Source organism: Selenomonas sp., from assembly GCF_057272215.1.
On the sequence record NZ_DBHIUY010000012.1, the window covers coordinates 1 to 57,475 of the forward strand.

The 57,475-nt window shown below is 56.2% G+C and carries 54 protein-coding genes and 3 tRNA genes (1 of these 57 cut by a window edge); 13 read left to right on the forward strand and 44 right to left on the reverse strand.

All coding sequences use genetic code 11. The annotated features are described in order from the left end of the window. On the forward strand, positions 1-215 hold a 215-nt coding region (locus tag ACO5Z0_RS10260; protein WP_485650229.1), incomplete at its 5' end, for a hypothetical protein. A gap of 67 nt (positions 216-282) precedes the next feature. Here the strand turns inward: ACO5Z0_RS10260 and ACO5Z0_RS10265 are convergent. The 6 genes from ACO5Z0_RS10265 to ACO5Z0_RS10290 all read right to left on the reverse strand — a co-directional run bounded on the left by ACO5Z0_RS10265 (position 283) and on the right by ACO5Z0_RS10290 (position 1,925). Continuing rightward, positions 283-360 (reverse strand) — tRNA-Arg (locus ACO5Z0_RS10265). Between the two features lie 24 nt (positions 361-384). Continuing rightward, positions 385-461, reverse strand: a tRNA-Ile gene (locus ACO5Z0_RS10270). A 73-nt stretch (positions 462-534) separates the two neighbouring features. Beyond that, positions 535-609 (reverse strand) — tRNA-Gly (locus ACO5Z0_RS10275). A gap of 94 nt (positions 610-703) precedes the next feature. Beyond that, positions 704-1,069, reverse strand: coding sequence for a HepT-like ribonuclease domain-containing protein (locus ACO5Z0_RS10280; RefSeq protein WP_485650230.1), 366 nt, complete (start codon positions 1,067-1,069; stop codon positions 704-706). Next, complete coding sequence (locus ACO5Z0_RS10285; protein ID WP_485650231.1) at positions 1,059-1,373, reverse strand: nucleotidyltransferase family protein; 315 nt, start codon at positions 1,371-1,373, stop codon at positions 1,059-1,061. Before ACO5Z0_RS10285 ends, ACO5Z0_RS10280 begins: the two co-directional genes overlap by 11 nt. After that, a complete protein-coding gene (locus tag ACO5Z0_RS10290; protein WP_442674092.1) occupies positions 1,374-1,925 on the reverse strand; it encodes a phosphoribosyltransferase family protein in 552 nt (183 codons plus the stop codon). A gap of 188 nt (positions 1,926-2,113) precedes the next feature. Between ACO5Z0_RS10290 and larA the strand changes: the two genes are divergently transcribed. Continuing rightward, complete coding sequence (gene larA, locus ACO5Z0_RS10295; RefSeq protein ID WP_485650232.1) at positions 2,114-3,385, forward strand: nickel-dependent lactate racemase; 1,272 nt, start codon at positions 2,114-2,116, stop codon at positions 3,383-3,385. Positions 3,386-3,465: 80 nt separating this feature from the next. Here larA and ACO5Z0_RS10300 read toward each other — a convergent pair whose 3' ends face one another. The 13 genes from ACO5Z0_RS10300 to ACO5Z0_RS10360 all read right to left on the reverse strand — a co-directional run bounded on the left by ACO5Z0_RS10300 (position 3,466) and on the right by ACO5Z0_RS10360 (position 21,822). Beyond that, complete coding sequence (locus ACO5Z0_RS10300) at positions 3,466-4,833, reverse strand: FAD-dependent oxidoreductase (protein ID WP_485650233.1); 1,368 nt, start codon at positions 4,831-4,833, stop codon at positions 3,466-3,468. 105 nt (positions 4,834-4,938) lie between these two features. Beyond that, positions 4,939-5,301 (reverse strand): ArsR/SmtB family transcription factor, encoded by a 363-nt coding sequence (locus tag ACO5Z0_RS10305; RefSeq protein ID WP_485650234.1) that lies wholly within the window; start codon positions 5,299-5,301, stop codon positions 4,939-4,941. A 37-nt stretch (positions 5,302-5,338) separates the two neighbouring features. Further along, a complete protein-coding gene (locus tag ACO5Z0_RS10310) occupies positions 5,339-5,689 on the reverse strand; it encodes a 7(1) septoil knot domain-containing protein (RefSeq protein WP_485650235.1) in 351 nt (116 codons plus the stop codon). Further along, complete coding sequence (locus ACO5Z0_RS10315; RefSeq protein ID WP_485650236.1) at positions 5,690-7,609, reverse strand: PTS fructose transporter subunit IIABC; 1,920 nt, start codon at positions 7,607-7,609, stop codon at positions 5,690-5,692. 29 nt (positions 7,610-7,638) lie between these two features. After that, on the reverse strand, positions 7,639-8,547 hold the full coding sequence (pfkB, locus tag ACO5Z0_RS10320) for a 1-phosphofructokinase (protein WP_485650237.1): 909 nt from the start codon (positions 8,545-8,547) through the stop codon (positions 7,639-7,641). A gap of 179 nt (positions 8,548-8,726) precedes the next feature. Then, on the reverse strand, positions 8,727-10,643 hold the full coding sequence (locus ACO5Z0_RS10325; RefSeq protein WP_485650238.1) for a polysaccharide deacetylase family protein: 1,917 nt from the start codon (positions 10,641-10,643) through the stop codon (positions 8,727-8,729). Positions 10,644-10,690: 47 nt separating this feature from the next. Next, a complete protein-coding gene (locus tag ACO5Z0_RS10330; RefSeq protein WP_485650239.1) occupies positions 10,691-11,716 on the reverse strand; it encodes a glycosyl hydrolase family 18 protein in 1,026 nt (341 codons plus the stop codon). 74 nt (positions 11,717-11,790) lie between these two features. Further along, positions 11,791-14,682 (reverse strand): polysaccharide deacetylase family protein, encoded by a 2,892-nt coding sequence (locus ACO5Z0_RS10335; RefSeq protein ID WP_485650240.1) that lies wholly within the window; start codon positions 14,680-14,682, stop codon positions 11,791-11,793. Continuing rightward, a complete protein-coding gene (locus ACO5Z0_RS10340; protein ID WP_485650241.1) occupies positions 14,679-16,649 on the reverse strand; it encodes a glycosyltransferase in 1,971 nt (656 codons plus the stop codon). The genes ACO5Z0_RS10335 and ACO5Z0_RS10340 overlap by 4 nt, the downstream gene beginning before the upstream one ends. Positions 16,650-16,657: 8 nt before the next feature. Then, a complete protein-coding gene (locus ACO5Z0_RS10345) occupies positions 16,658-17,593 on the reverse strand; it encodes a polysaccharide deacetylase family protein (protein ID WP_442677054.1) in 936 nt (311 codons plus the stop codon). Between the two features lie 41 nt (positions 17,594-17,634). Next, positions 17,635-18,936, reverse strand: a complete 1,302-nt coding sequence (locus tag ACO5Z0_RS10350) for a nucleotide sugar dehydrogenase (RefSeq protein WP_485650242.1) — start codon at positions 18,934-18,936, stop codon at positions 17,635-17,637. A gap of 24 nt (positions 18,937-18,960) precedes the next feature. Next, a complete protein-coding gene (locus ACO5Z0_RS10355) occupies positions 18,961-20,697 on the reverse strand; it encodes a translation initiation factor IF-2 (RefSeq protein WP_485650280.1) in 1,737 nt (578 codons plus the stop codon). A gap of 411 nt (positions 20,698-21,108) precedes the next feature. Beyond that, the gene (locus ACO5Z0_RS10360) at positions 21,109-21,822 is read right to left on the reverse strand and encodes an SIMPL domain-containing protein (RefSeq protein WP_485650243.1); all 714 of its coding nucleotides are present in this window, start codon (positions 21,820-21,822) and stop codon (positions 21,109-21,111) included. A 304-nt stretch (positions 21,823-22,126) separates the two neighbouring features. On the opposite strand from ACO5Z0_RS10360, the gene ACO5Z0_RS10365 reads away from it, so the two are divergent. Next, positions 22,127-22,663: a nitroreductase gene (locus ACO5Z0_RS10365; protein ID WP_485650244.1), complete on the forward strand. Its 537-nt coding sequence runs from the start codon at positions 22,127-22,129 to the stop codon at positions 22,661-22,663. Between the two features lie 92 nt (positions 22,664-22,755). After that, entirely contained in the window at positions 22,756-24,222 is a 1,467-nt protein-coding gene (locus tag ACO5Z0_RS10370) for an ArnT family glycosyltransferase (protein WP_485650245.1), read from the forward strand. Positions 24,223-24,417: 195 nt separating this feature from the next. On the opposite strand, the gene ACO5Z0_RS10375 is transcribed toward ACO5Z0_RS10370, so the two are convergent. From ACO5Z0_RS10375 to ACO5Z0_RS10400, 6 genes are read right to left on the reverse strand one after another with little or no spacing between them, the layout of a single operon-like run. Next, positions 24,418-25,869 (reverse strand): TrkH family potassium uptake protein, encoded by a 1,452-nt coding sequence (locus tag ACO5Z0_RS10375; RefSeq protein ID WP_485650246.1) that lies wholly within the window; start codon positions 25,867-25,869, stop codon positions 24,418-24,420. 18 nt (positions 25,870-25,887) lie between these two features. After that, entirely contained in the window at positions 25,888-26,739 is an 852-nt protein-coding gene (locus ACO5Z0_RS10380) for an MTAP family purine nucleoside phosphorylase (RefSeq protein WP_485650247.1), read from the reverse strand. Then, complete coding sequence (mqnC, locus tag ACO5Z0_RS10385) at positions 26,740-27,780, reverse strand: cyclic dehypoxanthinyl futalosine synthase (protein ID WP_485650248.1); 1,041 nt, start codon at positions 27,778-27,780, stop codon at positions 26,740-26,742. Further along, positions 27,780-28,880 (reverse strand): aminofutalosine synthase MqnE, encoded by a 1,101-nt coding sequence (mqnE, locus tag ACO5Z0_RS10390; RefSeq protein WP_485650249.1) that lies wholly within the window; start codon positions 28,878-28,880, stop codon positions 27,780-27,782. The genes mqnC and mqnE overlap by 1 nt, the downstream gene beginning before the upstream one ends. A 16-nt stretch (positions 28,881-28,896) precedes the next feature. Further along, a complete protein-coding gene (locus ACO5Z0_RS10395) occupies positions 28,897-29,904 on the reverse strand; it encodes an Rpn family recombination-promoting nuclease/putative transposase (protein ID WP_485650250.1) in 1,008 nt (335 codons plus the stop codon). 27 nt (positions 29,905-29,931) lie between these two features. Further along, a complete protein-coding gene (locus ACO5Z0_RS10400; RefSeq protein ID WP_442673732.1) occupies positions 29,932-30,267 on the reverse strand; it encodes a nitrous oxide-stimulated promoter family protein in 336 nt (111 codons plus the stop codon). A gap of 339 nt (positions 30,268-30,606) precedes the next feature. On the opposite strand from ACO5Z0_RS10400, the gene ACO5Z0_RS10405 reads away from it, so the two are divergent. The 5 genes from ACO5Z0_RS10405 to ACO5Z0_RS10425 all read left to right on the forward strand — a co-directional run bounded on the left by ACO5Z0_RS10405 (position 30,607) and on the right by ACO5Z0_RS10425 (position 37,422). Then, positions 30,607-31,644, forward strand: coding sequence for a methionine ABC transporter ATP-binding protein (locus tag ACO5Z0_RS10405; RefSeq protein WP_442673731.1), 1,038 nt, complete (start codon positions 30,607-30,609; stop codon positions 31,642-31,644). Continuing rightward, positions 31,634-32,296 carry a methionine ABC transporter permease gene (locus ACO5Z0_RS10410; protein ID WP_485650251.1) on the forward strand — a complete coding sequence of 221 codons (663 nt, stop codon included), beginning with the start codon at positions 31,634-31,636 and terminating at the stop codon, positions 32,294-32,296. Before ACO5Z0_RS10405 ends, ACO5Z0_RS10410 begins: the two co-directional genes overlap by 11 nt. Positions 32,297-32,362: 66 nt before the next feature. Continuing rightward, entirely contained in the window at positions 32,363-33,166 is an 804-nt protein-coding gene (locus tag ACO5Z0_RS10415; RefSeq protein WP_485650252.1) for a MetQ/NlpA family ABC transporter substrate-binding protein, read from the forward strand. A 313-nt stretch (positions 33,167-33,479) separates the two neighbouring features. Beyond that, complete coding sequence (locus ACO5Z0_RS10420) at positions 33,480-35,489, forward strand: molybdopterin-dependent oxidoreductase (protein ID WP_485650253.1); 2,010 nt, start codon at positions 33,480-33,482, stop codon at positions 35,487-35,489. Between the two features lie 232 nt (positions 35,490-35,721). After that, on the forward strand, positions 35,722-37,422 hold the full coding sequence (locus ACO5Z0_RS10425; protein ID WP_442674051.1) for a ribonuclease J: 1,701 nt from the start codon (positions 35,722-35,724) through the stop codon (positions 37,420-37,422). Between the two features lie 76 nt (positions 37,423-37,498). On the opposite strand, the gene ACO5Z0_RS10430 is transcribed toward ACO5Z0_RS10425, so the two are convergent. The 19 genes from ACO5Z0_RS10430 to ACO5Z0_RS10520 form a co-directional block, all read right to left on the reverse strand. Next, complete coding sequence (locus tag ACO5Z0_RS10430; RefSeq protein WP_442674050.1) at positions 37,499-38,218, reverse strand: Crp/Fnr family transcriptional regulator; 720 nt, start codon at positions 38,216-38,218, stop codon at positions 37,499-37,501. Positions 38,219-38,234: 16 nt separating this feature from the next. Next, positions 38,235-38,741, reverse strand: coding sequence for a flavin reductase family protein (locus tag ACO5Z0_RS10435; protein ID WP_442674049.1), 507 nt, complete (start codon positions 38,739-38,741; stop codon positions 38,235-38,237). Positions 38,742-38,766: 25 nt separating this feature from the next. Continuing rightward, positions 38,767-40,002, reverse strand: a complete 1,236-nt coding sequence (locus ACO5Z0_RS10440) for a Fic family protein (RefSeq protein ID WP_485650254.1) — start codon at positions 40,000-40,002, stop codon at positions 38,767-38,769. A 98-nt stretch (positions 40,003-40,100) separates the two neighbouring features. Continuing rightward, on the reverse strand, positions 40,101-40,490 hold the full coding sequence (locus tag ACO5Z0_RS10445; protein ID WP_485650255.1) for an HI0074 family nucleotidyltransferase substrate-binding subunit: 390 nt from the start codon (positions 40,488-40,490) through the stop codon (positions 40,101-40,103). Then, a complete protein-coding gene (locus tag ACO5Z0_RS10450; protein WP_485650256.1) occupies positions 40,447-40,761 on the reverse strand; it encodes a nucleotidyltransferase family protein in 315 nt (104 codons plus the stop codon). Before ACO5Z0_RS10450 ends, ACO5Z0_RS10445 begins: the two co-directional genes overlap by 44 nt. Beyond that, positions 40,758-41,489 carry an HI0074 family nucleotidyltransferase substrate-binding subunit gene (locus ACO5Z0_RS10455; RefSeq protein ID WP_485650257.1) on the reverse strand — a complete coding sequence of 244 codons (732 nt, stop codon included), beginning with the start codon at positions 41,487-41,489 and terminating at the stop codon, positions 40,758-40,760. The genes ACO5Z0_RS10450 and ACO5Z0_RS10455 overlap by 4 nt, the downstream gene beginning before the upstream one ends. Before the next feature lie 5 nt (positions 41,490-41,494). After that, a complete protein-coding gene (locus ACO5Z0_RS10460) occupies positions 41,495-42,364 on the reverse strand; it encodes a VirK/YbjX family protein (RefSeq protein ID WP_485650258.1) in 870 nt (289 codons plus the stop codon). 86 nt (positions 42,365-42,450) lie between these two features. Next, entirely contained in the window at positions 42,451-43,356 is a 906-nt protein-coding gene (locus ACO5Z0_RS10465) for a beta-1,4-N-acetylgalactosaminyltransferase (protein ID WP_485650259.1), read from the reverse strand. 12 nt (positions 43,357-43,368) lie between these two features. Beyond that, positions 43,369-45,333: an LTA synthase family protein gene (locus ACO5Z0_RS10470; protein WP_485650260.1), complete on the reverse strand. Its 1,965-nt coding sequence runs from the start codon at positions 45,331-45,333 to the stop codon at positions 43,369-43,371. Between the two features lie 406 nt (positions 45,334-45,739). Further along, positions 45,740-45,946 (reverse strand): hypothetical protein, encoded by a 207-nt coding sequence (locus ACO5Z0_RS10475; protein WP_485650261.1) that lies wholly within the window; start codon positions 45,944-45,946, stop codon positions 45,740-45,742. A 208-nt stretch (positions 45,947-46,154) separates the two neighbouring features. Beyond that, positions 46,155-46,673 carry a D-glycero-alpha-D-manno-heptose-1,7-bisphosphate 7-phosphatase gene (locus ACO5Z0_RS10480; RefSeq protein ID WP_485650262.1) on the reverse strand — a complete coding sequence of 173 codons (519 nt, stop codon included), beginning with the start codon at positions 46,671-46,673 and terminating at the stop codon, positions 46,155-46,157. After that, positions 46,663-47,634 (reverse strand): ADP-glyceromanno-heptose 6-epimerase, encoded by a 972-nt coding sequence (gene rfaD, locus ACO5Z0_RS10485; protein WP_485650263.1) that lies wholly within the window; start codon positions 47,632-47,634, stop codon positions 46,663-46,665. The genes ACO5Z0_RS10480 and rfaD overlap by 11 nt, the downstream gene beginning before the upstream one ends. 54 nt (positions 47,635-47,688) lie before the next feature. Continuing rightward, complete coding sequence (gene rfaE1, locus ACO5Z0_RS10490) at positions 47,689-48,687, reverse strand: D-glycero-beta-D-manno-heptose-7-phosphate kinase (RefSeq protein WP_485650264.1); 999 nt, start codon at positions 48,685-48,687, stop codon at positions 47,689-47,691. Positions 48,688-48,718: 31 nt separating this feature from the next. Further along, positions 48,719-49,834 (reverse strand): glycosyltransferase family 9 protein, encoded by a 1,116-nt coding sequence (locus ACO5Z0_RS10495; protein ID WP_485650265.1) that lies wholly within the window; start codon positions 49,832-49,834, stop codon positions 48,719-48,721. A 57-nt stretch (positions 49,835-49,891) separates the two neighbouring features. Next, entirely contained in the window at positions 49,892-50,914 is a 1,023-nt protein-coding gene (locus ACO5Z0_RS10500) for a glycosyltransferase family 9 protein (protein ID WP_485650266.1), read from the reverse strand. 20 nt (positions 50,915-50,934) lie between these two features. Further along, a complete protein-coding gene (gene rfaE2 / locus ACO5Z0_RS10505) occupies positions 50,935-51,399 on the reverse strand; it encodes a D-glycero-beta-D-manno-heptose 1-phosphate adenylyltransferase (RefSeq protein ID WP_442672525.1) in 465 nt (154 codons plus the stop codon). A gap of 58 nt (positions 51,400-51,457) precedes the next feature. After that, entirely contained in the window at positions 51,458-52,414 is a 957-nt protein-coding gene (locus ACO5Z0_RS10510) for a bifunctional heptose 7-phosphate kinase/heptose 1-phosphate adenyltransferase (protein WP_485650267.1), read from the reverse strand. An 86-nt stretch (positions 52,415-52,500) separates the two neighbouring features. After that, a complete protein-coding gene (locus ACO5Z0_RS10515; RefSeq protein WP_485650268.1) occupies positions 52,501-54,054 on the reverse strand; it encodes an LPS-assembly protein LptD in 1,554 nt (517 codons plus the stop codon). A gap of 11 nt (positions 54,055-54,065) precedes the next feature. Further along, a complete protein-coding gene (locus ACO5Z0_RS10520) occupies positions 54,066-54,986 on the reverse strand; it encodes a hypothetical protein (RefSeq protein WP_442672528.1) in 921 nt (306 codons plus the stop codon). A gap of 240 nt (positions 54,987-55,226) precedes the next feature. Here ACO5Z0_RS10520 and ACO5Z0_RS10525 point away from each other — a divergent pair, with 240 nt between their 5' ends. The 4 genes from ACO5Z0_RS10525 to panC all read left to right on the forward strand — a co-directional run. Then, positions 55,227-55,532 (forward strand): nucleotidyltransferase family protein, encoded by a 306-nt coding sequence (locus tag ACO5Z0_RS10525; protein ID WP_442672529.1) that lies wholly within the window; start codon positions 55,227-55,229, stop codon positions 55,530-55,532. After that, positions 55,522-55,851, forward strand: coding sequence for a HepT-like ribonuclease domain-containing protein (locus ACO5Z0_RS10530; RefSeq protein ID WP_442676403.1), 330 nt, complete (start codon positions 55,522-55,524; stop codon positions 55,849-55,851). Before ACO5Z0_RS10525 ends, ACO5Z0_RS10530 begins: the two co-directional genes overlap by 11 nt. 268 nt (positions 55,852-56,119) lie before the next feature. Then, positions 56,120-57,088 carry a bile acid:sodium symporter family protein gene (locus tag ACO5Z0_RS10535; RefSeq protein WP_485650281.1) on the forward strand — a complete coding sequence of 323 codons (969 nt, stop codon included), beginning with the start codon at positions 56,120-56,122 and terminating at the stop codon, positions 57,086-57,088. 18 nt (positions 57,089-57,106) lie between these two features. Continuing rightward, a protein-coding gene (gene panC / locus ACO5Z0_RS10540; protein ID WP_442672531.1) for a pantoate--beta-alanine ligase crosses the window boundary here: on the forward strand, positions 57,107-57,475 show its start. The gene runs 492 nt beyond the window's last position; only the first 369 of its 861 coding nucleotides appear in the window; its start codon is at positions 57,107-57,109; the stop codon falls past the right edge of the window.

Sequence of the window (57,475 nt, forward strand, 5' to 3'; positions counted from 1 at the left end):
GATTCATTTCTGCATTGTTTAGTTTTCAAGGAACACCGCCGAATTCTTTCGGCTGTCCGCCGCTCTTACAAATCGGCTTTGTCATTGTATCGCATAGGGCTTTTCTTGTCAAGCGCTTTTTTCGCTGCCCGTTCGCCAGAACGATCTTATTCACCGAAAACGTTTGCACTCAATCCGATCCCTTGCGTACCGCCTTACAGCGACTTTTACAATGATATAGGATTCCACTCTGCTTGTCAATACCCTTTTTGATTTTCTTTTTAAAAATCTTTGGGCTGAGAATGGTGTCCTGGGAGGGACTCGAACCCCCGACCCTTTGATTCGTAGTCAAATACTCTGATCCAACTGAGCTACCAGGACATGTCATTTTCCCTGCATGAAGTATGGTGGGCCCACCAGGACTCGAACCTGGGACCGGCCGGTTATGAGCCGGCTGCTCTAACCAACTGAGCTATAGGCCCGAAGAAGCCACTCCTCAATTTGGAGAAAGAAATTCTCGCAACCTGCAAAAGCGTTGCGAGATATAGAAGCAAATGGAGCGGAAAACGAGGCTCGAACTCGCGACCCCCACCTTGGCAAGGTGGTGCTCTACCACTGAGCTACTTCCGCTTGATTCGCCCGCCGCACACACGCGCTGACTGACAGAGTATATTCTAGCGGTTCTCACCTCGTTTGTCAACACCTTTTCTGATGTTTTTCGCAATCAAGCATACCAATCCGACGGCGATTCACCACGATAAATCTCTTGCAGCCGCTCATACAGTGCAGGAATGTCTTTCGTCACGGTCTCCCACAGCAAGTCTTTATCCAGTGACTCGTACTCATGCGCAAAAAGATTTCTCATCCCCCGCATTTCAGCCCAAGGCATATTTGCATATCTCGTCCTGAACTCTTCTGACATTCGTTTGGAAAGCTCTCCTATTTGAAAAAGTGCCATAGAGCACGCATTGCAGAACACATGGTCACGCTTAAACCTTTCTTGAGAAGTCTCAAATCGCTCTACAGTCTCAAAAATCTCCTCACAATGCCGCAGGATATGCTTTGCGATCTGCCTGTCTCTATCGTTCATAAAGCAACACTTCATCCTTCTGGAGATTCGCTCTAAATGCCTCAGAATCAGGAATCTTGCTTAAAAGATCGAGCTTCGTTCCCAATGCATCTTCAAGTTCCGAATAGATGCCGCCCAACATGAAAAAGCTCTCTATATCACCTTCGATGCGCAGGTCGATATCACTCTTTTCGGTCGCATTCCCTCTGGCATACGAGCCAAAGAGATATGCTTTCCGTATGGGGTATCTTTGGCACACGGGGGTAATGCGTTCTCGTATAATCGGAATCGACAACATGGCCGCACCTCCTCGCAACTCTCCCATTCACTGCGCATCAAAAAGCGGCAGCGCTTCTAAGAAGATCAGATCCTTCCTCTCTGCCGCCGCCCCTTCCGCCAGCACGCACGCTTCGCCGACGATCTTGCCGCCCGCCTTGTCTGCAAGCTCCATCAACGCCTTCATCGAGCCGCCCGTCGACACGACGTCGTCGAGAAGCAGCACATTCTTCCCTGCGATGCGCGCCTTGTCCACGCCGTCGAGGCAGAGCTTCTGCACGCCCTTCGTTGTGATCGAGCGATCTTCGACCCAGACAGCGTCATCCATGTACGCCTTGACGGACTTCCTTGCGACGACGTAACGCTTCATGCCGAGACAGCGCGCCAGTTCCGCTGCGAGGGGGATGCCTTTTGTCTCCGCCGTCAAAATGACTTCCGTTTCTTTCGGCATCTTTTCAGCAAGCGCCTGTGCGCAAGCGGCAGTCAGCTCAACGTCGCCGAGCATGATGAAGCCCGCAATCGCCAACGTGTCCGTCACATTCAAAATCGGCAGTTCTCGCCGAATGCCCGCCACCGTCAAGTTGTAAAACCGTTCTGCCATCGCTTTGAAAACCTCCGTCGTTGCCCTGCAGCCGTCATGTGATGCGGCCGCGCATAGTCCTGCGTCTTGTTTTTTCTTATTATAATGGAATTTTCCCATAAGTGCAAATCCTTTCATTGCCCAAACGATTCGCCCTATGTTATAATAATACTCGCCAGAGAATCATAACAAAAAAGGAGCGTGGAATAATGCAGTTGAAAATTCCTTACAGCAAAGGAAAAATGGAAATTCATGTCCCTGACGAGAATTTCCTTGGCGTACTCGAATCCCACCCCGAAGGCAAAGAACAGCAAGGCACACAAGCGGAAATCGTCGAACGTGCACTTGACAACGCGATCGGCAGTCCGAAGCTCGAAGAACTCGTCCGCGGCAAGAAGCGCATGGTCATCATCACGAGCGATCACACGCGCCCCGTGCCGAGCCGCGTGACGATGCCGATCCTCCTGCGCCGCATCCGTGAGGCAAACCCCGCGATTGACATCACAATCCTCATCGCGACGGGCTTCCATCGCGCGACGACGCACGAAGAGCTCGTCGACCGCTTCGGCGAGGACATCGTCAAAAACGAGAAGATCGTCATCCACGATTCACAGGACGACGCGGCGATGGCAGATCTCGGTCTTTTGCCGTCGGGCGGCAAACTGCTCATCAACCGCACGGCGATTGACACCGATCTTCTCATCGCCGAAGGCTTCATCGAGTCGCACTTCTTCGCGGGCTTTTCGGGCGGCCGCAAGGCGATCCTGCCGGGCATCGCATCCGCCAAGACGGTCATGGCGAATCACTGCAGCAAGTTCATCAAGAGCGACAAGGCTCGCACGGGCATCCTCGACGGCAACCCCATCCACCGCGACATGCTCCACGCGGCGAAGGAAGCGAAGCTCGCCTTCATCCTGAACGTCGTCATCAATGCGGAGAAGGAAGTCATCGCCGCCTTTGCCGGCGACAGCCAAGAAGCGCACGTCACGGGCTGCGACTATGTGCGCACGCTCGCCGAAATCAAGCGCAACCCGTCCGACATCGTCGTATCGACGAACGGCGGCTATCCGCTCGATCAGAACATCTATCAGGCGGTCAAGGGCATGACGGCAGCCGAGGCGAACTGCAACGAGGGCGGCGTCATCATCATGGTCGCAGCCTGTAACGACGGGCACGGCGGCGAATCCTTCTACAAGACCCTGAAGGCTGCAAAGACGCCGCGCGAACTGCTCGACCAAATCGAAGCGACGCCGCAGGAAGATACGCTGCCCGACCAGTGGGAGATGCAGATCCTCGCGCGCATCCTCGACCGCTTCACGGTCATCATGGTCACCGACCTCTGCGATGCCCAAATGATCCGCGACATGCACATGGAGCACGCGCTGACCTTCGACGAGGCGCTGAAACGCGCTTTCGAGATCAAAGGCAAGGACGCAAAGGTCACCGTCATCCCCGACGGCGTTTCCGTCATCGTGCGCTGAGGCAATGAAAAGAGGGCAACAAAAAAAGGGCTGCGGATGCAGCCTTTTTTGTTACCCTCTTTTCGTTCAGACAAACCCCTTCAAGCGAAGAGATCGTTGAAGGCTTCTGTCATCGTCGGATGTGTATAGACAGCGTTCGCGAGAGTACTCGCCGTAATTCCTGCATCCATCGCCATCTTGACGACATTGATCATTTCCTGTGACTCAGGGCAAAAGAGATGCACACCGAGAATTTTATCCGTCTTTGCATCCATGATCGCCTTTAAGAGTCCTACAGGATTTTTAAGCACCTGCGCTTTCGGGACGGCGGCAACCGCCAGTTTTCGCACGACGACCTCGAAGCCTTTCGCGCGCGCTTCTTCCTCTGTCATCCCCACGCGCGAAAGAGGCGGATCTAAGAATACCGTGTAGGGAACAGCGCCGCGATTCTGTGTCGTGCGCTCTCCCGCACCGACCAAGGTATCCTTGACAATGCGGAAATCATCGAGCGAGATATAGGTGAACTGCAAGCCGCCTGTGACATCGCCCATTGCCCAGATATGCTCCGCTGTCGTTTGCAGCTTCTCGTCGACAGCGATCGCACCGCGCTCTGTCAGTTTCACACCCGCCTTTTCCAGCTGCAAAGCGGAAAGCTCCGGACGTCTGCCCGTTGCGATGAGAACGGCGTCTGCCGTGAGACGCCGTTCGCCCTCGGGCGTTTCCAGCGTAAGTGCGGCGCAGCCAGCCTCGTCCTTGATGCCGCGCACCTTCGTACTCTTCACGACGACAACGCCGCGTTCTTTGAGTGACTGCTCCACGCAGGCGGCGATCTCCAGATCTTCGCGCGGAATAAAATCCGCCGTATCCTGCACAACTGTGACGGCAGAACCGAAATTCGTATAGTAGGACGCAAACTCCAAACCGATGTAGCCGCCGCCAATGATGACGAGCTTTTTCGGAAGTTCCTCAAGCTCCATCATAGTCTCGCTCGTATAGACATGCGCACTTTCCTTAACCCCCGGAATCGGCGGCACAAAAGGAGATGCGCCCGTATTGATGAAGATCCGATCCGCTTGCACGGCGCTGTCGCCCGATTCAGAAGCGATGCGCACCGTATGCGCATCAACAAAAGAAGCCTCGCCGTCGAGTATGACGACACCCGCCGCTTTGACCTTTTCGTAGTTTTTCTGACGAAGCATCGCCGTCAAGCGCCTTTTTTCTCTGATCGCAGCCCGATAACGCACCGCCCGCGCTGCAAAATCACCGCCTGCCGCCGCCGAAAGCCGAGCGCTGTACTCAAGCGACTTCGACGGGATGCACGCGACGTTGATGCAGGTACCGCCATAACGCTCCTTTGACCGTTCGACAAGCGCGACGGATTCGCCGCGCTTCGCCAAAAAGCCCGCCAACGTCTTGCCCGCCTTGCCAAAGCCAAGGATCAGATTCTGATACCGCTTTGTTTCCTGCATGTAAAATCCTCCTTTATGCCGCATGGATGGTCCATGCTGCCTTTATCCATATATCCAATATATAGTCGCCCCAAGCGTTCAAAGCGGGGAGAAATCTTTCCTTTTCTATCGCGGGCACGAAATGCGCCCGACTGTTTCAATCGTGTGATGCAGCTCCTCGACGAGCGGCGTCGCAGCCGCGCGGTAGTACATCTCCTTGCCTTCGCGGCGCGAGGTGATTAGTCCGCTCGTTTTCAAAAGCCGCAGATGATGCGAGATCGCCGGACTTGACATCTGCATATAGGCGGCGATGTTGATCACGCATTCCTCATAGTGACAAAGAAACCAGAAGATATGCAGCCGCGTCGCGTCACCGAGCTGCTTCATCGCCGCCGATACCGTGACGAGTGTTTCCGCATCCGGCATATTGGGCAGAAAGTTCTCTTGCTGTCCGTGATCGTGCGGCAGGCGCACAGGTGTTTCCTGCATATCCTTACAATCCCTTCAAAGTGATTTGCTGCATCGCCTACTGCGTCACGCCGGGAAAAGCATCGACGAATTTGATCGTGATATCGGGGAAGTGATCGACGAATTGGATCTTGAAATCTTCGCCGAAGTCCACGAACTGCCACTCACCCACATCATGGGGAAACGACTCGACCGTCTTAACCTTGAGGTCGGGAAACGATTGTTTCACTTGAACCTTGATGTCGGGGAAATGTTCCACAACGCGCACCTTGCCCGCCAGACGTATGCCCTTGAAATAGCCGTCCTTCGTGATCTTTTCACTCGATGCCGAAGCGACAGATGCAAGGCAAAGGAGGGCGAGCGTCAAAAAGAGCGCACCGCTTTTTTTCATCAGCGTCTTCATTTTCATTTACGCCACCTTCTTCTTGACGATGCCGAGGCAAAGCGCACTGAGGACGGCGCCGGCGAAGATCGCCACGAGATAGAGCAGCGGATTGCCGATCGTCGGCACGACGAAGATGCCGCCATGCGGTGCGCGAAGCGTGCAGTCGAAGAACATCGACAGTCCGCCCGCCGTCGCCGAGCCGATGACGCACGACGGAATCACGCGCAGGGGATCGGCTGCCGCAAACGGAATCGCGCCCTCCGTGATGAACGAAAGCCCCATGATGTAGTTGACAACGCCCGACTTCCTCTGCTGCTCCGTGAAGCGGCTCTTGAAGAATGTCGTTGCAAGTGCGATGGCGATCGGCGGCACCATGCCGCCTGCCATGACCGCCGCCATGATGCCGTACTCGCCCGACACGAGCATACCTGTGCCGACGACGTACGCCGCCTTGTTCACGGGACCGCCCATGTCGACCGCCATCATGCCGCCCATGAGGAGTCCGACGAAGATGCGGCTTGACGTATCCATGCCTTTCAAGGTCTCGATCATCCAGTTGTTGATGTCCACTACGGGCGGGTTGATTACAAAGTTCATGATGACGCCGATGAGAAAGACGCCAAGGAGCGGATAGAGCAGGACGGGCTTGATGCCTTCCAAAGAGTGCGGCAGATCGGCAAAGACCTTCTTGAGTGCATTGACGACGTAGCCTGCGACGAAGCCGGCGATGAGCGCCCCCAAGAAGCCAGCGCCGCTCGATGCCGCCAAAGCGCCGCCGACGAATCCCACGGCAAGCCCGGGTCTGTCCGCGATGCTCATGGCGATAAAGCCCGCGAGCACGGGCAGCATAAAGCCGAAGGAAATGCCGCCGATGTCCATGAAGGTCTTGGCGTACCAAAGATTCGAGCCGAAGTTGCCGGGATTCGCCGGATCGAAGGTATCCAAGAGGAACGCGAGAGCGATGAGGATGCCGCCGCCGATGACGAACGGTAGCATGTGCGATACGCCATTCATCAAGTGCTTATAGATCTGGCGCATGATGCTCTCATCGTCCGCCGCGCTCTCTTCTGCCGCCGCGCCGCCCGCATGATGATAGATCGGCGCGGAGCCGGAAAGCGCTTCGTCTAAGAGCGCGTCCGCCTTGTTGATACCGTTTGCAACCTTCGTCTGGATCACAGGCTTGCCGTCAAAACGCGCCATCTCGACGTTTTTGTCCGCCGCGACGATGATGCAGGCGGCTTCAGCGATCTCCTGCGCTGTCAGCACGTTCTTCGCGCCGCCCGAGCCATTCGTCTCCACCTTGAGGGAAATGCCGCGCTTCTTTGCGTGCTGCTCCAAGCTCTCTGCCGCCATGAAGGTGTGCGCGATGCCTGTCGGGCAAGCCGTGACGGCGAGGATCTTCTTCGCGCTTGCCGCCGGTGCGGCGCTTGCCGGCGGTGCGGCTTCCTCTGCAGCGGCGGGCGCAGGCTCTTTCGCCGCCTCGAACTTGCCGTCCTCCTTCGCGTCGATGAGCGAGAGGAATTCTTCCTTCGACTTCGCTGCAATCAGCGCTTCCTTGAAGTCGGGATCCATGATCATCGTCGCGAGCTTGCTCAGGACTTCAAGATGCACATCGGCTTCTGCCGCGGGTGCGGCGATCTCGAAGAAGAGGCGCGAGGGGTTGCCGTCCATCGCCTCGAAATCCATGCCTTCCGGCACCGTCATCGCCGCAAGCCCCGGCGCCTTGACGCCCGCGCTCTTCGCGTGCGGCGTCGCGATGCCGTCGCCGAGTCCCGTCGTGCCCGACGCTTCCCGCGCCAGCACGTCTTTCTCGTACTGCGCCTTGTCCGAGAGATTGCCGCCCTTTTCCATCAATCCCGTCAAGATGGCGATGGCGTCATTTTTATCTTTCGGCTGTACGCCGAGCGCAATGCTCTCGCTCTTCAATAAGTCCGTGATACGCATATCGACCGTTCCTTTCTATCAGCCAACATTCAGCCGATCGTTTTCAACAATGCCTCAACTTCAGGACGCGTCGCGAGATTTTCAGAAAACGCCGAAGCGGAACCCGTCGCAACGCCCATAAAAAAAGCGCTCTCCCACGAGCCGCCCGACTCCGCAAAACCGGCGAGGAAGCCCGCGACCATCGAATCGCCCGCGCCGACGGAGTTGACAAGCGTACCCTCAGGCGCAGGGCTTCGGAAGGATTCTCCCGTCTCCGTCAGGAAGAGCGCGCCGTCGCCCGCCATCGAGATCAGGACATTTTTCGCTCCCATCTCCTGCAGTTTTTTCGCGTGCGCGAGGATGTCCTTCTCCGTCTTTAGCTCCGTATCAAACATTTCGCCAAGCTCATGATTGTTCGGCTTGATGAGCCAAGGGCCGTACTTCAAGACCTTGCGGAGAAGCCCCTTCGTCGCATCGACGACGATGCGGATGCCGCGGTGCGCGAGCCGCTCCATGATGCGCTCATAGATGTCATCGGGAAGCGTGTTCGGGATGCTGCCCGCAAGGACGAGCGTATCGCCGTCCTTGAGCGTTTCGAGCTTTTGAAAAAGTGCGTTCTGCGCCGCTTTCGCGATCAAAGGTCCCTGCCCGTTGATCTCCGTTTCCTCCTTCGCCTTGATCTTCACGTTGATGCGCGAAAACCCTTCGTCAAGATGCACGAAGTCCGCCTCACAGCCGAAGCTCTTGAACTGCTTTTCGACGGCTTCGCCCGTGAATCCTGCCACGAATCCCAGCGCGCGGCTCTCGTGTCCGAGATTCTTCAAGACCATCGACACATTAAGTCCCTTGCCGCCGGGCAGGATGTTCTCATACGTCGCACGATTGATCTCCCCTCTTGTAAGATCGTCAAGACGCAGGATGTAGTCGAGAGACGGATTAAATGTCACGGTGTAAATCATAGCCTTCACCTCAATCCAAAATGACACCGATTATCGCATTTTCAGTATACCTTGAAAGCGCATGAAAAGGCAAGCGGAATCGAAGGGCGCTCAGCTATTTCCCCGAATGTGTGCGGCACGAGGGAAAAACAAACAAAAAGCGCAGCCAACAAAAGACTGCGCTCTTCCTGTCTATTTTCTCAAAACGGACTGACCTTTTTCACTTCAAGCGGCGGCACTTGTTTCATCGTTTGTTCATAATCCCCCGTCAGGTAGTCACCGAGAAGACCGACTTTGAATTTGCCCGGATGGCCGTCGGGCAGGAGGTCGTTCGCGGTCAGAAGCATATCGAGCGCCGGCGCAGTGCGCATGGCGGTCGCGCTCATGTGCATGACGAGGATCGCGCCGCGCTTGACCGAGCCGTCGTCTTCGTGCGTCAGACGGTGCAGGATGCCGACGAGCGATTCCAAGGATACGGCGTTGTAGTCTTCCGTACTGCCGCTGCCGTTGACGATGTAGTGAAAGCCGCTCTTCAAGATGCTCGCGACGCCCGAGCGGCTCACGGCAAGCGTCGGCGGCCGCAGGATGCGCGTCAAGGCGTATCTGCCCGACGGCAGTTTCATGTCGCCCATCGTCAGTGCAAGTTTCTCATAGGATGATCTTACGTCGTTTTCGTAAGTTTCCTCATCCATAACGGCTTTGTTTTTGCCATTTTTATCGGGCACGCACATCGGCGTATGCGTGTCTGTATGACTGCCGATCTCGTTGCCTGATTCCACGATAGCGCGCAGAAGGCTCGGATTGTTATGGATGTTCTTCGTGATGACGAAGAACGTACCTGCGACATGGTGCTTCTTCAAGACGGCAAGCAAATGGTTGATCGAATCGTCGCTGCCCCAATCGTCAAAGGTGAAGAACACCGTCTTATCTGCCGCGGTCTTGACGATGCCCGTCTTATCGGCTTTGCGCATTTCGATGCGCGAGAAGCCAAACATGCGGTCGGTCTCGCCGACCTCGGGAGCGCCGACGTAGTATTTGTAAAATGCTTTCGTCAGCTCGCCGCCCGCCAGTTTTTTCTCCGTGGAGTATGGACGGACTTCTTCGGGCAGCGCCGCCAGATCGACGGGGTAGGTGAACAGCTCGTCGGTATCGCGCAGAACGTCGAGGACGGAGCAGACGCGATAGCCTGACGCCGCCTGCTCCTTTGCACGTTCTGCGGGCAGAGAGTGCGTCGTGTAGGCGATATTGTCAACCTTCTTCTCTTTCAAGGTGCGCAGAAGCTCGACAGCAAGCGAGGAGCGCGTGTAGTAGTCGGTACGCATGTAAATGATCTCGCCGCGATTAAAGGACGTCGTCCAGCGTCCGAAGAGATCGGGCATGACCTCTTCCGGCGACTGCGCGTCCTTGTGCTTCGACTGCACGGCATTGAAGCCCTGCCCCACGAGGATGCAGCCCATCGCCGACACGGCTTCTCCGATTGCGGCTTCTTCCGCGCCCGACATCTGGCGCACGACATTCGTATCCGCACCGTAGGCGGCAAGCCCTTCGCGGATGCGCTCAATCTGCCCGCAATAGTCGTCGAAGTCCGCACCCGCTTCGGGACGAAGCCCGATGCCCAATTCCTGTCCATAGGCGCGGATAAGCTCGATATTCTTCTTGTTTCGCTGCAGCTCACGCTCCGTGACGAAAAATGTACCGCGCATGTCCTGCGCTTTCATCTCTTCCAAGATTTCCAGCAAAGGCTCTTCCTTTGACAAACCGCCAAAAGTGAAGATAACGGCAGGCTTCGTGCTGCAGATAAAGCGCTGCTTCTCAGCAATGCGCCCGTGGTTCTGCCGCCGCAGCGCATCGTAAGCGCCCCATGCGGCAGGCGTCTGCTTCTCCGTCGGAGCTTCTGGCGCTTTCGTCTCGTCGCTCGCCTCGACGGCAGCAAAAGATTCCGGCGTCGCTTCCGAGCCTTCCGTACCGGCGAGCGCCGCCAGCCTCGATGCTTCGAAGGCGGCGTCAATCGCCGCCCGATCCGCCGCAGGCGCAGCAGCTGCCGGAGTGCCGCAGACGGCGACGAGTGCGAAGCTCAGTGCACAAAGCGCGCGTTGCGGTCCTCTGCTTTTTCTCATTTTCCAGTTGCGCATGACGTGTCCCTTCTTTTTCTGCTCTTTCCAACTTACTCACGGCTCACATCGGCGAGATCGATGTTGCCGCCGAGCCGCCATATACCCACGGACTCGACACCGCTTTCCGCCGCCAGTGTGATCCATGCGTTCAGCGTCTCAGCATCGGCATACCAAACCTCATTGTCATGCCCGTCCGCCGAAAACTTGAAGTGGAGCGCCGCACTCTCAGCATCGCGCTCGGGCTGCTTTTCGTACTGCTCCGCAAGCTCCGCCGCTTCCTTCTCACTGAGGAATCTCTTCTCTCCGCCCTTCATGCCAAAGAGCGCGTAATCCTGCCACAGGCAGCCGCCCGTTGCGAAAGCGACGGACTTCTTACCCGGCAGAGCTTCCATCTTCTGCAGGGTCTTTTGGATAAATTCGCGATCCGCCTTCGGTCCCGGGTCGTTGTGTTTGCCGTGGAGATTGTAAAACATCACGACATACTCCGGTCCCTCGGGCAGTCCCACATCGTAAGCCATCGACGGTTCAAGCACGATGCGCAGTTTCAAGTTGCGCTCTTTCGCGACTTCGGCAAGTTTCTTCGTAAAGGCGACATAGCGCGTCACAAGCGCCTCATCCTTGCGGAAGTTCTCATAATCAAGCTCGATACCCTCCATGCCAAAATCCTGCGCCAGATCCGCCATAGCATCCGCTTCATCTTCGATCCCCTCATCGGTCGCCAAGATGCGGCTCAGGATTTCCTTGTCCTTTTCCACACGCTTTTTTCCCACGATGTCGTTCGTGAACGTCAGATAGCGCTCCACCTTTCGTATGCGATAGGAATTTACGAGCGTCTGCACCTCTTTCGGAATATGAAAATTATCGTCCTCATCGTAGCACACGGCAAAGATGGAAACCTTCGCGAGTTTCTCACGCGTCGCCCGGTAGTCCTCTTCACCGCTCTTCACATCCCAGTACACCTGCCAAGTAGCAAACTCCACGGGCGTATGCGGCGCACTCTTCAACGGCTCTGCCTTCGCGCATCCCCCCAGCGAAACGACTGCGATAAGAAAAAGCCCCAACATCAACCATCGCATGAAACAACCTCCCTCTTCCCCCATATACATGAAGGGCGCAAAGGTTTCTGCACCTCGCACCCTTCTTTTCTTAATTATACATAATCAAGGAACCAGCGCAAGACGCTTTCCCAAATTTCTTTGACCCTGTGCTGCACCTTTTCCATACCCGTATACTCGCTCGAATAGAGAAGCTGCTCCTCGTCGCTTGTCTTTCCCGTCTCCGTCAAGACGCGCACCTTTTTGAACACGCCGTCGTAAACGTCGTCGGCGAGATTTCTCTGGCTCCATGCTTCCCCTTGCCATGACGAGCCAAGGAATACGCTGCCGCTCTCCGTGCGGCTCAAGAGGATGTCCTCGGGACCTATATGACCGTCGACTTCGACGCTCAAGCGGTCATCTTTCAAATGAATCGTCAGCTTGCATTTGCCGCGGCGATGGAAGCTCGCGCGTCCCTCATAAGGCGCGGCGCCGTCTTCGACGGTAGCGGCATACGCCTCACGCTCCTCATTGGCGCGCCCCATGTACTCATTGGCAGCAGCGGGCGAAGTCGCGTAGAGTGCGAAAGCTTCGTTTTCCCCTACCTTCGCCTCTTGGTGCGCCTCCTCGACGGAAAGAATCTTCTCGCCGAGAATCACAGGCAGTTTTTCACGATAAAGCTCGTGCTTTTCGCCGCCCTTGATTTCCTCGACAACAAGCTGATCGTTGACGAGCACGATGCCAACAGCTTCCGCCAAATCGACGGAACTGCGCAGGAAAATCTGCTGCGAGCCGAAAGCGTTCCCCTCAAGCTCCGCTTCGAAGCGAAGGTCGCGCAAATCTTCGACGTCAGCAAGACGTGCTACCGCCTTGCCCTCGGGCAAGGTCGTGAGGATCAATGTTTCCTCTTTGCACTCCAATGCGCCTTCCTTGAGATCCCATGCACGGCGGCCTTCTGCACGGCCTTCGACGAAGGAAAGACTCCCGTCCGTATCGTAGTTGATGCGCATGAGAAGATGATTGATCGGCCAATACGGCTGCGGCTGCATCCGCGTGAGATCGTAGAGACTGCTCGTGCGCTTGTTCAGCACAAAGCCTTCGCGATTGAAGTTCATCGGGAAAATGTCGCGGATCCAGCGTTCGTTGACGGCGCTGACGCGCGGATTGTTGCCGAACCGCCCCGTGTTTGCATGCATGAGCACATGCGCGCGCGGCACATAGCCAAGCTCCTCTTCGTATACATCGCGAAGCCGCGTGTAATCGTAGGTGACGCGGCGCTCCATCTGGCGCTCGCTCTCCGTCGGTATGCCGTCCTTGTCGCGGATGTAGTCCATCAAGTAGTGGTTGTAACGACGGTCGAGATAGCGGCTCACCAAATTGAAACGCAGCGGATCAAGCTCTCCGAGGAAATCACCGTAGCGGTCAAAGACGTTGATGTAAGCGAGACGGTAGCCGTTCGACCCCATTTCCCAATAGGTCGAGCTTTCCAACTCTTTTAAGTCCTTCGGGCTTAAAAATTTCGTATCTTCCTTGATAAACTTCTCGGGATACGTCATCATCGTCGCCTTGAGGTTCAAATCCTCCATGATCTCCTGTGCAAAAATCGCCGTATCGCGCCGCCCATCCTCAAACATGAGGAAGAGCGACCGCGGCGGCAAAGGCTTGCCGTTTTGATAGTAGTCGAGAACATCCTGCTGCGATATGGTCACATAGCCTTGCTCTTTGAGTTCTGCAAGGTGCAGACGCAGCTGCTCTTTACCGATGAGCGTCGATGTTTCCCCGTTCCGATCGACGCCGAAGTAAGAGAGCGCGATAAAGCCGTGATCCTCCTCACTCACCGCCGCTACCGCGAACGGTTCGTACGTCTTGAGCGTGAAAAAAAGCTCTATGAGAATCCACACCATCGCAGCTAAGAGGACGAGTTCGAAAACGACGCGCCCCTGCTTCATGCGGTTCTTCCTGCGCGTGAACGGCGCGTCAGCAAGCGTGGCTGACGCTTCCGCCGCACGTTTCATCGCTTCGGCTTTCTGCTCCGCCGTTTCCAGAAATTCGGTCTGTGCCGAGGTCTGTTCCTGCGCACATTCCGGCGGGGGCTTTGCCGCTGCATTCGGCTGCGCAGGCGATGCCTCTGCAGCAGGCGGCTCGTTTGCGCTTGCTGCGGGCGGCTCCGGCTGCATCGTCTGCACCGATTCGTCGGGCGGTTCTGCCTGCGGCGCCTGCACCGATTCTCCGGGCGGCTCTGCCTGCGGCGTCGCCTGCGCCGATTCTTCGGGCGGCTCTGCCTGCGATGCCTGCGCCGATTCTTCGGGCGGCTCTGCCTGCGGCGTCGTCTGTACCGATTCGTCGGGCGGTTCCTGCGCCTTTACCGGCTCGGCTTGCCGCTCTTGCGGCGGCTCCATTTCCTGCGCCTGCGGCTCCTGCTGCTGCGGCGGATGTGTCGGCTGTGGCACGGAGACTTGCTGCGGCGGCGCTTGCGGCTGTACCGAATACGGCTGCTGCGGTACAAATGGCGGCTGCATATATTGCGGCTGCACAAACGGCTGCACGGGCTGTACAAACGGCTGCTGCGCCCCGCTTTGCGGCGGCATCGGCATGACCTGCACCCATTGCGGCTGCCCTTGCGCGTTCGGTATACACGTCAAAAGCGGCATACCCGGCATCCCCGGCATCGCCTGCACGAGCGGCTGCAGCTGTTGTGGCCGCGGCTGTTGGGACGGCTGGCTATGGCTCTGCGGCGCTGACGGCTGCACCTGCTGCTGCGGCGGATTTCCTCCGGGCGGCGGCGGCAATACCTGCATGTAAGGCATGTACGGCATATACATAGGCTGCATATACGGCACATAGCCCATACCCTGCACATTCTGCGGCGGTGCGTTCGCTGGATTTTGTCCGACGACAGGCTCCTGAGGCTGCGCTTCCTGGTGCGCCTTTTGTTTCTCTGCCTGCGCCCGTGCGTTGTCTATGCCTTGTTCTAAGCGCACAAAGACGCGTTTCTTACTCTGCTTCATGCTGTCTTACCCACGGTGCCGACCATCGCGGCAGAACCTTCCATCTCCGCATCTTTCTCTTTCTTCTTTCTTTCCCTTTCTTTCTTCTTATTCAACTCGGCAATATCAGCGAGCGTCATGCGCGTGCCCCATGTCGTCTTCCAGAACGTAACCCACGCGACAGGCATCTGCCACAGGAGAACGGCTTCATAGTAAATGCAGAACCACAGAGCGTAAATCCATGTCGTGCTGCGGCGGATAAGAAGCTGCGCCATACTCATGAGAAGCGCCATCATGAGCATACCGATGAGGAATGTCGTCGGAAACACGCGATGCATGATAGGAATATACAACAGGTTGTAGATAACGATGACGGGAGCGGCGATCGGCACGACGACGCCCATGTAGAAGCCCAGCGACATGAACGGCTCCTTCTTCCACATGTAGCGGCTTGCGATCAGCGACTCGCGCAGCCACGAGCGCTTCCAGCGCATCTGCTGCCGCAAAAAGACGTGGTAAGAGCGCGGCACGATCGTCATACAGACCGCCGAATCCTGATACGTCGTACGATTGTATCGCAGGATGAAGTTCGTCATGCTGCGGTCGTCGCCGAACGTCGCTTTCTGTCCGAGAAAACGCTGGTTGAGCCATGCGTCCATATACTTCAAGACGAGATCCTTGCGGTAGCAAGAGAGCGGCCCCGAAAGGCACGTCGCCGCATCGAAGTAACCTTCCGCCGCTTTCATGATGCGAAAGGCGATGGAATAGCGCACCGCCTGCATCTTCGTCAGGGAATTCGTGTAAGTGTTCGCAACGTCCGTGCGCCCTGAGACGCCGCCCATTTCCTTATCCTTGAACGGCTGCACGATGTTGCGGATGGCAAAAGGATCGAGGAAGCTGTCCGAATCCACGAATACGAGAAGCTCATGCTTCGCGGCTTTCGCCCCCCGCGCCATAGCGTCGCGCTTACCCATATTCTGCGGCTGCTGCAAAAAGCGTATGCGCTCGGAAACGTGGTAAGCATTGTCGCTCGTATCCGCCGCCTTGAGCTGCGCGATCATCTCTTGCACGCGCTCGGCAGAACGATCGTTCGAACAGTTGTCAACAACGATGACTTCAAGTTTATCGACGGGATAATCCTGATTGATACAGCTGTGAATCGTTCGCTGAATCCAATCTTCCTCGTCGAAGCACGGCACAATGATCGAGACGCCGGGCGTATAGTGCGGATCAATGGGCACAGGTCGGTAGAACATCGCAAATAAATAGCGTGAGAGCAAAAACGTCGCGGCAATGATGCTGTAGAGATACAGCCAGCGATTGAACTTAAAATATATGACGGACTCCGCACGCATAAGCACGATGATGAGCGTGATGACAGCAAGGAAAAACGTCGCAAAACCGAACATGTAGCCGCGCCTGCGCGCCCCTGCGTATTCCGCGAGCGTCTGCCTGAATTCAATGCCATAGAGCCTGTCTGAGGCCTGACCGAAGCTCCGAACGACAGTCGCAGGCAGCTTCTTGACCTTCATTTCATAGCCCTCAGGCATCGTTCCCGGCGTAATCTCAAACGTCAGCTTGACCTCGCCCGCAAGACCGACGTCCGGCGTCCCCTCGTCCGCATCCAAGCGCACGAGTATGCCCGTCGTCGAGATGTCCACAGCGTGCGCCGCAATCGTCCTGCCGCCGCCCTGAATCTTCACGGGATAGTCTACGAGGTAACGCTGTCCGTTTTTCGCGTCCTGCTCGTAGAGAACATAGTCATCAGACTCCATGCCGCTCGTCGCGCCGCGGCGGCTGCGATTGCTGCGATGCCCGGTGCTGTCCGGCACATGCGAGAGCAGACGGCGATCTTCCTTCACCGTATAGAGGATCTCCTCTTCTTCCGCTGCTGCGTCTGCCGCCCTGTTCACATGCACGCTGCGCCCAGGTACTGCATTCTTATTCTTTTGATTCTCATCGGCGGGAGGAATCCCCTGCTTTGCCATACCTTCACCTACTTTTTAGCCGGTTCTGCCGCCGGCGGCGCGGCGGGAACATAACGAATCTTACGGAAATCATAAATATTGCCGGGCTTTTTCCCTGTATTTTCCAAAGCCGTCAAGAGCCAATCCAGCTCATCAGCGGCGTCGACGGGCGGCGCCGGATGCTCCTCTGCGGGCTTATCTTCCAAGGTCGGCTGCTTATCCACGGCGGGGCGCAAATCTTCGACGGGGCCGTCCTTCGCCGCGATTTCAACAGGCACATCAATATCGATCGCGATGATGCTGCCGGGCGGCACCGTCGCCGCATAGGCTATAGCGCCCGCCTCATCTTTGAGCCAACCCGGCGCATAATGTGCGTTCTCTTTCACCGCATAGTCAAGACCTGCGGCGCGTAAAATGCGCAGCAGATTCTCATCGTAAACAGTTTTCGGCGCACGAAAGAGCTTGGGCTTCACCGCCGTAAGAACCTCGACGACCCGCTGTGTGCGGCAAACCTCCGAAAGCAGGCGATCCTGCGGCAGACTCTGCGCCGCGGCGATGCCTACGAATGTATAATTGCCGATCTCTTGTCCTGCTTCGCGGATGAGCTTGATCGTCTCCGGCTGATTCGCTGCATTCTGCCCCTCGACAAAGAACACGGCGCTTACCTCGTGCTTCTTGAGGACGTCAAGAAAACGCGCCGTCATCGTACGCTCGGGCAGCCCGTCAAATACGATGGCGACCTGCGGCTTCACATCCTTCGTCACGATCTCGACAGGCTCCACACCTTTTTGCAGCTCTTTTGCCGCTGCCGCAATCTCCTCCTGCGCCTCATAAAGGCTGCTGAGATCCGTGATCTCCATCTGCGCATTCTTCGTGCCGACGACGTAATCACGGAAGAAGAGCAGAGCGCCGCAAACGGTCAAAATCAATACGACCGCCAAAAGAGTCAGCTTTTTGAATCCCATGCCCTGCATTCCTCCTAAAAAACGTCAAGCCATTCAAACACTCAAAGGCGCCAATATCGGAACCCCTCCCGCTCGGCTTCCTTGCGTGAGAACACACCCTTCACATCGACGAGCAGACGCGGTCCATCCGCACGGAACATCTTGCGAAGACGCAGCCACGAAAGCTCTGCGAACGCTTCATGCGCCACAAGAATGGCGATGCAGTCCGCATCGCGCACCTTGTCCAAAGCATCCAAGCCAAAACCATACTCCGCGCAGAACTCCGCCTCGTCCACCTCGGGATCGACGGCGTGCAGCGCAAGATCGTACTCTTTCAAAATCGAGTAGACGTCGGCAGCCCTTGAGTTGCGCGTATCGGGGCAGTTCTCCTTGAACGCCATGCCGAAAAGATAGACGTTTGCACGCGCGAGGTCGATCTTCGTGCGCACAAGCTCACGCACAACAGCGTGGGCGACGAAACCGCTCATGCCGTCATTGATTCGCCGCCCCGTCGATATAAGGGGCGAATGATAGCCGAGATTCTGCGCCTGATAGATGAAATAATAGGGATCGACGCCGATGCAGTGTCCGCCGACAAGCCCCGGACGAAAACCCAAGGCGTTCCATTTTGTGTCCATCGCCTTCACCACGGCAGTCGTGTCGATATTCATGCGCTGGAACACCATCGCCAGCTCGTTCATGAAAGCGATGTTGATATCACGCTGGGCATTTTCAGCAACCTTCGCCGCTTCTGCCACACGGATGGACGGGGCGGGATGCAGCGTTTCGATGATCGTGCCGTAGACCTCAGCGATTGTTTTGAGCGTTTCGTCATCCATACCCGAGACGATCTTGACGATGTTTTCCAGACGATGCACCTTGTCGCCGGGGTTGATGCGCTCGGGCGAGTAGCCGATCTTGAATGCACCGCGCATAAGCCCGGACTCCTCTTCCAAGATCGCGCAGCATATATCTTCCGTCACACCGGGATAGACGGTAGACTCATAGACGACGATGCTGCCCGGCTGCAAATGTCTGCCGACGACACGCGTCGCCTGCATGAGAGGTTCCAGATCCGGCGTCTTGTCCCCCTTGATCGGCGTCGGCACAGCGATGACGATGAAGGAAGCCGCACGAAGCCGCGCCTCATCCGTCGTAAACTCAATGCGCTCCGCCGCGCCATGCGACGCCGCAAGCTCTCCCATCGGATCGACGCCCGCACGGCAGTCGATGATCTTCCGCTCATCTCGATCATAGCCGATGACACTGAAATGCTCAGAAAATGCCACTGCCAGCGGCAGCCCCACATAGCCAAGCCCCACGACGGCGATTTTCGCCTCACCCTCCTGTAAAAGTTTCAACATACGTGCGCCCCCTTTTTCCTGCGCTTATTCTTCCTCGTAATTTCTAAAATACCCGGTGAGCGACGCCCAAACCGTCCGACTGCGCTGCGCCGTATCCAGATCGAAGAGATCATAGTATTCCAAGCCAAACATGAGATCTTTCTGCAGCGTATACAAAAGACCTGCGCCCCAGCCGCGGAAGCCGCCGCGTCGGGGTCCTATTCCCGTCGCGTCGTAGCTCATGTAATCCGCCATGCCGTTCATCGTATGACTGACATAAGTCGCACTCGGCTGACGATAATACTTGAGCCAATACGACATCGCGCCCGGCCGCCAGCCGCTCTCGTTCTTCGCGAGCGTCAGCACATAGCCCGTGCCGTTGCCCGCCGCCTCATCTACGCCGTGCAGCAGCATCGCGCCGAAATCAAACTGCCCGACCGGCATACGGTAGTTCGCCATATAAATATTGCGCGCTGCATCATTGATCTTGTCGAAGCGATACATGCCCATATCGACGCCATACGTCGGCGTATCATAGCTTGCCGAGATCGCCGCCACGGTCTTGGCGCGGTCGATCCCGCCGTAGTACGCCGTATATTTGATCGGATCGCCCGCAGACAGACGCACACCCTTGAACTTGCTGTCGTAAACATTACCCTCGGCGAAGTTTGCACTGAAAACACCGACCGTCGTATCCACAACGCCGCTCCTGCCCGTCAAATAGTAACGGTCAAGCCGAAGTCTGCCGTCATCGCTGCCGCCGTCGCCGCGCACGACCTTCTCGTACTCAAGCATACCTGCCGCATGCCAGTTGCCGTCGATATTGTAATCGGGAAACACGCGAAGGCGCAGGCGCGCACGGCTTCTGGCGCGCTCCACGCCCCACGAACGCGAAACATCGCCGCGCACCTCGGCGTCCACCTTGAGCCGCGGCTCCGGCTTCGCCGGCAGAAGCACCGATGAATACAACTGCTGATCGGCATTCTCTTCATCCGTATAACCCATGCGTGCGAGATCTTCGACAAAGACGGCCCGCAGACGCGCCGCCGCATCCATCGCGTCCCCTGCGACAAGCGGCTCCGCCGACGCAGACGCGACGGCGCCGACGGCGACCGGCGCGGCGCTCATCCCCGCCGCACCGGTCGCGTTTCCCGCACCGGCTGCACCCGCGCCGTTGCTCTCTGCCGCCATGCCGTCGAAGATCGCCTTCTTCCGCTCCTCGACCTTGGCGAATGCAAGCTCGCGCTTTTCGCGACGCATCTTTGCGAGCGCATACTCACGCGCCGCAGCCTGTAGACGCAGACGCGCCTCCGAGGCTTTCTCCTGCAAAGGACGCATGACTTCCAGGCGATTCGTACCGCGCAAAGACTCGCGCACAAGCCGTTCCTCCGCATGTTCCGCTTCTGCCTGTGCGTCAGAAAGCGCTTTCTTCGCCAAGCGTTCCTGCTCACGATAGAGCTTGACGTGAACCTCATCGCGCATGGCGAGACTCGTAAGCCTTCCATACTCATCCGCACGCGTGCCCTGCTGTATGCGGTCAATCTGGTGCAGACCCTGCGCCACAAAGCGTACGAGCTCTTCACGCGAATACTCCTGCGGAGCCTTGCCTGCGAGGTCGATATACCCCTCCGCATCAAGACGCTCCAAGGCCTCATAGGCCCAATCGGGGACCGCTTCCGCCGCTGCTGCCTGCGCCGGCAAAACGCAAACAGCGGCAGCAAACAGCGCTCCCATCCGACAATGTTGTGCCTGAATCAAAGACTTTTTTGCCACGGTCATCATCACACTACTTCTCCCATTTCCCTTTATTTACCTTTACTTAATAATAATTACACATTAGGCGACGTAGAATAAGCCTTGATCCTCTCTGGTTGCGAAGATTTGGATGAACATTTCACCTATATAAGTAGGTCTTTTCATCTATTTGCGATATAATATATCATATATCCGCATAATTCGCAAGAAAAATCCTTATCCATTTATCTTTTTAGGACCTTATACCCCGGCAGAATCCGTGCGCTTTTCCAAACTTTCACCTCATCTTAAGTATAATCAAAGGAACGATTCTATGCAATATCTTTACCAAAAATAGGTCTTGCCTTCCCCCTTTTCAGGGCTGCGTCATCAGCAAATGATAAAACCCCCGATCAAAAACTGACCGGGGGCGCATGACCTTCGATAAAACTCAAATTCTTATTCGCTCAAATAATATTCGATATGCACATCGACGCTCATCTCCAACATGCCCGGAGCGATCGGCGTCGGCGCCGCACCGTTTGCCATGAGCATCTTCGAGCTGACGCTGCGCTCGGCAAGCGGATAGCTGCTCTCCGAAACCGCTTTCAGACCGACGATACGCTTGCCAAGTGCGGCGGCAAGATCGTCCGCCTTCTTACGGGCGTCATTGACAGCGGCGTTCAGCGCTGTTTTTCTGACTTTCTCCGTATTTTTCGTACCAAAATTCAAGGAAGATATGCTGTTCGCGCCGTTTTTCAACGCGAGATCTATGACACGGCTCACATCGGCGATATTCTCAACAAGTACAGTCACGGTATTCTCCGCCTGATAGCCCGTGATCTCATTTTCATGCCCTGCGGACGGATGCTCATAAAGCGGCTGGAAGTAATAGCCGCGCGTTTGAATGTTCGCTTCGGGGATGCCGCCCGCAACGAGGGCGCGCGTGACGGCCGTCGCCTTCTTTGCATTTTCCTCCTGCACCGCTTTAGCATCTTTCGCCTGCGACACGACGCCGATCGAGATGGTCGCACGATCCGGAGCCGTCTCGGCTCTGCCCGATCCCTCCACCATGAGGACAGGCGGCTCCGCCGCCGCCGCTTCGGCTGCCTGCGGCACGAGCAGCAAAAGCCCCGCCGCCAGAGCAAACAGGAAGGATTTCATCTTTTTCATCATCATCTCTCCTTCTTTCTTCGCGAAGCACGGATAAATTCAGCCGTACGGTTCAGACGGACTTCCTTTTATCTGCACTTCTCCAGAGGCTCTCATATCTCAAGATATGGTATAGGCTTCATTATAGCACGCCTTCTCACGCTCATGCGTTAAAACTTCCTAGTATATGGAGATTTCCACGCCCTCTTGTCGCACAACAAGAAAAACTGTGCTATAATAAACGCGAGTAAGATGCGACTATACACCTAAAAACTAGGAAAATATCCGACATCTTGCTGATTGTTGAAAGAAAAGAGGCATCTTTATGAATGAAGTCATTGAAACGATAAAAAACCGTCGCAGCATACGCGCCTATCTGCCCACGATGCCGCCCGCGGATCTTGTCCGTGACATCGTCGAGACGGGGCTATACGCGCCGCGCAGCATGAGCAGCGATTCCATCCGCACCATCGTCATCACGGACAAGATCATGCGCGAAAAGATCGTCGAGCTAAACTGCCGAATCGGGCACTGGAAGCAAGGCTTCGATCCCTTCTACGGCGCCCCCGTCATCTTGCTCATCATCGCCGACCGAGACGATGCGAACCACATCATCAACGGAAGCGTCGTCATCGCGACGATGATGCTCGCCGCCGAATCCCTCGGTCTGCACTCGTGCTGGATTCATCGCGCGAAAGAAGAACTTGAGCACCCCCTCGGGCAAGAGATCCTTTCTCGCGCAGGCATCTTCTTCCGCCCCGGGCAATACGTCGGCATCGGTCATCTCGCACTCGGCTACGCCGCAGACGACCTGCCCGAGCCGGAGCCGCGCAGAGAGAGCCGTATATCCTATATCAGTTAGGAGCGACGTTTCTTGTCAGTTGCTTTTCCATCTTGTATAATGCACGAAAAGTGACAAAGTTAAAGGATTTGTTGAACGGAGGAGATACGATCATGGCGCAAAGCGAGAAGAGGGACTTTCTACTCTTGCTCACCTTTGGTGCGATCATCTTATTTGCGGCGAACTGGAGCCTTACGGTCACAGATCCCGTCGAGTCGAACTATGCCCTGACAGCGAAGGAAATGCTCGCGTCCGGCGACTACGTTTCCCCGCGCATCTTTGGCAACTACTGGTACGACAAACCCGCCTTTTTCTACTGGGAGATGATTGTCTCCTGCATGATCTTCGGCGTCAACGAATTTGCCCTGCGGTTCCCTGCTGCCGTCATGGGGCTTTTCAGTCTCTCGCTCCTCTACTTCTTCACACGCCGTCTTTACGGACACCGCACGGCGCTCCTGGCGGGCGGGCTCTTCGCGAGTTCCGTGAGCTTCTGGTACGTCGGCAAGGCGGTCATCACGGATATGACGCTCTTCTTCTTCATGAGCGCGACGATGGTTTCTTTCTATCTCGGTTACGAATCGAAGAAGCGTGCGCTCTACTATGCCGCTTTCTTCTTCGCAGGACTTGCCGTGCTGACGAAGGGGCCGATCGGCTTCCTCCTGCCGGGACTTTTGCTGCTCGTCTACCTCGTACTCCGAAAGGATGCGAAGGAACTTCTGCGCCTGCGCTGGGGCGGCGGTATGCTCCTCTTCCTCCTCGTCGGCGGCAGCTGGTACTACATCATGTACAAACTGCACGGTGCGGACTTCCTCGGCACGTTCTTCGGCACGCACAACTTCCTGCGTGCAACCGTTTCCGAGCATCCGCGCGACGACGTCTGGTACTACTATATCCTGCTTTTCTTCGCAGGCTTCTTCCCGTGGTCTATCGTTTTCGTCCTGCGCACGGCGAAGCGACTGTGGCAGGAAAAAGGCGCCCTGTTGCGCCGCGCCTTCGAAGAGCGCGACACGCTTTTTCTTCTCGTCTGGGCACTCGGCACGATCCTCGTCTATCAGTGCATGGCGACGAAATACCCGACATACACGTTCCCTTCGATCTTCCCCATCGCCATCTTAGCGGCACGGCTCTTCAACGGCTTCAACAGGAAGCGCATGAACATCCTGATCGCCGCGTTCGGCGCCCTCTATCTCGTACTCTTCGTTCTCGTCGCCGTTCCGATGTGCCGCGAGAGAAGCGGCGCGCCTGCCGCCGCGCTCGTACACGATTTGCCCGCGAGCGTACCGATCCTAAGCTATGCGCGCGACTACAGCGTCGGCAACGCCTTTTACTCGGGCAAGAACATCCAGTGTCTGCAGTCGCGTGAGCAGGTCGAGAAAAATGCTCCCGTCGCAGGCACATGGACGGCGACGAACATCATGCCTTTCTACGCCATCGAAGATCTGCCCGCGCTCGGCGAATTTTACGTCCTGTGCCGCAAGGGCACGCCTGTAGCGAAAGAACTTTCCCTCGAAAATCGTAAGTTCACGCTCTGCGGCAGCGATGAAAAGGATGAGCTTTGGCATATCGCCGCCGCGAAGTAATATAAAATTAACACGAAAAAGACTGCTGCCGTCGCCCCGCGACTTCGTGCAGCAGTCTTTTTCATGCGGATGCACGCCGACAGCTTCCTGCCGTCAGCGTATGTGCCTTTTGCATGAACAAGGGAATCGCCAAATATATGTACCAGCGATTCCCTGAAATGACCGATTGGTCAGCTTCCGATAAGTGCGTGTCGTTCACCAATTCTTCTTCGAGCGCCAGAACGACGGGTAGAGCATGACGAGCAGCGTGAAGAATTCGAGCCGGCCGAGCAGCATGGCGAAGCACAGGATGCCCTTCGTGAAGTCGGATAGTCCCGCGTAGTTCTCGGTCGCGCCCGCGATGCCGAAGGCAGGGCCGATGCAGCCGACGGTCGTCACGCTGATGCCGATGGCGTCGAAGGTCTTGATGTTGTCCGCCGTCATGAGCACGGCGAAAAAGGCGATGGCGAGGACGTAGAGGAAGAAGAATACCGCCGTGCGGTGAAGCGCCGCCTCGTCGGCGCTCGCGCCGTTGATGCGCACGGGCGTCGTGACGCGCGGGTGGAGCTTTTCCAGTACGATCGTGCGCACCATGCGGAAGAGCACGAGGATGCGCGCGATCTTCAGTCCCGCCGCCGTCGAGCCGACGCAGCCGCCCGTGAGCATTAAGAGAAGCAGGATGCCCTTGGAAAAGCCCGGCCAAAGCTCGTAGTCGGCGGAGACGAAGCCCGTCGTCGAGAGCGACGTCGCCTGAAAGAGCGCGAAGCGCAACGCGTCGGGCACGTTGTAAAGCCCTCGGTAGAAAAGATTCGCCGCGATGAGCAGCACGGCGCCGCCGACGATGCCGAGGTACGCCTTGAACTCGGAGTTACGCCAGAGCACCTGCGGTCCTTTCTTGTAAACTCGGTAGTAGAGTCCGAAGCTGCCGCCTGAGATGAACATGAAGAGCGACATCCAAAGCTCAATCGCCGGACTCTTGAAATGCGCGGCGCTCGCGTTGTACGTCGAGAAGCCGCCCGTGCCGATCGTCGACATCGCATGGTTGACGGCATCGAGCGCACTCATGCCGCAGACGAAGAAGGCGGCGAACGCCGCGCCCGTGAAGACGACGTAGATGCGAAAGAGCACGCTCGTGAGGTCCTTGAGGCGCGGCAGGACGCGCTCCGATCCCTGTGCGCTCGATTCGGCGTTGTACATCGTGATGGCGCTCTGCCCCGTCGCGGGCAAAAGAGCGATGAAGATGACGATGATGCCGAGGCCGCCGAGCCAATGCGTGAGGCTTCGCCAGAGGAGCACGCCCTGCGGCAGAACCTCGATGTCTTCGACGACGGTCGCGCCCGTGCCCGTGAAGCCCGAGATGCTCTCAAAGACGCCATCGAGGTAGCCGAGATAGCCGCCCAGAAGGTACGGCAGCATGCCGAGGAAGGTCGCCAGAAGCCAGCCGCCGCCCGTGATGGCAATGCCCTCGCGAAGCGTCAGGCGCTCGCCCGGCTCTTTGCCTGCGCGACGAAGCGCCGTGCCCGCCGCTGCACTCAAGAAGGCTGTAGCGAAGAGCGGCAAACGAGAGGATTCGGCGTACCACAGGGAAACGGCAAGCGGCACGAGGAAAATCAGCCCCTCGGCCTGCGCGATGCGCCCCAAAAAGTACGCCACGACCTTGATGTCCAAAGGAGAAGCCCTCCCTTTCTACCCCTTGTCGGACGCCTCGTTGTAGACGTCCTTCAACAACGTTTCCTTACGAAGCGCGAGGCACTCGCAATGGCGCTCCTTCGCTGCTGTTTCCCGAATCGTTTCTGCGAGCACCTCGCCGATCATCGGCGCGTCGTCGTAGAAGATGTCCTTCATCGTGCCGTACGACCACTTGGGTCGGATGCCCTCGCCGTAGTTCACGACGTAGTAAAGCCCCGCGTAGCACGCGCCGATCTCACGCGCGAGATAGACTTCGGGGCAGATGCTCTGCCCGATGATGTCGGCGCAGCCCTTGAGCATGGCGACTTCGGCAGGGCTTTCAAAGTGGCGTCCGTCCGTGCACGCATAAATGCCGCGGTCGAAGATGCGCCCCGAAAAGCGCTTCTTCGTCGCCGCCAGAAGCGAAGCGCGAAGCTCGGGGCAGAGGGCATCGCGCATGATGAGCAGATACCTGCCGTCGAGCATGATGTCCTTGCGGTTCGAGAGGTCGAGATAGTCGTCGGGAATCAGGAAGTCGCGCGGATCAAGCAAATGATTCGCCGTGCCGACGCCGCCCTCGGAGAGGACGCGCACGACACCGGCCTCGCGGAAGACCCAGAAGACCTGGCGTGAAGCGTCGGCACGCGTCACGCCCGAGCGCCAGCCGTGCATGCGGCACGAGAGAGCGCGCACCTCGCCGACCGAGAACAGGCGAAAAGCGGGGCTTTTTCCGTAGGGCGTGTCGAAGATGAGATTGTCGGCGAGAATCTTGACGTCTTTATCGGGAAGACGTGCAGGAAAATCACTCGAAAGCGTGCCCGAACCGCCGACGACGCCGAACGATGCGGCGGGAATTTCTTGCTGTGCCATTTATTCGCTCCTTTCGCTGAAGGTTTTCAAAACACGGTACTCCGTATCGCGCTGTGCGGCTTCTCTGCCCGCGCCTTGAATCAGGCGCACCATCTTTTGAATCGACATCTCGTAGCGCGTGCCTGCCGCCTTGACGACGTTCTCTTCGAGCATGATGCTGCCGAGGTCGTCAGCGCCGAAGCCCAGCGTCAGCTGCCCGATGCGCTCGCCCTGCGTGACCCACGAGCCTTGGATGTGCGCGATGTTGTCGAGGTAGAGCCGCGTCAGAGCCAGTGTCGTCAAGTAGTCCCACGAGCTTGTCTTCTCGCCGCCAAGTTCCGTGTGACCGGGCTGGAACGTCCATGTGATGAAGGCGCGGAAGCCGCCCGTCTCGTCCTGCAGGCGGCGCACCTTCTCCATGTGCTCGATGCGATCCGCCATCGTCTCGCCGAAGCCGATGACCATCGTCGCCGTGCTCTCCATGCCGATCGTGTGCGCCGTCTTCATGATGCGCAGCCAATCGTCGGTCATGATCTTCTTCGGCGCAATCCTCTTGCGGATGCGGTCGACGAGGATCTCCGCGCCGCCGCCCGGCAGACTATCGAGTCCCGCCGCCTGCAGCCGCTTCAATGTCTCCTCGACGCTGAGTCCCGCCTTCTCTGCGAAATAGAGGATCTCCGTCGCCGTGAAAGAGTGGATCGTCAGCATGGGAAACTCGCGCTTCAACAGGCGCAGCATTTCCTCGTAATAGGCAAGACCCAGCTCCGGATGCAGGCCGCCCTGAATCATCAGCTGCGTGCCGCCCGCCTCGACCGTCTCACGCGCCTTTTCGAGAATTTCCTCGTAAGAGAGCAGGTAGGCGTCCGCCGCGTCCAAGCGGCGGTAGAAGGCGCAGAAGCTGCACTCATTGCGGCAGATGTTCGTATAGTTGATGTTGCGGTCGACGATGAACGTCGTGCGGTTGCCGTAACGCGCGCGCCGCACGGCATCGGCCTCGCGGCCGAGCGCGATCGGATCTTGTGCAAGGAGAAGAGCCTCGCCCTCCTTTTCTGTCAGGCGCATTACGCTTCCTCCTCTCCGACTGCCAATGCGTGATAGAACGTGTCGCGCTCCACAGGCTCGTAGCCTGCCTCGCGGATGATGCGGCAGAGCCTTTCGCGCGTGATGCCCGTGCCCGTCTTGGCGCCCGCCGCATGGATGATCTTCTCCTCGCCGATCGTGCCGTCGAGGTCGTCCGCGCCGAAGCCCAAGGCAAGCTGCGCCACAGGCATCGTCAGCATGATCCAAAACGCCTTGATGTGGCGGATATTGTCGAGGATAAGGCGCGAGAGCGCCATCATCTTCATGTCCTCCCACGAGCCGACGCGCTCCAGCGCATAGTCCTTCGCAAGCTGCGTATTCGCGGGATGAAAGGGGAAAGAAACGAACGCCTGGAAGCCGCCCGTCTCGTCCTGGATGTCGCGCAAAGTGACGAGGTGCTGCAGACGCTCCTCGATCGTCTCCACATGACCGTAGAGCATCGTCGCGTTCGTGCGTATGCCGAGAGAATGCGCCGCCTTCATCGTCTCGATCCACTGGGCGGTCGTCGCCTTCTTCGGACAGATGATCGCGCGCACGCGATCCGCGAGAATCTCCGCGCCGCCGCCCGGAAGCGAAGAAAGCCCCGCCTCCTGCAAAGCGGCGAGCACCTCCTTGACGCTCTTTCCCGTCATTTCGGCAAAATGCACGATCTCGACGGGCGTGAACGCCTTGATGTCGGCATCGGGCAGAGCCGCCTTGACCTGTCGCACAACGCCGAGATAGTAGTCAAAAGGCTTCGTCGGATGAAGCGCCGAGACGATGTGAATCTCGCCGAGCCGTTTGACTTCCTTCGCCTCGGCGAGAACGCGCGCGACGTCCGCCGCCTCCATCACATAGCCATGACTGTCGCCTTCCGCCACCTGAAAGGCACACAAGGGGCAGCCCGACGTGCAGATATTCGTCAGATTGATATGGCGGTTCACATTAAAAAAGACACGCCTGCCGCTCGCGCGTTCCTTCGCACGCCGCGCCGCATCCGCGAGAAAAAGAAGGTCGTTCTCCTCGTAGAGCGCCAAAGCGTCCGCCAGGCTCAGCCTCTCCCCCTGCTCCGCCTTGCGGCGTGCAGCTTCCAATATCGTCATTGTATCTTAGTTCCCCTCAAATCATATAGCCATGCGGTGCGGCGATCTCGCGCACCCGTGCTGCCGTCAGCTTCGTCACTCGCATGATGAAATCAAGCGACACCTTTTCTTCGAGCATGGAAAGAACGATATTCTTCATGTTCTCTTCCTTTCCTCGAGCCACACCTTGAGCCATGCCAGCTTCTACGCCATCCCGGTATATACCTTCGCTCAGATTGCACATTTCTGCCACTCCCTTCTCAATGTTGGGCATCGCCTTTACATGGAACCGCTCCTGCAGTTCTTTTTCTACTTCATCCCTGTTGTCAGTGTTCTTATGAAGCAATACGATGTTTAATAGCCGCAAAAGCCCCTGCAGCTTCTTGTAGTGCTTCTTCCCGAGACAGACCATGACAGGCACGATCAGATCGTACTCCTCTTTCACCGACTGTGCCTTACCCTGGAGATTCATTTCCTGCATCGCATATTTTGTGATCGTGTATTCCCAAGCCTTGCTTGGATGCGTACATATCCAAATCGAGTAGACCTTCTCCATTGAATCGTAATCCGAACGGGAAAACGTCGTGCCATACTGCGCCGAAATCATGCGGCAGCAGTAGTAAATCGCACGTTTCAGAAGCGAATATCCCGGCGTAAAATCATTCTGCGCCTCCACGTTGATGATGAGCTTGATCGTCTTTTCACCGCACGGCAGTACCGCACGGAAGCGGATATCATAATAAACAACGCCTTCTGTCAACGAACTGCTTTCCGTATTAAGTCCATCGAGCTTCAGAAGCTCCTCCTCATCCGCACACAGAGGAGTCGTACTGATCTCAGGCGCACCTTGGATACACTTCGTAGCTATATAATCAATCGTTTCATTTTGAAACTCCTCAACACATTCTTTGAGGATATTTGCCAAAATATATCGGTCAGCAAGTACATTCTTGCAGACGGCATCGTATGCACGCTTCTGCTCATCCACGGATTTTCCCATCGCCTCACCCCATTTGCAGCTCGTACTCATTTTATTATACCACATCTGCCAAAGCGACAGGCAAGCGAAACTTCACCGACGCTTCCCCCTACGCTTCTCCCGCCACTCGATGAATATATGCCGCAGCGCCATCCCCGGGGCGTGCAGCAGCATACGCGGGCCGCTGTAGCGCATCGCTTCGCGGATTTTCTCGCGCATCGCAGGCGCGTAGCAGTGCGTCTCGCACGCGCTGCAAAAAGTTTTCGTCTCTATATGCGGACAGCGCTCGACACGTGCATAAGCATAGTCAAGCAGCTTTTCACACTCCTCGCACAGCGCCATGCCTTTGCCGTGGTGTGCGCGGCAGTAGATTTCGAGCATCTTTTTGACCGTCGCCATTTCACCCTTGCGTTTTTCCTCTGCTGTCATGCGAATCATCCGGCTCCTCTCTTTGGCAAAGCGACAGCCTCGCCGTCCCTCGTGTCTCATTCGCGAACATTATAGCAAAGCTCACTGTGGGAAACAATACTTTTGCATGACAGAAATCACCTGCCAAGTGCAAAGCCGACATCCGCTTCGAGTTTTTTCTTTCAAATTCTCTATTCATCTATACAAAATGGAACAAATCCCGTACAATAGAGAAGATGCGGTCAGCAAACATCTTGACAAGCCGCCGCGTCTATGATAACATGCAAATCATATAAATTTGGTATGATACTTTCCTGCCACCGCATGTCGGCGCAGGCACAAGGAAGTGATTCCGTGAGCATGATACAGCTCTCAAAAATTAAGAAAAGCTACGCAAGTACGGCAGGCGAAGTCACGGCGTTAAACGGCATCGACCTAGACATCGGGCGCGGCGAGATCTATGGCATCATCGGGCTCTCGGGCGCGGGCAAATCGACGCTGATCCGCTGCATCAACATGTTGGAACGTCCGACCGAAGGCAAGGTCATCGTCGACGGCAAGGATATGACCGCGCTCAATGAAGCCGAGCTTCGCAAAGCGCGCAAGGGCATCGGCATGATCTTTCAGCACTTCAATCTGCTGTCATCGGCGACCGTCTATGACAACGTCGCCTTCCCTCTGCGCCTGTCCGGCACAGACGAGCAGACGATCAAAAAGAAGGTCGAGCCGCTGCTCGCGCTCGTTGGTCTTGCCGACAAAGCGCAGCAGTATCCGTCGCAGCTCTCGGGCGGACAGAAGCAGCGCGTCGGCATCGCGCGTGCGCTTGCGTCCGATCCGAAGGTGCTCCTGTCCGACGAAGCGACGAGTGCGCTCGACCCGCAGACGACAAAATCCATCCTGCAGCTCATTGCCGACATCAACAAGAAGCTCGGGTTGACCGTCGTCATCATCACGCACGAGATGCAGGTCATCAAGGATATATGCGACAAAGTCGCCGTCATCGAGGGCGGCGTCATCGCTGAAAAAGGCTCTGTGCTCGACATCTTCACGAAGCCGCAGCAGCCGATCACACGCGAGTTCGTCAGCACGCTCTTATCGAACGACCTGCCGATCAACTACCGCCAAAAGGATCTGTCGCCGGAGCCGATCGAAGGCGGCGAGCTGCTCCTTCGCTTGACATTCCTCGGTGAACGCGCTGACGATCCCGTGATCGCCGACGTCATCCGCCGCTTTCCCATCGAAGTTTCAATTCTCTACGGCACGCTTGATCAGATCAAAAGCGTGCCCTATGGGCGCATGATCGTCGGTATCAAAGGCGAGCAGGCAGAGATCAACCGTGCGCTCGCCTACCTCGATACGCGCGACTTGAAGAAAGAGGTGATCGGCTATGTCCGCTGATATGCTGCCGCTCCTCACCAAAGCGCTCGGTGAAACGGTCTACATGGTCGTCGTTTCCATGATCGTCGCCAGTCTCATCGGCATACCGCTCGGCGTGCTGCTCGCGACGACGGCGAAGGGGCAGATTCTCGAATGCCTGCCGCTCAATCGCTCCATCGGCGCCGTCGTCAATGCGCTGCGCTCGATCCCGTTCATCATCCTGATGGTCGCGATCATCCCCTTCACGCGCTTCATCGTCGGCACCTCCATCGGTACGACGGCGGCGATGGTGCCGCTCGTCCTCGCCTCAATCCCCTTCATCGGGCGGCAGGTCGAAACCTCGCTCAAAGAGGTGCCCGCCGGCCTCGTCGAAGCCGCCCTCGCCATGGGAGCAACGCCCTATCAGATCGTGCGGCATGTGCTTCTTCCCGAAGCCATGCCGAGCATCGTCGCCCAGCTCACGACTGTCATCATCGCTCTCGTCGGCGAGTCGGCGATGGCTGGCGCGATCGGCGGCGGCGGTCTCGGCGATCTAGCGATTCGCTACGGCTACCAACGCTTCCGTCCCGATATCATGATCGCGACCGTCGTCATTCTCATCGTCCTCGTGCAAATCGTCCAGTTCCTAGGCAACCGCCTGGCGGACGGATTAAATAAAAAGCAACATTCATGAAAGCTGTCAAAGGCTCAGTCTCCATTGGCTTTCACCGAAACATCCCCATTCACAAGGAGGAACATCATGAAAAAACTTCTCACCATCCTTGCGACGCTCACACTCGCCGTACTCGCCCTCGCAGGATGCGGCGGACAAGACGCCGCATCCAAGACCATCAAGGTCGGCGCAACACCCGTGCCGCACGCCGAGATCCTTGAGACGATCAAGCCGCTCCTCGAAAAGGAAGGCTACAAGCTCGAAGTTGTCGAATTCACCGACTATGTGCAGCCAAACATCGCGCTGAACGACAAAGAACTCGACGCGAACTTCTTCCAGCATCTGCCGTACCTCGATAACTTCATCGCCGAGCACAAAGAAATGAAGCTCGCGAACGCCGGCGGCATCCACATCGAACCGATGGGCGTCTACTCGCGCAAAATCAAGAAGCTCGACGAACTCTCTGACGGAGCATCCGTCGCCATCCCCAACGACCCGACAAACGGCGGGCGCTCGCTCTTGCTTCTCGAAAAAGCCGGCCTCTTGAAGCTCAAAGAAGGCTCCGGCACGAACCCGACGGTGCATGACGTCGCGGAAAACAAGAAGAACCTCAAATTTCAGGAAGTCGAAGCCGCCCAAGTGCCGCGCACGCTCGATGATGTCGACGCCGCCGTCATCAACACAAACTATGCGATACAGGCCAACCTCGTGCCCACGAAAGACGCGCTCTTCATGGAGGACAGCACATCCCCCTACGTCAACATTATCGCCGTACGCGCCGGAGACGAGAAGCGCCCCGAGATCCAAGCGCTGATGAAAGCGCTGAAGTCCGAGGAAGTCAAAAAGTTCATCGACGAGAAATACAAAGGCGCGATCGTTCCCGCATTCTGATCGGCAGCAGCATCTTAGCGAATGCACACAGAAGCATGAGCAAAAAGAAAAGCACCTGCGACGGGTGCTTTTCTTTTTGCTATGAAACTCCAAGAAGTCAAGCCGCAGACGCAGACCGATTGGCTAAGTTTCCGGTAAGGGCGTGAGGATATGTACAGCGTGCCGTTTTGAAGACGCCATTACAAGAAACGGGTGAAAAAGCAACACATGCCGCTTCGTATGACGGCTGAACATATATCCCGAAAATTTGCCCATGCCAGAAAGACAACTTCAACCGTTCTTTGCTTTACATATTATACGAGGAGGAATTATCATGGAAATTCTGCGCTCAGTCTGCCCTTATGACTGTCCCGACTGCTGCGGTCTTCTCGTCGAGGTCGAGGGCGGACGCGCCCGAAAGGTCAAGGGAGATCCCACGCACAGCTTCACGCGCGGCACGCTCTGTTCGAAAATGGCACATTACGAGCGCACCGTCCATTCGCCGCGCCGCCTGCTCACGCCGCTCAAGCGCACGGGGAAGAAAGGCGCAGGCGAATTTTGCCCGATTTCATGGCAAGAAGCAGTGCAGGAAATCGCCGCACGCTGGCAGGAAATCATCGCGCAGTACGGCGCTGAAGCCATACAGCCCTACTCCTACGCAGGAACGATGGGGCTTTTGCAGCACGATGCCTACCATGCACTCTTTCGCACGCTCGGAGCGGCAGAGCTTGACCGCACGATCTGCTCCCCCGCGAAGCGTCATGGCTGGAACTCCGTCATGGGATCAACCCTTGCCATCCGTCCGCAGGAAGCGCAGCAAAGCGATCTCATCATCCTCTGGAGTCTATCCATGTTCGCAACGGACATTCATTTCGCACACGACGTGCGGCTGGCGAAACAGCGCGGCGCCAAGATCTGGTGCGTCGATACCTACGAGACGGCTACGGCGCAGCAAGCTGACCGCGCCTTCCTCGTACGTCCCGGCACAGACGGCGCACTCGCGCTCGCACTGCTTCACGTACTGAAAAAAGAGGGACTCACGGACGAGGCTTTCCTCGCCGCACATGTCCAAGGCTGGCAGGAATTGAAAAGAACTGTCCTGCCGCGCCATACGCCGGAAAGCGCCGCTGCCGTCACAGGACTTTCCCCCGCGGCCATACGAGAACTCGCCCTCGCCTACGGCAAGGCGCGCGCCCCCTTCATTCGTCTGGGCAGCGGCTTCTCGCGCTATACGAACGGCGCGATGACGACGCGCCTCCTGCTCGCTCTGCCCGCCGCCGTCGGCGCATGGAAGAAGCCGGGCGGCGGTCTCCTCTCCTCTGTCCCGGGCAGCCGCGCCTTCAGCAAGGACATCGTGCAGCGCCCCGACCTGCGGAAAAACGTGCGTCTCGTCAACATGTGCGAGATCGGCAATGCCCTGACATCCGCCTGGGAGCCGCCCATCAAAAGCCTCTTCGTTTACTCCTCAAACCCCGCCTGCACAGCGCCTGACCAGAAGAAAGTGACCGAGGGCCTTCTGCGTGACGACCTCTTCACCGTCGTGCACGAACGCTTCCTAACCGACACGGCACTCTATGCCGATATCGTGCTGCCGGCGACGACCTCGCTGGAGCACAGCGACATCTATGCAGCCTATGGACACTACACGATCCAGCGCGGCGAAGCCGTCATTTCGCCCGTTGGCGAGGCAAAATCGAACTGGACTGTCGCCTGTCTGCTGGCCGACGTCCTAGGGCTTAACGACCCGTTCTTCCAAAAAAGCGAGACCGAACTCATCGAAGAGCTGATCGCCTCAACCGACGCATGGCCGCTCCCCGTAGACAAAGCGGCTCTCGCCGCAGGACTGCCCGTTGACCTTCCTCTGCCCGAAGATTACAAGCTCGACTTCAAAACGCCCTCGGGCAAGATCGAACTGCTGAACCCGAAAGAAGAGCCGCCCCTGCCCGACTACTTCCCCGCCCACGGCGACGAGGAGCCGTTCCAATTCATCAGCGCCCCCGACGCACGCATCCTCGACTCATCCTTCAACGAGCGCGAAGAACTCTCGCGCGGCAAAGTCATGCGACTGCTGATGCACCCTGACGACGCCGAGAAACTGGGGTTTTCGGACGGTGATCCCGTCGTATGCAGCAACGAGCGCGGCACAGCCGCCTTCACGCTCTCCTTGAGCCGCCGCGTCCGCTCCGGCACACTCGTCAGCGAAGGCGTCTGGTGGCGTACCTACTGCAAAGGAAGGCGCGGCATCAACATGCTGACCAGCCAACGCCTGACCGACAAAGGCGGCGGCAGCACCTTCTACGACGTAAACGTCCGCGTCGAACGGGTTGAAAGTATACAAAGATGATGTTTTTCTCCGAAAAGCGACGCCTCGCCGGAATAAACCGCACACACCAGCTTCCGCTTTGCTGAAATTTACTTGTCAATTCTCTGCCGCCTTGTACGGGCGGCTTTTACCGTTTTCTTTTGCAAAAAAAGTTCATGTGTTATATAATACTATGAGATGTGTATTGATCGGCTAAAACTTGCTGGACAGAGGTTCAGCTAAAAACAAACAAAATTTTGGAGGTGTATATTTTTTGGCTTCAAATTCTTCAAACACACATTCGACCAGTCATTCTGCCAGCGCAAAAAAATTACAGGTCATCCCCTTGGGCGGACTCGGGGAAATCGGCAAAAACATGACGGTACTGCGCTTCGGCAACGATATTCTCGTCATTGATGCGGGACTGATGTTCCCGACGGAAGACATGCTCGGCATCGATCTCGTCATTCCGGACATCACCTATCTGTTGGAAAACCGCGACCATATCAAAGGCATCGTGCTGACGCACGGTCACGAGGATCACATCGGCGCCCTGCCGTATGTTCTGAGCCAAATTGACGTACCCGTCTACGGCACGCCGCTGACGCTCGGCATCCTCAAGGGACGCTTAGAAGAACGCGGCGTTTCGACGCAGAACCTTCATCCCATCATGGCGGGCGACCAGCTTCGGCTCGGCTGCTTTGCCATCAAGTTCGTGCGCGTGAACCACAGCATCCCTGACGCCGTGGCGCTCGCGATCCGCACGCCGCTCGGCACGATCTTCCACACGGGCGACTTCAAGATGGACTACACGCCCGTCGACGGCAAACTCACAGACTTCAAGACGCTTTCGGAGATCGGCAACAAGAGCGTGCTGCTCATGCTCGCCGACAGCACAAACGCCGAACGAGCCGATCCGGTGCCGAGCGAAGCGACCGTCGGCGTCGCTTTCGACCGTGTCTTTCGGCGCGCACGCGGGCGCATCATCGTAGCCACCTTCTCATCGAACGTCTCGCGCATCCAGCAGATCATCGACTCCGCCGTGCGCTATCGGCGCAAAGTGGCGATCCTCGGGCGCAGCATGGTCAACGTCACAAACATTGCTATGGAACTCGGCTATCTGAATGCACCCGAAGGCACGATCATCGACATCGATGAGATCGGCCGCTACAACGACAACCAGATCGTCATCGCAACGACGGGCAGTCAAGGCGAGCCGATGTCCGCTCTGACACGCATGGCGATGAGTTCGCACCGTAAGGTCAACATCACGCCGATGGACACCGTCATCATCTCGGCGACGCCAATTCCCGGCAACGAACGCTACGTCGGCAAAACCATCGATCTCCTCCTAAAGCTCGGCGCCGACGTCGTCTACGGCAAGAGCGAAGGCATCCACGTCTCGGGACACGCCGGACAAGACGCGCTGAAACTCATGCACAATCTGATCCGTCCGCGCTACTTCATGCCCGTCCACGGCGAATACCGTATGCTCGTGCGCCACGCCAAACTCGCGCAGAGCCTTGGTATGCCCCCGGAGAACATCTTCCTTAACGAAAATGGCGGCATCCTCGAACTCACACGCAACTCAGCAAAGCTCAACGGCAAAGTGCAGTCCGGCATCGTCCTCATCGACGGACTCGGCGTCGGCGATGTCGGCAACATCGTCCTGCGCGACCGCCAACAACTCTCGCGCGAAGGCGTCATCATCGTCGTCGTGACCATCAACCGCGCATCCGGGCGCATGGTATCCGGTCCCGACTTCGTATCGCGCGGCTTCGTCTACGTGCGCGAATCCGAAGAACTCATGGACACCGCCAGACGGCGGGTATTCAGCGCCCTCAAGAAGTGCGAAGATGAGCATGTCACCGAGTGGTCCGTCATCAAAACGACCATCCGCGACGTTCTCAGCCGATTCATCTTCGATGCAACACGTCGCCGCCCCATGATCCTGCCGATCATCATGGAAGCATAAAACACATCAGACAAAATAGAAAAAGCGTACAGCCCAAACGATCACGGACTGTACGCTTTTTTATTGCTGCAAACTTCTACAAATACTCCTCCAGCCGATCCCTATCCAAAATGCGAATGGTACGCGACTCCACAGAGAGAATCCCCTCTCGCTGCATGGCGCTCAACTCCCGCGAAAGCGCAGGGCGCGACACCGCGAGATAGATCGCCGTCGACTCGCGGCTCTCAGGCAGGCAGATCTTGCCGCCGTCCTGCTGCGGCTGCAGCATCAAATAGCGCGCGATCTTGCCGCGCAAAGAGCCGCTCGCAAGCACCTTAAGCATATTGTTCATCTGATACGCCTTGCGCGCAAAATCGCGCAGGAGATTCCTCTGCAGCAGCCCCTGCAGGCGCACGCGCTGCGAATCATACGCCTCACTCAGCGCCGCATCCGCAGCTCCCTGTGTCAACATGCGGCTGGAAATCTCCAAAAGCTCCGTCGGCACAAGAGCCTGCGTGAACATATCGTATGCATGGCGCTCAATGAAGAGATACACCTCGCCGAACATCACACCGGGCTTACGGATCTCGCCGAGAAAAATCTGCCTTCCCGAATACGTATCCTTCAATATGCGCACCGCGCCTGAAATGAGCAAAAAAAGCCGCTCGGGCACATCGCCCTCATGAAAGATGATCTCGCCCTTCTTATAGCGTACGAGACGCACCTGGCTCGATGCCAAAAGAGCATCGACATCCGCATCCGTCATACCGCGTGCAAGGCTCGTCCCCTTGATCTGCTCATGAATCTCCTGCCGCATATCTCTCTCCTGCCCCCTACGCGCGAACAAGCACCTTCTGAATTTCCGCCACATACATCGTATGGTAATCCCTCTCAGGATACCACTTTGCAGCAGGCTCCTGCACAATAAAGCAAGTCTCCTTCATCTCCTGCGCATAGAGCTTGCGGCAGAAAATTGCCAATCGCGCCTCAGCAAAGTACGTGAAGCCCCCATTCGAAATAGGCGTAAGCCCCGCCTTCTCAATCTTCGCCTCATCGCGCCCCGACACCGTGCCGAGATAGTTGAGCGTCTTGCGCTTCGACTCGTCAAGCACGGAAAGCGTAAAGCCATCCGCCGCATCAACAAACTCCTTCGTGTAACGCTGCGGACGAATAAAAATAAACACCACAGGCTTGCCCCAGAGCACGCCCATGCCGCCCCAAGAAGCCGTCATCGCGTTCGCCCTGCCATCCTTCTCGCCACAAACGACGAGCCAATCCTTGCCAATCAGCGTAAACACATCATCCCGCATCTCCTGCGGCTGAATCTCCTTGAATGCCATATTGTGTTCCTCCTCCATTGGTTGCTCAGGCTCTATTCGTCTTTCCTCCCTCTGCCTTTTCCTTCTTGAAAAGAAGCATATTGATCTTATAATAGATTGCCCTTTTCCTCGTTTTCACAAGATCCTTCTCCGGAATCTTGTCCAATCTTTTCTGAATCGTCGCCCGCGATCTTTTCAACACCTTCTCCAATTCTTGTATCGTAATACCCTGCCCATAAAATAAAGCAGCCTGAAGCAAAATGTAATACAAATTCTTCGTCAGCGCATCCTCCAGATCCATTTCTTCGATCTGCTGGCGATACCTCTCCACCTGTTCCTTTTTCCGTTCCAGTATTCGTACAGTATCGTCAATCGACTCCGCAATGAATCGTATGAACTCTTCCACGAACAACGTCATCTCTGCTCGGTTGAGCTCACTGTCCGTTTCCTCGAAAAGTTTGTAATACCTCTTCTGATGCTTCTTGAATATAACGGACAGACGAACCGTTGCCAAAGGATGAAGATGCTTCCCTAGGAAATACGCCGTGATAAAGCGCACCGTTCTTCCATTCCCGTCATAAAAGGGATGAATATAAGCAAAAAAATAGTGGAATACAGCCATCCGAATCAATACGGGAATCTTCTCATCATGAAGAACAGCCAACGCCTTTTCCATCTCTTCTATAATTCGTGCTTCAGGAAAAATCCCTTGGTGCACAGTGCGTTCCGTAGGGGAAGCAATATCAACAGAATCCTTGCGGAATATTTCTCCATCCAATTCATTTCGCGGATCGTCACGAATGACCTCTTCATGTGCAAATTCATCATAAAACTTACGGATGTCATGGCTTGTTTCAAAGGCGATCTTTTCCTTTGAAAGCAGTCCCCGATACTTTTGGACAATACTCTCCAAACGGTGGGATTTCCGTATCCCCCCATCAAGGATTTCCTTGATTTCACGCCTAGTACTCCGAACTCCTTCGATATCGTTCGTCGACTTCACCTCATCCACGATACACAAGAGCGAAAACTGCCGCAGAATAACATGCGGCACCGTATTGACGAGGTACAGAAACTCCTCATATGATTTATAAATACGCTCCATGAGCAAAAACAACTCTTGTGTAAGGCACAAGAATGCCGGATACGGCGTTTTATGCTTGTACTGTTTGATCCATATATCAAAGTGATAGGCCGCCTCAGATTGATAGCGCGCCCGATATACTTCTTCTAGATCCTCTGTCTTTTTGTAGTATATCTTCTTCAGGCTCTTGTATGCCATTTGCCCGTACACCTGACCTTTGCTAAAATGGGCATTTTTATAAAGATGAAAGCTTGATGTTTATAAAAATGCCTATTTCTATAAACATCAAACTTCCATCACAGCCAACTCTCCCGCAACTCCTTCGCCAGTTGCTCAAACATCGCGATGAACTTCTCCTGACTGTCACGAATAATGGAAAGCGCGATTGGCTCGCTATAGGAATGCGCCACATTGTTACGCGCCTGCAAGGCCGCAAGCCAAAGTTCTTCATCCTTGACCATCCGCGCCTGATACGCCAGCTTGATGACGCTCTTCGGCGAGCCGCTCTTATACTCGCCATAACCGCTCGCCTCCAACTGCTCCTTCATCGCCTTCCATGCCTGCTCAAAGCATATCTCGAAAAGCGACACCATGCCCGCCGTCACAATCGTATCATAGGGAGGATTCTTCCCCTCGATCTCCTTAAGATTCTGTAGCGCCTTGAAGAAATTCTCTGCCTTTTTCATAGAGCAAAACACCATCCCTCTGAATCTCTTCCAAAAGCTCCGGCTGCACAGGACCGTCCAAGTTAACGACATCGAACATCAAGAGTGTCGGCAACTCTTCGTCCACATCGAGCGAGAACCGCACAACGTCGCCGCCTGCAACCGCAAGATCGACATCGCTGCGCTCCCAGTTGTCCCCACGCGCCCGCGAGCCGAAGAGTACGACGCGCGACAAGCCGTACTTGCGTGCGAGCCGCACGATCCCCTCGTGGATAGGATTCGGCAGATTCATCGAAAAACCTCCTGCATGACCTCCAATCGCGCCGCAACTTCTCCGTCCAGCGCCGCCAATATCGCAAAGTACTTGCCCTTCACAGCCGCATAAATCACCTGCGCCGTTTGCTCGTTGTATGTATGCGCAGACAAATTCCTCTTTTCAAGCATATCGAGCCACGCTTCCGCCTCTTGCACCAGCCCCTGCTTCCACCCCTCACGTATGCTGGTCCGCGGACTGCTAACCTCGATCCCCTCGTAGGAAAGCGCCGCTTTCATCAGCTTCCATGCCAGTTCAAAGCAAAACTCGAAGCGCTGAATCGTCGCGTCAAGGTACAAATCATCCACATCCGGCTCTTTTCGGAGCACTGCCTGCAAGCGCTGCAACGCTCTATGATAGTCCTCCCACTTCAAGCGAATCTGTGCTTTTGTCATAAGCTGGTCGCCATCCTCTCCTATTTCCAGCAGCAATCTCCCTTCGGCATCAATCACCTGACGCAATCTCTCATTCGATTGACGCTCATAATCGACAAGGTCGAACGTATACGGCAGACCGCTTTGCTCGAAAGCATCACACAAAGCCCCGCGCACTTCCGGCTCTCCCGCAAAGGCAAGATCAACGTCAGAAGTCGCCCGCGCCTCCCCCCGCGCTCGCGAGCCAAAAAGCTTCACCCAGCGAAGCCGCGCCCCTTGCGCATGGATGATTCGATAAATTGCTTTCCAATGCTCTGATGGCAGACCATACACGCCTCTCACCTCGACCGCAAAATCTTCCCCATATTCTCCGCAATCTGCGCGTCCACATCATCCAAAAAAGCAAAACGCCTGCGGTAGACGGCACGCTTCCTCGTCGGCACTTCCTCCATCGTCTTTCGCAGCTCGACGAGCGGAAGTTCATAGAAGCGTGCATCCGCCAGCACATGACCGCCCGCTTCTTCCCAGAAAGCGCCGAAGTCTGTCTTGAGCTTGCGGTCGCGGCGGATATGGTTATTCGCATAGTATCCCTCATTGGATACGGCATAAATACGCTTAAGCCCCAAAGCTCTTGCGACTGCCTGTGCCATATAGAGAATGAGATTCTTCGTGCGATAGGCATGACACGCCTTCGTCACCTGCTTGACAACCTCCTTGGCATTTTCCATATTCGGCCCCTGCATCGCACCGATCCACATCGCCATCTCGCCATCCGGCGCTTGATTGAGCCAGAAGACGATCTGATAAAGCGCACTCTCACCCAGCCGCAGCATGACGGAAAGAAGCCCTTCCTTACGCTGTCCCGGCTCGAAAAGAAGAAACGCAGCGAGTTCTTTCTCCATGCATGCCGCACCATGCCAGAGCGGCACGGATTTATGCCGATAAAGATCTATTAGGATATCCTCTGCCAACACATTCCGCAAGAACCTTATATGCGTCTCAACAAGCGCAGCGCGTTCTTCAAACGTGGACTTGTTATAGAAAAACGCCCGCGTCGGCTGCTCATAAACGAACGGACACACATCCGCCACCTGCTGCAAGACTGCATCCTGATGGAAAAAAGCGTCAATCTGCCGCATCCGCGAGCGATTCGCCATCGCACGCGCACAAAACACCACGCAGCGACGCGCTTCGCGTGGGTTCGACATGTTATATATTTTCTTCCCTAAGCTCCAAAAACTTTGCACGTTCTTTCTCCTTACCATCCCGAGCGCATTTCATCAAAGCACAAAACTCAGCCATGATACATATACGGATACTTCTTCGCAAACCATTCAATCCACGGAATATTCATATCCTCCAAGGTACGTTTTTTCAAATACTCATCTCGCCACCAAATATAGCCCTTCTCCAGTGCGTCTTCGATCACTTGATTCTGCTCTTCTTCCGGCAAACCATAAATGGGATTGCACATTCCGTCGGATGTCGAGTTAATCTTATTACGAATCATCTTCAAACCACCCAAAGATGAAAAGTGCCAGCCGCCGTATACCAGCGGAAATTGATTACGCCGTGAACGCAGCGTTTGCATATCCGCGATCTGCCCATATTCCGCAAGAATCAAGCCGCACCAGTTCGAATCTCTTTGATAATTGATGAAAAAATTATACATCGCCTGCTCACACACCACAGGACTATGCCTCAAAAATTCACGTATGGACGATCGCTTGCCCATGTAAGGCAATGACCGCAAAAAACAACGCGTATTACGCGACAAACCGCGCAACCCCTCACGCTCTGCCACACGCTCGAACGTAGAAAAAATATGAACTTCACCCAAGCCATCTTTCACCTGTTGCAAAAGTTCCGGCGCGGCAAACTCATCGACATCGGACAAAAGAATAATATCGTTATCCTTACAGTCAACAAGAGCATTCTTGATATAATTTCGCTGAAAAATTTCGATCGACCAATCGCTGTCATATGGCATTTCTTCCTCAATTGCCACATAACGAATTTTTTTCTCATAAGGTGCAAAGAGCGTCTCATATTTAGGGAAATTAAACTCCTTGAGCTTATTTTGAAACGTACGATTTCCCTCGACAATAACAAACAAATCGACAACATCGTATAGCATCTTCAAACGCCATTCAAGAAGTTCATATTCGTTATAAAACGTAAAACAATCGTAAATCGCCAATATCCTGCATCCTCACTTTTCCATATCTCCGATTAAAATTCGAGAAATCGTCCGCATCGCAGCGACCTCATAGAGCGCTGCCTCACGCTCTGCCGCGAGATTGCCCTGCGGCGATACAATTCCCGGCAAAAGCTCCATACGGTCGTCATCGACATTGCCCATAGCTTCACGACTGATCCAACAATCCGAGTTGAACGCATACTTCGTTCCCTCCGTCATACTTCGTGCAATCGAAGTATACGAAAATCCTTCCGGCGCAATCAACTCAAGCAAAGTCGGCACAATCGCCGTATGTCCGCCCACAACATCCTCAGGCAGGATATCCTTCGTCACGCCGTTACCATACAAGACAAACGGCACACTTTCGTGCTCAAAAAGCGTCGGCTGCGCTGTCGGATCCATGCGAATTGAATGATCGCCCGTGATCACGAAAATGCTGTCCGGATACGCCGCCATCGTCCTGCGCACGAAATCCGTCACCACCTTATCCATATAGCGGTAGTGCCCCACTTCCAATGCCAGCTGCTTCGGCTGCTCCGTACGTCCCTGCAGCGCACTTTCCAATTCTGCCATATCAATGCCCTCTGCGGCAAGATCAATATCGTAAGGCGGATGATTGGAGATCGTCATGATGAGATGAACCGTCGGCGCTTCCTCTGCCAAATGCTCGTAAAGCGCATCGAAGAGATGACCGTCTGTCGTCCCCCAAACATTTTGCTGCGGCGCATTGTAGTCCGGCGCACCATAAAAGGCGTCAAACCCTTGGGCAAGTGACAGCTTCTTGATGGAGTCCCACTCAGGATAGCCTCCATACCAAAACTCCACGCGATAGCCCAAGCGCTGAAACTGCGGCGCCATCGAAGTGAGATACGCCTCCCGATAGCTTTTCGGCTGATAATTCAAATCCATGCCGACATCGCTGAGGCCCGTTACAAGCCCCGTAATCGCCACCAGCGTAAACGTACCGTTCGGCATAAAAGACTGCGTATAAAAGGCTCGATCCTCAGCAATCAAACTCTTGATACCATCGGCGCCATGAAGATCGGCATACTCGGGAAGCATCGGCCATTGCGCATACGTTTCACCAAGAATGATGAAGATATGCTTCGGTTTGGGAAGCCGCGCCCCCTTCGTCGTACGCGTGAGACTTGCTTCAAGCTCTACCCCCTTACTCATGTCCCCCCTTAGGAAAGCACTGTATTCCTCAGCACGCGATACATCAATGAGACCGAGACCGCCTTTCTTTTGCATATTAAGGTAAAAATCCCGCACGCGATACATCGCCTGAATATCGTCCAGAATGCACTCATTAAGAAAAGGGTCTTTTGTGACCGAAGCATTCTCCCAGTTGATCGAATGCTCATAATTAAAACTGCCTCCGAAGCGAATAAAAACAAAAAAAATCGGAATAAATAGAAAAAGCCCCACGCCTGCCGCCCACCGATTCAACCACTTCGGCAAAGGCATCGTTTCCGTACGCAGCAGGCGGCGCAGCAGAAAATAGGAAATTGCAGTCAAAACAACGGCTGCTAAAAAGCGTGTCGGCAGCGCATACGATTCAACCAACATCGAGAAAATCGTCTGCATATCCTCGTGCAGCCCCTGCACGACCTCCCTGCCGAACGTCGCATGAAAAACCTCATAATACGGAAACCGTGCCTGAAAGAGTACGGCAAGAATCGCACTCCCCGCCGTTCCGAGCCAAAGCCGCAAACGAGACAGCCGCAGCTTCGGCAAAACAAGCTCCGGCAAAGAGCAGAATACAAAGCCACAAAGCGCCATAGCCCCCGCTGATTTCAGACTGAGACGAAACCCCAGCCAAAGCACCAGAAGCACATCCCCCATCGAAGTCGTCGGCGTCATCGATTCCGACATATATGCCATAAAATATACACGATAGAAACATATAATGAGGAGAAGGAAAAGGAAAACCTTCAAATCCTTCTGCAGATTCGCAAAAAACCGTTCAAGCCGCATTGGTGCCCCTCCTTATATGATGAATGCAGGCGAAAACTGTCATCCCTCAAAGTAATCGCGGTTCTTCAGTCACATACCCGATCGGTCTGCCTCTTTCCAAACCCTCAAATCATCTCTTACGGCAATGCTTTTTCCAGTCGCATCCATTGCAAACATAGCCCAAGAAGCATCCAATACAACTTCATTACGGCAGAATTCCCCACGTTATACTCAGTCAACCCCTGCGTAAAAATTCCCAAAAGAACCGACAAGAATATCAATGCCGTAACGCTCCTTGTCCTTCTCCAGAAAAAAACTTCATAGGAGAACCAAAGTAGCCAAAAAAGAAACAGATCTGCAACACCCAGAAATCCATTGACGCCGTCTTGTATCAGCTCATTCGCAGCGACACAACTCCTATAACCAATCACTGGAAGCCCATCTGCGGAGACGTACGAAAGATACCTTCCGGATCACCATGAGACATAGTGATCACAGGAATCCTCGTTTCCATGTCACAGAGAAAAATCTTGCTGGCAAGCGTCTGCCAGCAAATGATAATATCGGGATTGAAACTTTCCAAAATATGCTTTGTCGGTGCAAGCAGATACGTTTTAACAAATTCATTGTTCACAGCACGCCCTCTTCGCGTACTAAACGCACGAACGATCTCTCGCTTGACTTTCAAATACGTCGGAAAAACAACATTCGTATCTTCATAATGCTGCAAGTTGTATCATTCAATGCCATCATCGACAGAAAAAATGGCTTGCCCACCTTGTCGTCGCAAAATACCATCGCTACATCTATAGAGTCGGTTGAACAGCCACAAGCGTTCTTTTTTACTCCAGCCACCTCAACCTCCGCTCCACCACATCCAACAAACTCCCGCCCTCATACCGCACGCCCCGCACACCTGCCCTTCTCGCGCATTCCATATCGCTTTCGCTGTCGCCGATGAGGACGGCTCGCGTTCGATCAATATGGTACTTCGCACAGGCGGCGTCGATCATGCCTGTGGCGGGCTTGCGGCAACTGCAGGCTTTCGTGTACTCGGGAATCTTGCCATCAATATGATGGGGGCAATAGAAGAGGGCGTCTATGTGCGCGCCCTCTTTTTTCAGTTCTTCGTTCATCCAGTCGTGCAGTCGGCGAACATCTTCTTCGGGATAGTAACCACGCGCCACGCCGGATTGATTGGTGACGACGACGGTGAGGATGCCGCGCTCGTTGAGGCGGCGGATGGCGGCGGGAGCATCGGGTGTCCAGAGGAAGTCTTCGGGACGATGCAGGTAATGAATATCGACGTTCAGCGTGCCGTCGCGGTCGAAGAATACAGCGGGGACGCCCTTACTCGGCATAGCGGAAGTATCCTCCATCCTCAAGGAAATCGACGTATTCCTTGACGGCGGCGCGGAAGTCTTGGAAGCCTCCGTCGTAGCCCGCCTTTAGGAGCTGCTTCGGATCGGCTTCAGTAAAGCTCTGATATTTGCCTTTGAGGACTTCGGGGAAGTCGCGGTAGCCGATATGCCCTTTTCCCAAGGCAGCGATGACGGCGTCGGCGGCTTCGTTGTATGTGTGCGCCTTGCCCGTGCCGCAGTTGTAGATGCCGGACGGTCCCTTGTTTTCCCAGAACCAGAAGTTGACTTTGACGACATCCTTGACGTAAATGAAGTCGCGGCGCTGCTCGCCGTCGTCGAAGCCGTCCGTACCGCGAAACAGACGCGCTTCGCCCGTTTCCTTGAGCTGGCGGTAGATCTGATAGAAGATCGACGCCATCTTACCCTTGTGCTGCTCCTGCGGACCGAATACGTTGAAGTAGCGCAGACCAACGATCGGGCTGCGGCTCTCGCGCATGACCTGACGCACATAGCGGTCGAAGGCGAGCTTGCTGTAAGCGTAGGGATTCAGCGCGTCCTCTGCCGCGTCGCCTTCAGTGAAGCCGTGGCGGCCTGCGCCATAGGTCGAGGCGGACGAAGCATAGAGAAACGGCACGCGGTGCAGCAGGCAGAAATGCAGCAGCGTCTTCGAGTATTCGTAGTTGGTCTTCATCATGTAGTTGACATCGTACTCCATCGTATCGGAGCACGCGCCCTCGTGAAAGACGGCGTCGATGTCGCTGCCGCCGAATTCGTCATTCTCGATGCTCTCTAAGAAATCGTCCTTATGACGATAGTCGATGAAGTGCAGTCCGCGCAGGTTCTTGTAGTTTTCCCCATCCTTGAGGTCATCGACGATGAGGATGTCATTCCTGCCCTTGCGGTTGAGCTCCTTGATGATATTGCTGCCGATGAATCCGGCGCCGCCTGTGACGATGATCATGAAGATCCCCTCTCTCTTTTCCTGTGAGGCGCATACGGAACGCGCCTGCCAAACTTATGCCTCTTCGCGCGGCATTTCCCTCAGCGCTTCCTTCAACTCCTCGCGGCTCACGGCATAGGTGCCGAGTTTACGCACGACGACACTTGCGGCGAGATTGGCGAGGAAAGCGGCGTCCGCTCCCTTGAGTCCGCCGGAAAGCCCTGCGGCGAGGACGGCGATAACCGTATCGCCCGCACCCGATACGTCGAAGACTTCCTGTGCACGCGTCGGGATATGCACTTCTTCACCCTCACGCACGAGTGTCACACCGCTTTCCGAACGCGTCGCGAGCACATTTTTGATGCGGTACTTGCGCGTGATGTAGTGCGCGGCCTTGACCACTTCGGCATCGGTGTTCTTGATGGGATCGATGAGAATTTCGTTGATTTCTTTGACGTTCGGTGTGATGTAGTCGGCGCCGCGGTACTTCGTCCAGTTCGCGCCTTTGGGATCGATGATGACGGGAACGCCGTGCGCGTGCGCCGCTTCGATGATCGCCGTCGTCGTGACTTCGCTGCACGTTCCCTTCGCATAGTCGGAAACGACGATGGCGTCGATGCTTTCGGCGAGCTTGCAGCGCACGAAGGCGAGGAATTTATCGATGTAGATCTTCTCAAGCGGCTCGGTGCTCTCAAAGTCGAGCCGCATCATCTGCTGATGTCCGCCGATGATGCGCATCTTCGTCGTCGTCGGGCGGTTCGTCGGCACGAGTCCCGCATGGTCAATGCCGTTTTCCACGAGCTTTTCCTTCAAGGAGCGGCAATGGTAGTCCTCGCCGACAAAGCCCGCGAGAAGCGTGTCGCAGCCGAGAAGCGCGAGGTTGTGCGCAACATTCGCCGCGCCGCCGAGCGTTTCTTTCTGGCGCATGATGTGGTTGATCGGCACGGGCGCTTCGGGCGAAATTCGCGTGACTTCGCCGTAGTAATATTTGTCGAGCATGACGTCGCCCGTGACGAGGATCTTGCAGCGCGAAAGACGCTCTTCGACGAGGGCGAGCATTTTTTCGATGTCCATAGAAAGCTCCCTTCCAACGAGATAACTTCTCTTATAATTCTACAACCTTGCAGCGATATTGTCCATCATGCGCAGGGATATTGCCGACCTTGTTTTCATATTGCCGCAGAAGCTCCTCCGCATAGCGCAGTACTTCCTTGACAGGGATGTTCTTCATGCACGCCATATTTTCTGCCCCCTCTCTCGGACATTCGTGCTTGCCGCACGGATGGCAGGCCTCGGGCGTCTTGAGTAGGATGTCCTTGGCGTCGTAGGGGTAAAACCCCGGCACGGGACTTGCGCCGAACATCGTGACGATGGGCACGTTCATCGCGACGCCGACGTGCATGGGGCCGGAATCCGTCGTGATGAAGAGCGCACATTTCTTGAGGAGCGCCGCAAGCTCGGCGAGCGTGACGCGTCCCGTGAAGGTCTGCAGCATCGCATGATCGCCGTGGCGCATCTTGGCGCGGCAGGCGCGGACGAGTTCTTCGTCCATCGGACCGCCGAAGAAGGCGATGCCGTAACCTTTTTCCAGAAAATGGTCAGCGGTTTGCGCAAAATACTCGTCGATCCAGCGCTTCGTCTTCCAACTCGCGCCGATGTTCAAGGCGACGACCTTCGCTCCCGCAGGAAAGGCGTCCTGCCAGAGCTTTGCCGCGCTTTCTTCCGCACCTTCGGGCAGCCACATCTCCAAGCCAGCATCGTCGATGCGCTCGATGCCGACGGCTTCTTGCAGCACGTCGAAGTGGGAATGGATCTGGTGCTTGACCGCTTTCTTGTTTTCCATGACCTTGTTGAAGAAGGCGGAAAAGAGGGGCTTTGCATAGCCGACGATGCGCCCTGCACCCGAGAAGGCCGCAAGCGCTGAGGCGCGTTCGTTGCGGTGCAGATTGATGACGAGGTCGAAATGCTCGCGACGAACACGGCGGATAAAGCGCAAAAAAGCGAGCGGATGATTATCCGCTCCCTTCTTGTCGAGCAAAAGACAGCCGTCGATATGCTTGTTATAGATCACAAGATCGGCGAGCTTCTTGTCTGCGAGAAGCGTGATGCGAGCCTTCGGAAAGTTCGTCCGAAGCGTCCTGAGGACGGGCGTCACAAGCATGAGGTCGCCGATGTGCATGAGGTTGATGACGAGGATGTTGTCGTAATCTTTTTGGCGCATAAATGATTCCTTATAGTGATTGCTGAAAAGCAAAAAAGTGGCACGCATCTACTACCTTCACTGTGCCAAAACGTCCCGAATCTTTTCCTTGACTTCCTCGACGGAGAGGATCGCGAGGCAGTCAAGTCCCTTGGGACATGCTCTCTTCCAGCAGGCTTTGCAGGTGCGTGGGATCTCCACGGCATTTTGCTGCTGTCCGTAGGGACCGTTGCGGTTGGCGTCGGTCGGCCCCATGAGCATGATGGTCTTGGCGCCAAAACCGGCGGCGAGGTGGACAGGTCCGGTGTCACCGCCGAGAACGAGCGCGGCGCGTGTGAAGATGTGCGCTAGCTCCTTGAGGCTCGTGCGCCCGACGAGGTTGACCGGCGGCACTTCGGCGAGCGCTTCGATGTCGCGCACGAGACTTTCGTCGAGGCGGCCGCCGCCGACGAGCACAGGCGTAAATTTTTCGCCATAAAGCCAGTCAGCAAGCACAGCGAAGTATTTCATCGGCCAGCGCTTGTTCGGCCAATTCGCGCCGATGGCGAGGACGACGAATCGGCTATCCTCACGCACGCCCTCGGCGGCAAGCAGCGCATCTGCCGAAGCAGCTTCTGCAGGGGAGACGGCAACGGGGAAGCGCACCTCGTCAACGCGGCAGCCAAGGGCGCGCGCGACATCGAGGTATCGCTCGACGATGTGACCTGCGGCGTGCGCCCCTTGGACGGGACGGCTCACATAGGCAGAGCCTTCGCGCATGTTCGCCGTGCCGAGACGCAGTTTCGCTCCCGACTGCGCAACGATGACGGCGGATTTGAATAGTCCCTGCAGGTCGAGCGCTGCATCGTATTTGCGTGCGCGAAGCTCATGGCGAAAAGGGCGGAACTCTTCAAGGAAGCCGCGCACGGTACGAAAGCGCTTCTTTTCAAAAAGAATAATGTCGTCAATGTAAGGATTGCCCGTAAGAATATCGTAGGCTGTCGGCTCGACAACCCACGTCAGATGCGCTTTGGGATACGTCTCCTTAATCGCATAGGACACGGGGAGCGCATGAATGACATCGCCGATGGCGCTGAGTTTGACAACCAAGATGTTGTCCATGATGCTCCCCCTCCTCTTCCTTATTTTCGGTTGATTCTTTCGATGATCTTTGTCGTCGAGCGACCGGGCACGAGACCGATGAAATGCACCTCGCCGCCATACCTTTCGACGATCTTCGCTTCGGGCAGCGTCTCTCGCGTGTAGTCGCCGCCCTTAGCGTAGACAGCGGGACGCACCTTCTCGACCAGAGCTTCCGCCGTCGGTTCATCAAAGAGCACGACGTAATCGACAGCGGCGAGCGCACCCACGACCTCTGCACGGTCGAGCTCGCGGTTGACAGGGCGCGTCTCTCCCTTCAAACGGCGCACGGACGCATCGGTATTGAGCCCGAGCACGAGACAATCGCCCAGAGAGCGCGCCTGCGTCAGATAGCGCACATGCCCTGCGTGCAGGATGTCGAAGCAGCCGTTCGTAAAGACGATGCGCTGCCCTGCTGCGCGCAGGGTAGCGCAAAAGTCCTCGATCTTTTCGTTTGGTATCAGCATGAGAATCTCCTTTTCGACAAATTCTGCCTGAAAGCTCCTCTACCTGCCCGAACAGTTTTCATTTCATCAACGCTGCCTTAAGCTCTGCCGCGCTGACGGTCGCCGTACCGAATTTTCGCACGGCGACGCCCGAAGCGATGTTTGAAAGCTGTGCCGCCGCCAAAGGATTCGCACCGCCCGCGAGTGCAAGAATAAACGCCGCGACACACGTATCGCCCGCGCCCGAGACATCGTAAACCTCGCTCTTGTCCGACACAGGGATCTCATGCCTTGCGCCGTCGGCAAGAAAGAGCATCATGCCCTTCTCGCCGCGCGTGATCAGCGCCCCCTTCGCGCCGATTTCGGTGATGAGCGCACGCGCCGCCTCTTCGATTGCGTCCTCCGTATCGAGACGCCGTTCAAAAGCGGCGGCAAGTTCGGCATCATTCTGCTTCACATAGTCGATGCCCGAGAAGGAGCGCACGCCGTAGCGCGAATCGACGATTGTCGGAACGCCGCGCTCGCGGCAGACAGCGAGCAGCCGCTCGCGAATCCCCTGCGTGACCGTGCCCGAGCCGTAGTCGCTCAAGATGACGGCATCGACATGCGCAAGCGCCTGCAGGAGACGCACTTCCAACGCCTCTGCAAGCGCAGAGGAAAGCGGCTCACGGCTCTCCTTGTCGATGCGCACAATCTGCTGACTGACCGTCGCCCTGCCGCCCGCGATGACGCGCGTCTTGGAAATCGTCGGTCGTTCAGAAGTCGCCAGAAGTCCCGCCGTATCGACGCCCGCACGAGAGAGCACCGAGGCAATCCCCGCACCGCCCGCATCCTCGCCCAAGATGCCGAAAGCGCACACCGCGCCGCCCAAAGTCGCCGCATTGTGTGCAACATTTGCCGCGCCTCCCGCGACGACGCGCTCGCCCATCTCCTCTAAAACAAGTACGGGCGCTTCCCGCGATATGCGCGAGATACGTCCGTCGAGGTAAATATCCGCGACCATATCGCCAAAGACAATAACGCGCGTCCCTTTCATACATCTCACTGCTGATACCAATTCATTCATCTTCGCTGCCGAACCATTCGTTTTTGATACCATTCCCCGCTCCTTTTTCGCGCGGATCACCACGGCGTGAAGTTCAGCCGGATGCTCCAACTGTCGCGCTTCACACGATAGCGCGTAACGAGCTGTACGCAGTGCATATCGTGATACCAATAGTAGTCGACATCATTCAGCGTGCGCCGATCAATATCGTACGCCGTACCGCAGACGACACGGTCACGCTCCGTCAGCCGATAGCTGAATCCCGTGTAGAGCGCACGGTTGTAATCCGCTACATTATAAGCAAAGAGAGCATTGCCTGTGTATACCTGCGAATAGCTGTACTTGCCATAGACGGTCAAACGATCGTCAAACTTCTTCAAGAGGGTCGCCGACCAGCTGAGTCCTGCAATTCGCGATTGATTGTACGATTCCGTCGTCACCGAGTAATCCGTCGCCAAGGTCAGCGAAGCGCCTCTCCCCAACGGAATCGGATCGTGGTAAACATTGACCTTCCAATACGTATGCGTACTCTTAATCCCGTGGTTATACCAGCGCCCGCGCTCCGCCTCGACGCCCCAGCCGATCGGCGCATCCTTGAAGTGATGCCCGAAAGTATAATGCAAGCTCGGCGCACGACGAATCCAGTTGTCGTCGCTGTCCTGCCAATAGCCGTATTGGAAGTGCAGCGTCCCGTAGTCGCCGCTTGCGCGAAGTTCTGCCTTACCCTTCCAACCGTCCTTCGACGTCACCTGCAGCGTCGGGATAAAGTCGATCTGCTTTGCCACGGGAAGCGTGAAATCCTGACTGACGATGACGCCGTCGGCTTTCGTATACCCCACCGTCGGAAAAGGCGGCGCATCCTCATGTCCGGGACGCAGATCCGCCGTATACCTGTCACGATGACCAACGCGCACCTTTTTCAGCCATAGATCACAGTCGTAAAATACCATCTTGTCGTTCGGATAGATCTCAATGCGCTTGGCGCTCACACTGTAATCGGGCGTCTTCGCATGGCATTTCGTCGCACGTCCCTCATGGACGACGACATGATCGGGGAATATCTCGATCTTCTTGCCCGAGATATACTGATGTCCAACCTTTCCCTCCGCATCCTCAACCTTACCGATGCCGACGCCATAGTTGTACGAGAGCTTCCAGCCGCGAACATCGGCGCGCACCATGCCGGGCGTCACCTGCAGAAGATGCGCCTCGTTTTCGACGACGACATCTTGTGTGCGAGCGTTGCCCTTGATCTCTTCCGATAGGATGCGGCGGTTGTCGATCCTCGTGATCTTTACACTGCCGCGAGCGAAAAATTCGCCCGTCACCTGATCGTAAAACAGCTCATCCCCCTCAAACGCCGTCGGCAAAGGAGTCAAGTGGTCCTCCATAGGCTGACGCAGCTCGGACTGCATCGCCGCCGTATCCTTCAGGAGCGTTTCCTGCGCCTCGGAAAGACGATTTTCCCGCTCAGCGCGTCGCTCGTTCTCGATGTAGTCAAGGACGTCCGCTGCTGTATCGCTCGACGAGCGATACTCTGCGAACGCCGCCGAGGGCAGACAGGACGCCGCAAAAACTGCGGCCAAGAGAGCGCCTTTTCGAGCGGAAAAACGCCGAACCATCATCTTCATGAAACTTCCTCTCACCTTTCCGTCGTCGGTATCGCGTAGAGAACAGTATCATCGTGCGTTTGGATGAAAAGCTCCGTCCCCTCGGGCAACTCGATGTTCTTGCCCTTGACGAAAGCGCCGCCGATGATACCGATCGGACCCAAGAGCAGCATACCCGCGACGCTCGCACCCGCAGCCATAGCGTAACTCTTCATCTCCTGCTTCGACTCCTCGCCGACGAAGGTCTTGACATCGGTGCCGTCCATCGCTTTCGTCGTATGGAAATCGGTGTCAATCCGCGCGTCACGGCCAAAATTGCGCGCCTGATCGACCTTCTTCACCGTGCCCTCGCCCGGCTGCCCCTTGGCAAAGACGAGCATACCGCCCACCACGACGTCCTCTGCCACCTTATAGTGAATGGTATCACCTGCCTTGATCGTCTTTGCATTGACTGCCTGCGTCAAGGCGATGCGAATCAGCGTATTCTTCGGCACCGTCACTTGCTCCAGCGGCACACTGTAACCGCCGAACGCCGCCGTGCCGAGATCCTGTATGCGCTTCTTGTACGTGCCCGCACTCGTCTTTCCTGCAACCAGCATTTCCATCTCCGTCACACGCTTGTCGACAGACTTCGGGCTGACCTCATGCATAAGTCCCCATTCGATGGCATTGAGCTGCGTCAAAAGCCCCGGCCCCATCGAGTTGTCGAAGATATCATCGTAGACGATATTGACGCGCTCAAGCATCGCGCCGTTATTGTGCGCACCGAGATAATCCTTTTCGAGCCGATTGATGCGGTCGAGAAGCGCACCTGTCTGCTCGCCGCCCCACGTCTCCTGCTCGACGGCAGAGAGCTTTCCCTGCACCGTTTCCTCCGCTGCACGGACAACGCCGACCTGCGTCACAAAAAGCGCGGCACAAAGCGCCGTGCTCATGATTTTTTTCAAAAACATAGCGGTTCCCCCTTCTTACAAACATGCCTATGGAATCACTGTCCCTACGAAATGCATGACTTCGGTGAATTTTCCCTTATGCCTTATTCTGCAAACAGCGGGGAAATCCTTCCTTAAAAGTCGCCTAGATGAAAGACGCGCGAATTTCTTCGCCGAGAAGCCGCTTGACACAAGCCCTCTTGCATAGGTAACATAGAACGTAAGGAAAGATGGGAGCCTATGTCGAGGGAGGAATGACACATGCCCGAAATGATTTTTACCTCTGACGAAATCAAACGAAGACTTCAGCCGATTTTCGACAGCCACAAAATCCGGCAAGCCATTCTTTTCGGCTCTTACGGAAAAGGAACCGCCACCAAGGACAGCGATGTGGATTTGCTCGTAAGCAGCAACCTGCGCGGTCTGAAATTCATAGGCTTTGTGGATGAATTGCGTCAGGCTCTGGATGATAAAGACATGGACGTCTTGGACATCACCCATATTGAGCCGCAGTCACGAATCGCCGAAGAAATTCGGCAGACAGGGATTGAAATTTATGCGCGATAAAATCATTGTCGATAAAATGCTTCGTTACGCAAGCAAAGTGTGCAAATACTGCCAAGATACTTCCTACGAGGAATTTCAGGCGAACGACATGCTGCTGGAGGCTTGCGTCTTCAATCTCAGCCAAATTGGTGAACTGACCGCAAAATTGAACGACAACTTCAAAAAGCAGTATCCGCAGGTGCCTTGGGCGCAAATCTATGGGTTGCGCAATCGCATCGTCCACGACTACGAGGGCGTAAATCTCCGTCTGATTTGGGAGATCATTTCCGAGGATATGCCGGATTTGCAGCGAACATTGAACGACATAAACGACGAGTGATGCCATTTTTCATCTCTTGCATTTTCCCACACACTATGCTATCTTATGGTCAGCGAAGATGATATCCGCAAGGAATCGTACTTCGCCGCCCTTTGCCGTGCAGGCACGTCCTGCTTTTCTCCTGCCGCAAATGAATACACATCTGCTTAGATCCCTCGGGACTGAGACAGCAAGGACTCGCATAAGATTACAGCGCATACGGCGCATAGCCGCAGCTGTTTTGCATATTTTTCAGCCTTTCTGTCTTGTCGGCAGGAAGGCTTTTTTGATGGGAGGAATCCTCTTGCAAAACATTGGTCGTTTCATCGTCAAGAACATGGTCTGGCTCGTCGTCCTCGTCGGCGCGGCGGGCGCTGTCTTTCCCGCGGCGCTGTCTTGGATCGCGCCGCAGGTGCCGCTCCTCTTGGGACTGGTCATGTTCGGCATGGGCATGACGATCGAGCTGAAAGACTTCCGCCATCTGGCGCGTCATCCGTGGGAAGTGGGCGTCGGCGCACTCGCGCAGTTCACGATCATGCCGCTCATCGCTTATCTGCTCACCCAAGTGCTCGCTCTGCCGCCCGACCTCGCCATCGGCGTCATCCTCGTCGGCGCCTGCCCCGGCGGCACGGCATCGAACGTCGTCACCTACCTCGCAAAGGGCGACGTGACGCTCTCGGTCGCCATGACGACGGCGACGACGCTCCTCGCCCCCTTCGTCACACCATTTCTGACGCTCCTCTTGGCAGGCGAAGAGATCACCGTCCATGCACCTTCGATGATGCTCTCCATCGCCGAGATGGTGCTTCTGCCCGTCCTCTTGGGCGCGGCGGTCAACCACTTCTTCCGGCGGCGCGTCGAGCGTGTACTGACCGTGCTGCCGCTCATCTCCGCCCTGCTCGTCGCGCTCTTGGTCGGCGTCGTCGTCTCGATGAGCGCACCGCGTCTCACCGAAATCGGACCGCTCGTCGCCCTCGCCGTCATCCTGCACAACGGCTGCGGGCTTGCGCTCGGCTATGCGCTCGCCGCACGTCTCGGCATGTCCGCTTCGAAACGGCGCACCGTCGGCATCGAGGTCGGTATGCAGAACTCGGGCATGGCGGCGTCTCTCGCGCTCCTCTATTTCAGCCCCGCCGCCGCAATCCCCGCCGCTCTCTTCAGCGTCTGGCACAACATCTCCGGCTCGCTTGCGGCGAACTGGTTCACGCGGCGCGACGCAGACGACAATGCGCTTTCCGCCGACATTTCCCTCAGATAAACCCTAGGAGGCAATCTCATGAACATCTTGACCACACCGAAGGCACTCCAAGACTACGCAAAAAGCGTCAAACGCACAGGCGAAACGATCGCGCTCGTGCCGACGATGGGTGCGCTCCACGCGGGGCACCTCTCACTCGTCGAAGCAGCGCGAAAAAGCGCGGATCGCGTCATCGTCTCCGTATTCGTCAATCCCATGCAGTTTGGTCCGAACGAGGACTTCGCCGCCTACCCGCGCACCTTCGAAGCCGACGCGGCGAAACTCGAAGCCGCAGGCGTCGACGCCGTCTTTCATCCCGCGCCCGAGGCGATGTACCCTGCCGGCTACGCGACCTGCGTCGAAGTCACGGGCGCACTCACGGCGAAACTCTGCGGCGCGAAGCGTCCC

Coding starts and splice junctions, on each gene's coding strand:
- ACO5Z0_RS10280 (WP_485650230.1), bottom strand. CDS start 1,069: ATGAACGATAGAGACAGGCAGATCGCAAAGCATATCCTGCGGCATTGT.
- ACO5Z0_RS10285 (WP_485650231.1), bottom strand. CDS start 1,373: ATGGGAGAGTTGCGAGGAGGTGCGGCCATGTTGTCGATTCCGATTATA.
- ACO5Z0_RS10290 (WP_442674092.1), bottom strand. CDS start 1,925: ATGGCAGAACGGTTTTACAACTTGACGGTGGCGGGCATTCGGCGAGAA.
- larA (WP_485650232.1), top strand. CDS start 2,114: ATGCAGTTGAAAATTCCTTACAGCAAAGGAAAAATGGAAATTCATGTC.
- ACO5Z0_RS10300 (WP_485650233.1), bottom strand. CDS start 4,833: ATGCAGGAAACAAAGCGGTATCAGAATCTGATCCTTGGCTTTGGCAAG.
- ACO5Z0_RS10305 (WP_485650234.1), bottom strand. CDS start 5,301: ATGCAGGAAACACCTGTGCGCCTGCCGCACGATCACGGACAGCAAGAG.
- ACO5Z0_RS10310 (WP_485650235.1), bottom strand. CDS start 5,689: ATGAAAATGAAGACGCTGATGAAAAAAAGCGGTGCGCTCTTTTTGACG.
- ACO5Z0_RS10315 (WP_485650236.1), bottom strand. CDS start 7,609: ATGCGTATCACGGACTTATTGAAGAGCGAGAGCATTGCGCTCGGCGTA.
- pfkB (WP_485650237.1), bottom strand. CDS start 8,547: ATGATTTACACCGTGACATTTAATCCGTCTCTCGACTACATCCTGCGT.
- ACO5Z0_RS10325 (WP_485650238.1), bottom strand. CDS start 10,643: ATGAGAAAAAGCAGAGGACCGCAACGCGCGCTTTGTGCACTGAGCTTC.
- ACO5Z0_RS10330 (WP_485650239.1), bottom strand. CDS start 11,716: ATGCGATGGTTGATGTTGGGGCTTTTTCTTATCGCAGTCGTTTCGCTG.
- ACO5Z0_RS10335 (WP_485650240.1), bottom strand. CDS start 14,682: ATGAAGCAGAGTAAGAAACGCGTCTTTGTGCGCTTAGAACAAGGCATA.
- ACO5Z0_RS10340 (WP_485650241.1), bottom strand. CDS start 16,649: ATGGCAAAGCAGGGGATTCCTCCCGCCGATGAGAATCAAAAGAATAAG.
- ACO5Z0_RS10345 (WP_442677054.1), bottom strand. CDS start 17,593: ATGGGATTCAAAAAGCTGACTCTTTTGGCGGTCGTATTGATTTTGACC.
- ACO5Z0_RS10350 (WP_485650242.1), bottom strand. CDS start 18,936: ATGTTGAAACTTTTACAGGAGGGTGAGGCGAAAATCGCCGTCGTGGGG.
- ACO5Z0_RS10355 (WP_485650280.1), bottom strand. CDS start 20,697: ATGATGACCGTGGCAAAAAAGTCTTTGATTCAGGCACAACATTGTCGG.
- ACO5Z0_RS10360 (WP_485650243.1), bottom strand. CDS start 21,822: ATGAAAAAGATGAAATCCTTCCTGTTTGCTCTGGCGGCGGGGCTTTTG.
- ACO5Z0_RS10365 (WP_485650244.1), top strand. CDS start 22,127: ATGAATGAAGTCATTGAAACGATAAAAAACCGTCGCAGCATACGCGCC.
- ACO5Z0_RS10370 (WP_485650245.1), top strand. CDS start 22,756: ATGGCGCAAAGCGAGAAGAGGGACTTTCTACTCTTGCTCACCTTTGGT.
- ACO5Z0_RS10380 (WP_485650247.1), bottom strand. CDS start 26,739: ATGGCACAGCAAGAAATTCCCGCCGCATCGTTCGGCGTCGTCGGCGGT.
- mqnC (WP_485650248.1), bottom strand. CDS start 27,780: ATGCGCCTGACAGAAAAGGAGGGCGAGGCTCTTCTCCTTGCACAAGAT.
- mqnE (WP_485650249.1), bottom strand. CDS start 28,880: ATGACGATATTGGAAGCTGCACGCCGCAAGGCGGAGCAGGGGGAGAGG.
- ACO5Z0_RS10395 (WP_485650250.1), bottom strand. CDS start 29,904: ATGTGGTATAATAAAATGAGTACGAGCTGCAAATGGGGTGAGGCGATG.
- ACO5Z0_RS10400 (WP_442673732.1), bottom strand. CDS start 30,267: ATGACAGCAGAGGAAAAACGCAAGGGTGAAATGGCGACGGTCAAAAAG.
- ACO5Z0_RS10405 (WP_442673731.1), top strand. CDS start 30,607: ATGATACAGCTCTCAAAAATTAAGAAAAGCTACGCAAGTACGGCAGGC.
- ACO5Z0_RS10410 (WP_485650251.1), top strand. CDS start 31,634: ATGTCCGCTGATATGCTGCCGCTCCTCACCAAAGCGCTCGGTGAAACG.
- ACO5Z0_RS10415 (WP_485650252.1), top strand. CDS start 32,363: ATGAAAAAACTTCTCACCATCCTTGCGACGCTCACACTCGCCGTACTC.
- ACO5Z0_RS10420 (WP_485650253.1), top strand. CDS start 33,480: ATGGAAATTCTGCGCTCAGTCTGCCCTTATGACTGTCCCGACTGCTGC.
- ACO5Z0_RS10430 (WP_442674050.1), bottom strand. CDS start 38,218: ATGCGGCAGGAGATTCATGAGCAGATCAAGGGGACGAGCCTTGCACGC.
- ACO5Z0_RS10435 (WP_442674049.1), bottom strand. CDS start 38,741: ATGGCATTCAAGGAGATTCAGCCGCAGGAGATGCGGGATGATGTGTTT.
- ACO5Z0_RS10440 (WP_485650254.1), bottom strand. CDS start 40,002: ATGGCATACAAGAGCCTGAAGAAGATATACTACAAAAAGACAGAGGAT.
- ACO5Z0_RS10445 (WP_485650255.1), bottom strand. CDS start 40,490: ATGAAAAAGGCAGAGAATTTCTTCAAGGCGCTACAGAATCTTAAGGAG.
- ACO5Z0_RS10450 (WP_485650256.1), bottom strand. CDS start 40,761: ATGAATCTGCCGAATCCTATCCACGAGGGGATCGTGCGGCTCGCACGC.
- ACO5Z0_RS10460 (WP_485650258.1), bottom strand. CDS start 42,364: ATGTCGAACCCACGCGAAGCGCGTCGCTGCGTGGTGTTTTGTGCGCGT.
- ACO5Z0_RS10470 (WP_485650260.1), bottom strand. CDS start 45,333: ATGCGGCTTGAACGGTTTTTTGCGAATCTGCAGAAGGATTTGAAGGTT.
- ACO5Z0_RS10480 (WP_485650262.1), bottom strand. CDS start 46,673: ATGCCGAGTAAGGGCGTCCCCGCTGTATTCTTCGACCGCGACGGCACG.
- rfaD (WP_485650263.1), bottom strand. CDS start 47,634: ATGATCATCGTCACAGGCGGCGCCGGATTCATCGGCAGCAATATCATC.
- rfaE1 (WP_485650264.1), bottom strand. CDS start 48,687: ATGGACATCGAAAAAATGCTCGCCCTCGTCGAAGAGCGTCTTTCGCGC.
- ACO5Z0_RS10495 (WP_485650265.1), bottom strand. CDS start 49,834: ATGCGCCAAAAAGATTACGACAACATCCTCGTCATCAACCTCATGCAC.
- ACO5Z0_RS10500 (WP_485650266.1), bottom strand. CDS start 50,914: ATGGACAACATCTTGGTTGTCAAACTCAGCGCCATCGGCGATGTCATT.
- rfaE2 (WP_442672525.1), bottom strand. CDS start 51,399: ATGCTGATACCAAACGAAAAGATCGAGGACTTTTGCGCTACCCTGCGC.
- ACO5Z0_RS10510 (WP_485650267.1), bottom strand. CDS start 52,414: ATGAAAGGGACGCGCGTTATTGTCTTTGGCGATATGGTCGCGGATATT.
- ACO5Z0_RS10515 (WP_485650268.1), bottom strand. CDS start 54,054: ATGAAGATGATGGTTCGGCGTTTTTCCGCTCGAAAAGGCGCTCTCTTG.
- ACO5Z0_RS10520 (WP_442672528.1), bottom strand. CDS start 54,986: ATGTTTTTGAAAAAAATCATGAGCACGGCGCTTTGTGCCGCGCTTTTT.
- ACO5Z0_RS10525 (WP_442672529.1), top strand. CDS start 55,227: ATGCCCGAAATGATTTTTACCTCTGACGAAATCAAACGAAGACTTCAG.
- ACO5Z0_RS10530 (WP_442676403.1), top strand. CDS start 55,522: ATGCGCGATAAAATCATTGTCGATAAAATGCTTCGTTACGCAAGCAAA.
- ACO5Z0_RS10535 (WP_485650281.1), top strand. CDS start 56,120: ATGGGAGGAATCCTCTTGCAAAACATTGGTCGTTTCATCGTCAAGAAC.